This window comes from Moorena sp. SIO1G6 (genome assembly GCF_010672795.1).
Classification (GTDB): Bacteria; Cyanobacteriota; Cyanobacteriia; order Cyanobacteriales; family Coleofasciculaceae; genus Moorena; species Moorena producens.
Genome location: NZ_JAAHFZ010000018.1, coordinates 57,089 through 114,273 on the forward strand (window position 1 = coordinate 57,089; position 57,185 = coordinate 114,273).

General features: G+C 42.2%; 58 protein-coding genes and 3 pseudogenes (2 of these 61 running past the window's edge). 34 read left to right on the plus strand and 27 right to left on the minus strand.

Features of this window, described 5'->3' with window-relative positions; translation table 11 throughout:
* A protein-coding gene (locus F6K63_RS18545) for an eCIS core domain-containing protein (RefSeq protein ID WP_287312859.1) crosses the window boundary here: on the plus strand, positions 1–807 show its 3' portion. 471 nt of this gene lie to the left of the window's left edge; only the last 807 of its 1,278 coding nucleotides appear in the window; the start codon falls outside the window, past its left edge; the stop codon is at positions 805–807.
* A 254-nt stretch (positions 808–1,061) separates the two neighbouring features.
* Here F6K63_RS18545 and F6K63_RS18550 read toward each other — a convergent pair whose 3' ends face one another.
* Positions 1,062–1,637 carry an REP-associated tyrosine transposase gene (locus F6K63_RS18550; RefSeq protein WP_287312860.1) on the minus strand — a complete coding sequence of 192 codons (576 nt, stop codon included), beginning with the start codon at positions 1,635–1,637 and terminating at the stop codon, positions 1,062–1,064.
* A 596-nt stretch (positions 1,638–2,233) separates the two neighbouring features.
* On the opposite strand from F6K63_RS18550, the gene F6K63_RS18555 reads away from it, so the two are divergent.
* The 6 genes and pseudogenes from F6K63_RS18555 to F6K63_RS18585 all read left to right on the plus strand — a co-directional run bounded on the left by F6K63_RS18555 (position 2,234) and on the right by F6K63_RS18585 (position 4,721).
* Positions 2,234–2,467, plus strand: coding sequence for a BrnT family toxin (locus tag F6K63_RS18555; protein ID WP_287251682.1), 234 nt, complete (start codon positions 2,234–2,236; stop codon positions 2,465–2,467).
* Positions 2,451–2,708 carry a BrnA antitoxin family protein gene (locus tag F6K63_RS18560; RefSeq protein ID WP_287312861.1) on the plus strand — a complete coding sequence of 86 codons (258 nt, stop codon included), beginning with the start codon at positions 2,451–2,453 and terminating at the stop codon, positions 2,706–2,708. Before F6K63_RS18555 ends, F6K63_RS18560 begins: the two co-directional genes overlap by 17 nt.
* A gap of 234 nt (positions 2,709–2,942) precedes the next feature.
* Positions 2,943–3,526: pseudogene (locus F6K63_RS37900) on the plus strand (Uma2 family endonuclease).
* Positions 3,527–3,901: 375 nt separating this feature from the next.
* Positions 3,902–4,108, plus strand: coding sequence for a hypothetical protein (locus tag F6K63_RS18575; RefSeq protein ID WP_008186276.1), 207 nt, complete (start codon positions 3,902–3,904; stop codon positions 4,106–4,108).
* The gene (locus F6K63_RS18580) at positions 4,105–4,365 is read left to right on the plus strand and encodes a ParE family toxin-like protein (protein WP_287312863.1); all 261 of its coding nucleotides are present in this window, start codon (positions 4,105–4,107) and stop codon (positions 4,363–4,365) included. The genes F6K63_RS18575 and F6K63_RS18580 overlap by 4 nt, the downstream gene beginning before the upstream one ends.
* 59 nt (positions 4,366–4,424) lie before the next feature.
* Positions 4,425–4,721 (plus strand): hypothetical protein, encoded by a 297-nt coding sequence (locus F6K63_RS18585; RefSeq protein WP_287312864.1) that lies wholly within the window; start codon positions 4,425–4,427, stop codon positions 4,719–4,721.
* A gap of 1 nt (position 4,722) precedes the next feature.
* Here the strand turns inward: F6K63_RS18585 and F6K63_RS18590 are convergent, their stop codons facing one another.
* The 3 genes from F6K63_RS18590 to F6K63_RS18600 form a co-directional block, all read right to left on the minus strand.
* Positions 4,723–4,866: a hypothetical protein gene (locus F6K63_RS18590; RefSeq protein WP_287312865.1), complete on the minus strand. Its 144-nt coding sequence runs from the start codon at positions 4,864–4,866 to the stop codon at positions 4,723–4,725.
* A gap of 29 nt (positions 4,867–4,895) precedes the next feature.
* Positions 4,896–5,126, minus strand: coding sequence for a hypothetical protein (locus F6K63_RS18595; protein WP_287312866.1), 231 nt, complete (start codon positions 5,124–5,126; stop codon positions 4,896–4,898).
* A gap of 505 nt (positions 5,127–5,631) precedes the next feature.
* Positions 5,632–5,967 (minus strand): XisI protein, encoded by a 336-nt coding sequence (locus F6K63_RS18600; RefSeq protein ID WP_071102561.1) that lies wholly within the window; start codon positions 5,965–5,967, stop codon positions 5,632–5,634.
* A 350-nt stretch (positions 5,968–6,317) separates the two neighbouring features.
* Here F6K63_RS18600 and F6K63_RS18605 point away from each other — a divergent pair, with 350 nt between their 5' ends.
* Positions 6,318–6,626, plus strand: a complete 309-nt coding sequence (locus tag F6K63_RS18605; protein ID WP_071102560.1) for a DUF4258 domain-containing protein — start codon at positions 6,318–6,320, stop codon at positions 6,624–6,626.
* Between the two features lie 2 nt (positions 6,627–6,628).
* Positions 6,629–6,883, plus strand: a complete 255-nt coding sequence (locus F6K63_RS18610) for a YgiT-type zinc finger protein (RefSeq protein ID WP_071102559.1) — start codon at positions 6,629–6,631, stop codon at positions 6,881–6,883.
* A 282-nt stretch (positions 6,884–7,165) separates the two neighbouring features.
* Here F6K63_RS18610 and F6K63_RS18615 read toward each other — a convergent pair whose 3' ends face one another.
* Positions 7,166–7,321, minus strand: a complete 156-nt coding sequence (locus tag F6K63_RS18615) for a hypothetical protein (protein WP_158026157.1) — start codon at positions 7,319–7,321, stop codon at positions 7,166–7,168.
* An 83-nt stretch (positions 7,322–7,404) separates the two neighbouring features.
* On the opposite strand from F6K63_RS18615, the gene F6K63_RS18620 reads away from it, so the two are divergent.
* The 6 genes from F6K63_RS18620 (at position 7,405) to F6K63_RS18645 (ending at position 21,063) form a co-directional block, all read left to right on the plus strand.
* The gene (locus tag F6K63_RS18620) at positions 7,405–11,544 is read left to right on the plus strand and encodes a baseplate J/gp47 family protein (protein WP_287312867.1); all 4,140 of its coding nucleotides are present in this window, start codon (positions 7,405–7,407) and stop codon (positions 11,542–11,544) included.
* Positions 11,545–11,559: 15 nt separating this feature from the next.
* Complete coding sequence (locus F6K63_RS18625) at positions 11,560–14,517, plus strand: hypothetical protein (RefSeq protein WP_287312868.1); 2,958 nt, start codon at positions 11,560–11,562, stop codon at positions 14,515–14,517.
* Positions 14,518–14,707: 190 nt separating this feature from the next.
* Positions 14,708–15,259: a Uma2 family endonuclease gene (locus tag F6K63_RS18630; RefSeq protein WP_071102556.1), complete on the plus strand. Its 552-nt coding sequence runs from the start codon at positions 14,708–14,710 to the stop codon at positions 15,257–15,259.
* A gap of 340 nt (positions 15,260–15,599) precedes the next feature.
* Positions 15,600–15,824 carry a hypothetical protein gene (locus tag F6K63_RS18635; protein WP_287312869.1) on the plus strand — a complete coding sequence of 75 codons (225 nt, stop codon included), beginning with the start codon at positions 15,600–15,602 and terminating at the stop codon, positions 15,822–15,824.
* Between the two features lie 50 nt (positions 15,825–15,874).
* On the plus strand, positions 15,875–18,058 hold the full coding sequence (locus F6K63_RS18640; RefSeq protein WP_071102555.1) for a baseplate wedge protein: 2,184 nt from the start codon (positions 15,875–15,877) through the stop codon (positions 18,056–18,058).
* An 11-nt stretch (positions 18,059–18,069) separates the two neighbouring features.
* Positions 18,070–21,063: a contractile injection system tape measure protein gene (locus F6K63_RS18645; protein WP_287312904.1), complete on the plus strand. Its 2,994-nt coding sequence runs from the start codon at positions 18,070–18,072 to the stop codon at positions 21,061–21,063.
* A gap of 289 nt (positions 21,064–21,352) precedes the next feature.
* Here F6K63_RS18645 and F6K63_RS18650 read toward each other — a convergent pair whose 3' ends face one another.
* Together F6K63_RS18650 and F6K63_RS18655 are read right to left on the minus strand one after the other, a co-directional pair.
* On the minus strand, positions 21,353–22,693 hold the full coding sequence (locus F6K63_RS18650; protein WP_071102553.1) for a TldD/PmbA family protein: 1,341 nt from the start codon (positions 22,691–22,693) through the stop codon (positions 21,353–21,355).
* A gap of 203 nt (positions 22,694–22,896) precedes the next feature.
* Positions 22,897–24,366 (minus strand): TldD/PmbA family protein, encoded by a 1,470-nt coding sequence (locus F6K63_RS18655; RefSeq protein WP_287312870.1) that lies wholly within the window; start codon positions 24,364–24,366, stop codon positions 22,897–22,899.
* A 165-nt stretch (positions 24,367–24,531) separates the two neighbouring features.
* On the opposite strand from F6K63_RS18655, the gene gloA2 reads away from it, so the two are divergent.
* Entirely contained in the window at positions 24,532–24,918 is a 387-nt protein-coding gene (gene gloA2, locus F6K63_RS18660; protein WP_071102551.1) for an SMU1112c/YaeR family gloxylase I-like metalloprotein, read from the plus strand.
* Here the strand turns inward: gloA2 and F6K63_RS18665 are convergent.
* Complete coding sequence (locus F6K63_RS18665; protein WP_287312871.1) at positions 24,866–25,027, minus strand: hypothetical protein; 162 nt, start codon at positions 25,025–25,027, stop codon at positions 24,866–24,868. The genes gloA2 and F6K63_RS18665 overlap by 53 nt on opposite strands.
* A gap of 166 nt (positions 25,028–25,193) precedes the next feature.
* On the opposite strand from F6K63_RS18665, the gene F6K63_RS18670 reads away from it, so the two are divergent.
* Together F6K63_RS18670 and F6K63_RS18675 are read left to right on the plus strand one after the other, a co-directional pair.
* Positions 25,194–25,532 (plus strand): profilin, encoded by a 339-nt coding sequence (locus F6K63_RS18670; RefSeq protein ID WP_287312905.1) that lies wholly within the window; start codon positions 25,194–25,196, stop codon positions 25,530–25,532.
* A 219-nt stretch (positions 25,533–25,751) separates the two neighbouring features.
* Entirely contained in the window at positions 25,752–26,213 is a 462-nt protein-coding gene (locus tag F6K63_RS18675) for a DUF29 domain-containing protein (RefSeq protein WP_287250675.1), read from the plus strand.
* 214 nt (positions 26,214–26,427) lie between these two features.
* Here F6K63_RS18675 and F6K63_RS18680 read toward each other — a convergent pair whose 3' ends face one another.
* Positions 26,428–28,131: a trypsin-like peptidase domain-containing protein gene (locus F6K63_RS18680; RefSeq protein ID WP_287312872.1), complete on the minus strand. Its 1,704-nt coding sequence runs from the start codon at positions 28,129–28,131 to the stop codon at positions 26,428–26,430.
* 417 nt (positions 28,132–28,548) lie between these two features.
* Positions 28,549–28,746, minus strand: a complete 198-nt coding sequence (locus tag F6K63_RS18685; protein WP_287312873.1) for a hypothetical protein — start codon at positions 28,744–28,746, stop codon at positions 28,549–28,551.
* A gap of 68 nt (positions 28,747–28,814) precedes the next feature.
* Here F6K63_RS18685 and F6K63_RS18690 point away from each other — a divergent pair, with 68 nt between their 5' ends.
* The gene (locus F6K63_RS18690; RefSeq protein ID WP_287250680.1) at positions 28,815–28,964 is read left to right on the plus strand and encodes a hypothetical protein; all 150 of its coding nucleotides are present in this window, start codon (positions 28,815–28,817) and stop codon (positions 28,962–28,964) included.
* Here the strand turns inward: F6K63_RS18690 and cphA are convergent.
* Both cphA and F6K63_RS18700 read right to left on the minus strand, forming a co-directional pair.
* Positions 28,961–31,639, minus strand: coding sequence for a cyanophycin synthetase (gene cphA / locus F6K63_RS18695; protein WP_009149562.1), 2,679 nt, complete (start codon positions 31,637–31,639; stop codon positions 28,961–28,963). The genes F6K63_RS18690 and cphA overlap by 4 nt on opposite strands.
* Before the next feature lie 437 nt (positions 31,640–32,076).
* Positions 32,077–32,928, minus strand: coding sequence for a cyanophycinase (locus F6K63_RS18700; RefSeq protein ID WP_044494486.1), 852 nt, complete (start codon positions 32,926–32,928; stop codon positions 32,077–32,079).
* Positions 32,929–33,142: 214 nt separating this feature from the next.
* Between F6K63_RS18700 and trmD the strand changes: the two genes are divergently transcribed.
* Positions 33,143–33,817, plus strand: a complete 675-nt coding sequence (gene trmD, locus F6K63_RS18705) for a tRNA (guanosine(37)-N1)-methyltransferase TrmD (protein WP_009149558.1) — start codon at positions 33,143–33,145, stop codon at positions 33,815–33,817.
* Here the strand turns inward: trmD and F6K63_RS18710 are convergent.
* Together F6K63_RS18710 and tnpA are read right to left on the minus strand one after the other, a co-directional pair.
* Complete coding sequence (locus F6K63_RS18710) at positions 33,811–34,095, minus strand: hypothetical protein (RefSeq protein ID WP_165691814.1); 285 nt, start codon at positions 34,093–34,095, stop codon at positions 33,811–33,813. The genes trmD and F6K63_RS18710 overlap by 7 nt on opposite strands.
* 170 nt (positions 34,096–34,265) lie before the next feature.
* Complete coding sequence (gene tnpA / locus F6K63_RS18715) at positions 34,266–34,673, minus strand: IS200/IS605 family transposase (RefSeq protein ID WP_287312874.1); 408 nt, start codon at positions 34,671–34,673, stop codon at positions 34,266–34,268.
* Positions 34,674–34,731: 58 nt separating this feature from the next.
* Here tnpA and F6K63_RS18720 point away from each other — a divergent pair, with 58 nt between their 5' ends.
* Positions 34,732–36,024 carry an RNA-guided endonuclease InsQ/TnpB family protein gene (locus F6K63_RS18720; protein ID WP_287312875.1) on the plus strand — a complete coding sequence of 431 codons (1,293 nt, stop codon included), beginning with the start codon at positions 34,732–34,734 and terminating at the stop codon, positions 36,022–36,024.
* Between the two features lie 49 nt (positions 36,025–36,073).
* Here F6K63_RS18720 and F6K63_RS18725 read toward each other — a convergent pair.
* Positions 36,074–36,283 (minus strand): annotated as a pseudogene (locus F6K63_RS18725) (hypothetical protein); the annotation flags it as partial.
* Positions 36,284–36,419: 136 nt separating this feature from the next.
* Complete coding sequence (locus F6K63_RS18730; protein ID WP_009149550.1) at positions 36,420–36,689, minus strand: hemolysin XhlA family protein; 270 nt, start codon at positions 36,687–36,689, stop codon at positions 36,420–36,422.
* 142 nt (positions 36,690–36,831) lie between these two features.
* On the opposite strand from F6K63_RS18730, the gene F6K63_RS18735 reads away from it, so the two are divergent.
* From F6K63_RS18735 to F6K63_RS18745, 3 genes are all read left to right on the plus strand, one after another.
* Positions 36,832–37,329 carry an SET domain-containing protein-lysine N-methyltransferase gene (locus tag F6K63_RS18735; protein WP_009149548.1) on the plus strand — a complete coding sequence of 166 codons (498 nt, stop codon included), beginning with the start codon at positions 36,832–36,834 and terminating at the stop codon, positions 37,327–37,329.
* Positions 37,330–37,397: 68 nt separating this feature from the next.
* Positions 37,398–38,126: a class I SAM-dependent DNA methyltransferase gene (locus F6K63_RS18740; protein WP_009149547.1), complete on the plus strand. Its 729-nt coding sequence runs from the start codon at positions 37,398–37,400 to the stop codon at positions 38,124–38,126.
* Positions 38,127–38,190: 64 nt separating this feature from the next.
* Positions 38,191–39,414 carry a diaminopimelate decarboxylase family protein gene (locus tag F6K63_RS18745; protein WP_287312876.1) on the plus strand — a complete coding sequence of 408 codons (1,224 nt, stop codon included), beginning with the start codon at positions 38,191–38,193 and terminating at the stop codon, positions 39,412–39,414.
* A gap of 155 nt (positions 39,415–39,569) precedes the next feature.
* On the opposite strand, the gene F6K63_RS18750 is transcribed toward F6K63_RS18745, so the two are convergent.
* From F6K63_RS18750 to F6K63_RS18775, 6 genes and pseudogenes are all read right to left on the minus strand, one after another.
* Positions 39,570–40,325 (minus strand): thioesterase II family protein, encoded by a 756-nt coding sequence (locus F6K63_RS18750; protein WP_287312877.1) that lies wholly within the window; start codon positions 40,323–40,325, stop codon positions 39,570–39,572.
* 299 nt (positions 40,326–40,624) lie between these two features.
* The gene (locus F6K63_RS18755; RefSeq protein WP_287312878.1) at positions 40,625–42,058 is read right to left on the minus strand and encodes an AGE family epimerase/isomerase; all 1,434 of its coding nucleotides are present in this window, start codon (positions 42,056–42,058) and stop codon (positions 40,625–40,627) included.
* Positions 42,059–42,191: 133 nt separating this feature from the next.
* A complete protein-coding gene (locus F6K63_RS18760; RefSeq protein ID WP_287312879.1) occupies positions 42,192–43,721 on the minus strand; it encodes an AGE family epimerase/isomerase in 1,530 nt (509 codons plus the stop codon).
* A gap of 87 nt (positions 43,722–43,808) precedes the next feature.
* Positions 43,809–44,075: pseudogene (locus tag F6K63_RS18765) on the minus strand (ISKra4 family transposase); the annotation flags it as partial.
* A 169-nt stretch (positions 44,076–44,244) separates the two neighbouring features.
* Positions 44,245–45,591 (minus strand): alkaline phosphatase PhoX, encoded by a 1,347-nt coding sequence (locus tag F6K63_RS18770; protein WP_044494492.1) that lies wholly within the window; start codon positions 45,589–45,591, stop codon positions 44,245–44,247.
* Positions 45,592–45,616: 25 nt separating this feature from the next.
* Positions 45,617–46,156 (minus strand): pentapeptide repeat-containing protein, encoded by a 540-nt coding sequence (locus F6K63_RS18775; protein ID WP_009149535.1) that lies wholly within the window; start codon positions 46,154–46,156, stop codon positions 45,617–45,619.
* A gap of 339 nt (positions 46,157–46,495) precedes the next feature.
* Here F6K63_RS18775 and F6K63_RS18780 point away from each other — a divergent pair, with 339 nt between their 5' ends.
* A complete protein-coding gene (locus F6K63_RS18780; protein ID WP_287312880.1) occupies positions 46,496–48,061 on the plus strand; it encodes a SagB/ThcOx family dehydrogenase in 1,566 nt (521 codons plus the stop codon).
* On the opposite strand, the gene F6K63_RS18785 is transcribed toward F6K63_RS18780, so the two are convergent.
* Positions 48,045–48,341 (minus strand): hypothetical protein, encoded by a 297-nt coding sequence (locus F6K63_RS18785; RefSeq protein ID WP_287312881.1) that lies wholly within the window; start codon positions 48,339–48,341, stop codon positions 48,045–48,047. The genes F6K63_RS18780 and F6K63_RS18785 overlap by 17 nt on opposite strands.
* An 8-nt stretch (positions 48,342–48,349) precedes the next feature.
* On the opposite strand from F6K63_RS18785, the gene F6K63_RS18790 reads away from it, so the two are divergent.
* The 5 genes from F6K63_RS18790 to F6K63_RS18805 all read left to right on the plus strand — a co-directional run bounded on the left by F6K63_RS18790 (position 48,350) and on the right by F6K63_RS18805 (position 51,166).
* Positions 48,350–48,520, plus strand: coding sequence for a hypothetical protein (locus tag F6K63_RS18790; RefSeq protein WP_287312882.1), 171 nt, complete (start codon positions 48,350–48,352; stop codon positions 48,518–48,520).
* Positions 48,521–48,816: 296 nt separating this feature from the next.
* Positions 48,817–49,143, plus strand: a complete 327-nt coding sequence (locus F6K63_RS18795) for a transposase family protein (protein ID WP_287312883.1) — start codon at positions 48,817–48,819, stop codon at positions 49,141–49,143.
* Positions 49,144–49,209: 66 nt separating this feature from the next.
* On the plus strand, positions 49,210–49,380 hold the full coding sequence (locus F6K63_RS18800; RefSeq protein WP_287312884.1) for a hypothetical protein: 171 nt from the start codon (positions 49,210–49,212) through the stop codon (positions 49,378–49,380).
* 23 nt (positions 49,381–49,403) lie between these two features.
* The gene (locus tag F6K63_RS37310; protein WP_353813051.1) at positions 49,404–49,754 is read left to right on the plus strand and encodes an ISAs1 family transposase; all 351 of its coding nucleotides are present in this window, start codon (positions 49,404–49,406) and stop codon (positions 49,752–49,754) included.
* Between the two features lie 689 nt (positions 49,755–50,443).
* Positions 50,444–51,166 carry a pentapeptide repeat-containing protein gene (locus F6K63_RS18805; protein ID WP_287312885.1) on the plus strand — a complete coding sequence of 241 codons (723 nt, stop codon included), beginning with the start codon at positions 50,444–50,446 and terminating at the stop codon, positions 51,164–51,166.
* On the opposite strand, the gene F6K63_RS18810 is transcribed toward F6K63_RS18805, so the two are convergent.
* A complete protein-coding gene (locus tag F6K63_RS18810; RefSeq protein ID WP_287312886.1) occupies positions 51,114–51,302 on the minus strand; it encodes a hypothetical protein in 189 nt (62 codons plus the stop codon). The genes F6K63_RS18805 and F6K63_RS18810 overlap by 53 nt on opposite strands.
* 311 nt (positions 51,303–51,613) lie before the next feature.
* Between F6K63_RS18810 and F6K63_RS18815 the strand changes: the two genes are divergently transcribed.
* The 3 genes from F6K63_RS18815 to F6K63_RS18825 all read left to right on the plus strand — a co-directional run bounded on the left by F6K63_RS18815 (position 51,614) and on the right by F6K63_RS18825 (position 54,215).
* Positions 51,614–53,497 carry an alpha/beta hydrolase gene (locus tag F6K63_RS18815; protein ID WP_287312887.1) on the plus strand — a complete coding sequence of 628 codons (1,884 nt, stop codon included), beginning with the start codon at positions 51,614–51,616 and terminating at the stop codon, positions 53,495–53,497.
* 193 nt (positions 53,498–53,690) lie between these two features.
* Positions 53,691–53,840, plus strand: coding sequence for a hypothetical protein (locus F6K63_RS18820; RefSeq protein ID WP_287312888.1), 150 nt, complete (start codon positions 53,691–53,693; stop codon positions 53,838–53,840).
* A 123-nt stretch (positions 53,841–53,963) separates the two neighbouring features.
* Complete coding sequence (locus F6K63_RS18825; protein ID WP_287312889.1) at positions 53,964–54,215, plus strand: hypothetical protein; 252 nt, start codon at positions 53,964–53,966, stop codon at positions 54,213–54,215.
* Between the two features lie 321 nt (positions 54,216–54,536).
* Here the strand turns inward: F6K63_RS18825 and F6K63_RS18830 are convergent, their stop codons facing one another.
* The 3 genes from F6K63_RS18830 to F6K63_RS18840 all read right to left on the minus strand — a co-directional run bounded on the left by F6K63_RS18830 (position 54,537) and on the right by F6K63_RS18840 (position 56,072).
* Positions 54,537–55,010, minus strand: coding sequence for a hypothetical protein (locus F6K63_RS18830; RefSeq protein WP_008178324.1), 474 nt, complete (start codon positions 55,008–55,010; stop codon positions 54,537–54,539).
* Between the two features lie 154 nt (positions 55,011–55,164).
* Positions 55,165–55,800 carry a precorrin-8X methylmutase gene (locus tag F6K63_RS18835; RefSeq protein ID WP_008178322.1) on the minus strand — a complete coding sequence of 212 codons (636 nt, stop codon included), beginning with the start codon at positions 55,798–55,800 and terminating at the stop codon, positions 55,165–55,167.
* Positions 55,801–55,868: 68 nt separating this feature from the next.
* Positions 55,869–56,072 carry a hypothetical protein gene (locus F6K63_RS18840; RefSeq protein ID WP_287312890.1) on the minus strand — a complete coding sequence of 68 codons (204 nt, stop codon included), beginning with the start codon at positions 56,070–56,072 and terminating at the stop codon, positions 55,869–55,871.
* A gap of 494 nt (positions 56,073–56,566) precedes the next feature.
* On the opposite strand from F6K63_RS18840, the gene bchB reads away from it, so the two are divergent.
* Positions 56,567–57,185, plus strand: partial view of a ferredoxin:protochlorophyllide reductase (ATP-dependent) subunit B gene (gene bchB, locus F6K63_RS18845; RefSeq protein ID WP_009149518.1) — the start only. Its footprint extends 908 nt past the window's final position; the window shows 619 of its 1,527 coding nt (coding positions 1–619); it begins with the start codon at positions 56,567–56,569; the stop codon falls past the right edge of the window.

Consider the following 57,185-nt stretch of genomic DNA (forward strand, 5'->3'; position numbering starts at 1 on the left):
GCATTGGCGTATGCACAGGGGACTGAGATCCATGTCGGGCCGGGGCAGGAGAAGCATTTGCCCCATGAGGCGTGGCATGTGGTGCAGCAGAAGCAGGGTAGAGTGATGCCCACCATGCAATTGAAAGGAGGGGTGAAAGTAAACGAAGAAGCCGGTTTGGAGAAAGAGGCTAATGAAATGGGCATGAAAGCTCAATTTCTTTTCACGAAGGTCATGTCCGTTCAATCGAAGGCTGTACAGAAATCACCAAAAAGTGCCCACGTTAGTCCACCAATACAGAGGAATGGCGAAAAAGACATACAGCAAGCGGATACAGATCCCTTAGACCTTAGTTACAATACCGGCTTGTTTTTTAATGGGGTCGCTAATCTCTGGGAGCATAATACTAAAGCCACATTATTCGCAAGGAAGACGGCTTTTCTTATGGGAATTAGCAAACTTGGGATGGCGTCAAAAGAGTATGCCAAAAATGGTGAATTAAACCTAGGCACATACACTAATTCAATGGCTGGTTTAATGTACATCACAGAAGGAATAGGAGAAACCATGCATCTTATGGAGCACAATGGTACCCTATATAAGAAACTTTTGAAAATAGCGCCCTTGGCAGGTGCATTTGCAGATTTCGTTCAAATCCCGAAATACCTTAAGAAAGAGGATTATCTCAGTGCAGCTATGTATGGAGGATTCGGGTATGCGAACATAATGATGTATGCAAATAAGCCCTTAATCTACAAAAGGATAGGATTAGGAATCGGACTGGGTATGTTCGCAGTAAAAAACCTGAAAGATGTACTCAACAAATAAAATAGGGGCCCCCGGGTTGTGTATCATCAAGTCCCCAAAAAGCAGTGCGATCGCTGATCTTGTAGGGTGGGCAAATGCACATGATTCCTGATGAAATTGCCAAACTCTCATAATTTGCCCACCCTACCCGACTACCCTACGGCATGCGATCACCTATATTGTTGGTTGGGTTAAAGCAAAGTGTTCGCTCTTGTAGGGTGGGCACATGCACATGATTCGAGATCAAATGGTATTACTTTCATAATTTGCCCACTCTACTCCCCTGCTTTATCTTCTAAATCGCTAAAATCTAGAACTTGTGGTAAATTCCTCCCACAACAACACCCCCAATCGGGTCGATACTTGCCTCGCTCCACCCATTTGTGAAAACTGGAATATTCCCACAAATGTGGACAAGACACCAAACCATGTTTAACCGGATTATAGTGAATATAATCTAAATGTCGGTGTAAATCATGGTCATCACGAATTGTATGCTCCCAAAACCGACGTTGCCAGACATTGCTTTCTCGATGCTTACGACGAGAAGGGGAAACATCACCAAATAATGAACGTTTTCCCGGTAAAGACCGGGTAAATAATACCTTTAACCGAGACACTCGCTGAGAATAATCAGAATCATCCGGTGGTAACGACCAGATAAAATGAAGATGATCCGGTAAAACAACGGCTGCTGTGATGTCAAAGGGTTTTTCTGTCCGCATTTTTGCCATGGCCTTCCGTAACCGAGATATATTCTCAACATCTGAAAATAGAGGAATACGGCGATAAGTGACTATTGTCAGAAAAAATACTCCTCCTGGCACATAAGAACGACGATAGTTCGACATATTGAGATTAAGCGTACACACTATTGTAGTAGGGTGGGCAAATGGACATGATCACGCTATCAAATGGTATTACTTTGATGATTTGCCCACCCTACTATTATGAGCTGTAGTAGGGTGGGCAAATGGGCATGACACTATGATTAAATTGCCAAACTATCATGATTTGCCCACCCTACCCTACCTTTTGCGTACGCACTGTAGGGTGGGCAAATCGACATGATAACTAATCAAATGGTCTTTCAAACATTATTTGCCCACCCTACTACCTGATGAGGCAAATGGACATGAGCACGCTATCAAATGGTATTACTTTGATGATTTGCCCACCCTACTATTATGAGCTGTAGTAGGGTGGGCAAATGGGCATGACACTATGATTAAATTGCCAAACTTTGATGATTTGCCCACCCTACCCTAGGTCATGCGATCGCACTACCCTACCTTTTGCGTACGCACTGTAGGGTGGGCAAATCGACATGATAACTAATCAAATGGTCTTTCAAACATTATTTGCCCACCCTACTACCTGATGAGTGTTGTTATACATATAATATATGTATGACCTTTGAATATGATCCAAGAATTGCAAAAACCAATTGGCAAAAGCATGGTGTTTCCTAAGCGAAGCTGAAATGGTTTTTTTCGATCCCCTTGCCATTCATGACATTGATCCAGATTCGATTAGTGAAGAACGTTTCATCGCAGTGGGAATAGGAAACTCTGGATTACCATTGGTCGTTGTTTATACCATGCGCGGTGAGGTGATTCGACTAATTTCTGCTCGTCGCGCCACAAAACAGGAGACAAAAGCTTATGAGAAAGGAATATGATTTTTCTAAAGGAAAACGAGGAGCCGTAATTCCTTCTAAAGGAAAAACACGCATTACTATTTATCTCGATGATGAAATTCTTGCCCTATTTCGAGAACAGGCCGAAACGGCTGGAATTGGTTATCAGACTCTAATAAATGAGGCTTTAAAAAAACATCTCCAGTGCCCTTCTGAACAACCTCTCACCCAAGGGGATCTACGCCGTATTCTTCGTGAAGAATTATCAGTGCGATCGCCGTAGGCGCGCAGCGCCACTTCGTGGGAGCGCAAGTGCGTACGCTCTTGTAGGGTGCTTCGCGGTGAAATGTAACGCACCATCTATATACAAATTGAAACCAAAATATCCTTAACCAAAACAATGGTGCGTTACGGCTTAAACTATGGCAATATCATCTATTTTTATCAACCAAACCGCCTAACGCACCCTACAAAAACTACCTGGAATATTGCTAAGCATTCTTCAGCTAACTTAATTATGCAATCACCCAGCATTACTAACTCCTTAGACACTTTTCTCCAACAACCGAATATAGAAGCATCTCCTGCTTGGGAATTCATCCATGGACACCCGAAGCAAAAGCCTATGCCAACATTGTTTCATTCCCGCCTCCAACGCAACCTCGTAAACGCCATCAACAATCAAACCCATGCTTGCGTTGCTATTCAAGAACTCGGGTGCATCATTCCTCCCTTATCCCCTGTACCAGATCTTGTCGTTGTTAAAAGCGTCCGCCTCAGGGATGAAGATGGCCCCCTGCAAGGTTCACCAGACTGGTTAATTGAAATTCGCTCCCCTGACCAAAGCACATTAGACCTACAGAACAAAATTTTGCACTTTAGGTGCGCTTTCCGTTGGCGAATTAAATTCGCCACGGGTCGCACCTCTTGAGCAACGGGACTCAGCTGGCTTGGCTAATCGATATTCAGCGACAGCAAATCTGGGTTTGGGAAAACCAGGAACTACCACTGGTGTTTGCCGGAACTGACATACTCCCGACCCTTGACACTATCTCAGACTTTACCGTAGACGCAATAATTGGCATGACCCGACAGCGATAATGTAAGTATTCAGCTATCAGCTTTAGCCGATAAAGTAGGGTGGGCAAATCGACAGGATTGTTGATATTATTGCCTTCGCTACAGAATTTGCCCACCCTACCCAACCGAATGCTTACGCACTATCAGCTTTAGCAAAGGGAACAGCGGATCTGGGAGTAGGGAGTAGGGAGTAGGGAGTAGGGAGTAGGGAGTAGAAATATCTCTCATTTGAGATTTATTTTAAACATTAGGCTGACGGCTGACAGCTAACCGCTGACGGCTGAATGCTTGCGCGATAACTCAGTGCGATCGCTCTTTTTGGGTGCAAACCATTAAATGTAAACAAATAAGTAGTCCCCGGTATAATTTGAATAGATCTGTACAAAATTAGGGCTTATGAATAAGAGTGACTTAGGAGAAATTGAACGTGCTGTCAGTCAACTGTCTAGTGAGGATCTCGCCAAATTTCGGACTTGGTTTGCAGAATTTGATGCAGCAAATTGGGATCGACAATTTGAAGCAGATGTTGCGGCTGGTAGGCTAGATGCACTAGCAGACAAAGCACTGAAAGATTTACAACAAGGAAATTGTACTGATTTGTGAAACATCTTGCTACACCAGATTTTTGGTATTATTATCGACAGCTACCATCGGAAATCCAAGAACTTGCCGATAGATGTTACGAGTTGCTCAAACAGGATCCTCGATATCCCTCACTACATTTCAAGAAAATAGGTCGGTTTTGGTCAGTTCGAGTGGGTTTACACTACAGAGCGATTGCGGTAGAAAAGGATAATAATCTAGCTTGGTTTTGGATTGGAACACACGCCGAATATGACAAAATATTAGGCTCAAAGTAGCGATCGCCTGGTGCGATCGCTCTTGTCGGGTGGGCAAATGGACATGATTCGAGATCAAATTGTCAAACTCTCAGAATTTGCCCACCCTACAGTGCTTTCAACCTTCAACATCCCAACCTTCAACCTTCAACCAACTAACCTTCAACCTTCAACATCCTAACCTTCAACCTTCAACATCCCAACCTTCAACCTTCAACATCCCAACCTTCAACCTTCAACATCCCAACCTTCAACATCCCAACCTTCAACCTTCAACATCCCAACCTTCAACCTTCAACATCCCAACCTTAAAAAAAATAGCCGCAGAAATACTATCCACGGCTAGGAATGTTACCTTATGTCATTCAGTTTTTTAACCTATCCAGACGTGATCCTATGTGATTGGACCGGATGGTTTGGCCAGGGGGAAAACCCCCCAGCAATGTCTTGATGCAGTCGCTCATGGGGGAAACCCCCAAGACCGCTTAGGTGCGCTTTCCGTAGGCGAATTAAATTCGCCACGGGTCGCACCTCTGCATCGCTTTAACGTTTTAACGGAGCCTGAAGTACTTGGTCATAATTGTTATGAATTCTCCGGGAACATCCGTCGGCTGCAGAGGACTCCACTCGGATATTTCGGCGTAGCCCAGTGCATACAGGGCATGCATGGTATTAGTTACTGCCTTGCGGTCGCCCTTTAAAATGTGCTGAACACGGATTTTTTTGTTGGAAGAATCGTCTGGATTGTTGTCTGGATTATTAGTTGGAAATTCTGATGGCATAAGGGTAACCTTTTGCTTTCTGTTTACATTTATAATCGTAATGATTATAGTTTATTTTGTCAAGGGTTTTTAGAATTTTTTTTTTGAGGGAGAATGTAAATAAATGCGATCGATAACTATCAGCTATCAGCTATCAGCTATCAGCTATAGCAAAGGGAGTAGGGAGTAGGGAGTAGGGAGTAGGGAGTAGGGAGTAGGGAGTAGGGAACAAAATTCTCTCAATTCCTACACGGAATGCTATATCAGCTATCAGTACGATCGCTTTTGTAGGGTGGGCAAATAGACATGATTCGTGATCAAATTGTCAAACTCTCAGAATTTGCCCACCCTACCACTAATAGCGATCGCTTTTGTAGGGTGGGCAAATGGACATAATTCCTAATCAAATTGTCAAACTCTCAGAATTTGCCCACCCTACCACTAATAGGTGGGCAAATGGACATGATTCTTTATCAAATTGTCAAACTCTCAGAATTTGCCCACCCTACCACTAATAGGGTACGCCCTACGCAACAGCAAATTCCGTATCTTTCCTGCGTTCAGGTGACTTAAAACCCAAAACAATTTGCTCTTTTGGGACACCAGCTTCAACGAATTCGTTAGCCACTCCAACTTCTGTGCCATCTCGTTGAATCCAGATTTTTCCATCGATAATATCAACATGGATTAAACAACCATGCTCATAGTGCTTATTCTGACGGCCTAAAATCATCAGCAGGTAGCGATCGGATTCCCGATCAAAGACCGTCTCAAACTTAATGTCTCCATGCTTATAGGGCACTTTTGTATGATTTGTGATAATTTCTCGAATTAGTTTGCGGTAATTAGTTAATCTATCCATCGGATAATAACCTCCCGATTGGGGTCAAAGACAATAATAGCAATTATTAGACTTCTTGCAGAAGTCGGGAACAGGGAACAGGGAACAGGGAACAGGGAAGAGAGAAGAGGGAACTTCGGAAATTAACTCAATTCTACAAGTGATGTGGGGCATAAGGGGGGACGATATTGCTTGAAACGATTGATAGGCAAAGAGTTTAACCATTTGTGATCTAAAAAGATAGTGCGATCGCTACTCTTGTAGGGTGCGAAGCATGAAATGTAACGCACCATCTATCTGGTAATATTCGGTGCTTTATCGATTAAAATAGGAAAATACAGCTATCCTTAATCAGATGTAAGCTAAAATGAATGAATATAAAGCAAATTAGTGATGCAATTCTTGATTATCGATTTTGGATTACCGATCATGCTGACGAAGAAGCAGAAGAAGATCAATTGTCTTTTGATGAAATTTATCATTCTGTTCTGTATGGTGAAATCATAGAAGACTATACTAATCATCAACCTTATCCGCGCTGCCTAATCTATGGCGAAAACTTTGCAACTGAGCCAATTCATAGCGTCTGGGATTATGATCAAGAAACAAACACAGCTATTTTAGTTACTGTATATCGACCTGATCCGAAAAAGTGGATTAATGGTAAAATAAGGAGATAGTGATGAAAACCCCGAAAAAATGTCCTAATTGTCAAGGAGAATTGACCACCAAACAAGTTAAAAAACTCCTCAAAGGTGGGGGAAATACAGCCATTGTTCAAGTAGAAGCCGAAGTCTGTTTACATTGTGGCGAACGATTATATAACCCCAATGTTGTTAGACAATTTGTTCAGATTCGAGCCAAACTTAAAAATCAAGAAACCAAAGACTTTGAATTAATCGGACAATCCTTTAGCGTCCGATCGCCGCTCTTGTAGGGTGGGCAAATTAGCTATAATTTCTCATCAAACCGACAACCGGTTGAATTTTGCCCACCCTACCTATTCTTGTCGGGTGGGCAAATAGCTTTTTAAAGTAAGCATATGCGCTACGCGCACGCTGCGCGAACAGCTATCATATCATGTTCGGATAATGAGTTATAAAAAACCATTACCCTTAAAACCTTACTCCTTTACTTCTGCCTTCTGCCTTCTGCCCTCTGCCTTGCTTTCGGCGCTTAGTATAAGTATTCAACCGGACATGATATCAGCCGTCAGCCGTCAGCTTTTATTCAAAAGCTGATAGCACCTCAAGTAGCGTGGCCTACGGCCAATGGCTGATAGCTGATCGCTGATAACTGTTCGCGTAGCGTGCGCGTAGCGCATTAGCTGACGGCTGATAACTAAATGCTTACACCAAATTTTATTTTGGTTCATATGAATATTTATTACTTTATTTGAGATTGGCTTGTTAATAAAGTTTACATCCGCCCTCCTGATCAATGATATAGAATTTAGTTATGAATACAAACAATAAAATTATACATCATATTTTTCGTGATGGCGTTAGTCAGCGCGGACGCTTGCTAAGGGAACTCGAACCAGATTATGTTTCCGTAGATGAGCGCGATGTTTCTGATTTACTCACCTTCGTACAAAAGTATGCCACAAAACTAAACTATTACGATGAGTCCAATCGGATAAATGGGGATTGGTCGAGTTTCTTTGGGGGAGATGTTGAGCAAATGCTTGCTTACATTAAGAACCCGGAAAGTTTTGCCGACGATCCATCGACACAAAGGCAATTAGCTCAACCTCATCTAGTTTTGTTGTTCACGTTTTTACAATTATTACGCTATCCTCAGCAACAGTTCAAGGCACTGACCCAAAGATATCTCGATTTTTATTATAAAGAGGTACTGCAGTTAAGGACAAAAGAGGAAGTTCCAGACAAAGTTAATGTGATTTTTGAGCTGGCGCAAGGAGAAGAGGCTCATCTTATTAACAAGGGTACTTGGCTCAGTGCTGGACAAGATAATCAAGGGGTTAATATTAACTATGCTACTGATGAAGATATTGTTGTTAATCAAGCTCAAGTAGCCAGCATCAAAACCTTATTTATAGAAAAAAATTCTATTGGTTTAGAAGAAATTCATAATCAAGATAATAAGAGCGATCAAAGTTTTGAAAATATGCTGCGCTGGGCAGTTGGCAGACCCAACCAAGGAGACCAACTTCCTGATTTTAATGGTGACGCTGTTGATATTGATTATCTTAAAGAACGTATTTATCAACAAATCAACGATATTGAGATTGAACAAATTCCTCAGGAACAAGAGGATTATATTAAAAATAAACTTTTTTTTGCCACTGTAGAAAATTTCAAATATTGCTTTGAGATACATGATCGGCAAATAAAGAAGGCAGATGCAGACGTCCAAGAACCTACAGAATTAGAATGGAACGAAGTTTATAAAATACTAGAAAAAGCTTACAGAAAAAAAATTACCATGGGGAGGCGTAATGCCTTAAAAGAAAAACGAGAACAAGAAGAGCGAGAACAATTGGCTTTCAAGAGCATGATGGAATTGGCTCTTGGGTCACCTAATCCTGGCGATCCTTTGCCGAAAATGCCTAATGGTTATACAACCCTCCAAGAGATATTTGATCACCTTGACCAAGAACCAGTTATTAGATATATCAAAGAAGAACTGTATCTGAGTGTGGCAGATTTCCGGAAGATTATGGAAATCCTAGCTACTACAGAAAATCCAGATTGGGAAGAAGTCTATCGCCTCGTTGAGAAAGCCCAAACTAAGAAAAGGAACTTTACTTATCCTCCGATTGGAAAAACGGAAATTAAAAATATCCATGGAAGTTCACTAGTTGACGCGGAAGAGGGACAAGCAACTATATCGCAACGTTTTAAGACTTTTGGCAACATTACTAAAACCTCACAAAATTCCATCGGTTTTGCCGTTACTTCTCCCGTCTTGTTGTTACAAGAAGGAACACGTACTATTACCCTTACCTTCACCGGTGAAGAAAGGACTTTGAATCGGGATAAGTTCCAGGCAATACTAAGTAGTGAAAATGGCCCTTTTGAAATTTACTTGAGTAGTGAAGCGCAATGGATACAGCCGGAATCCTTTGAATATGAAATTGGCGTTTTTATTGTAGAAGATCCACTAGTATCTTATAGCAGTACAGAACTATCTCTGAGTTCCACTGCTTCGGACAATGATAACTTAACAAGCGTTTCTTTTCGTGAAGGCTCTGAACATACCTTTTCTGCTAGCAATGTGAAGCAACTTCTGGTTTGGAATGACGGTAAGATATTCCAGATTACAGGATTAGTTAATAATAATGAAGCTAATATACAGCAAATTGGTATCGGTAATTTCCCTCAAGATGCTGTTAGTACTGACCAGATTAACCTCTATCGTGATTCTGCTATTTACCTCAACAGTTTCAAGTTTCAGTTAAAACTCGATTCTACCCTACCAGCTATCTTGCCACCCAAACCAGATGAGTCAACTTTTTTTCTGGACACTCCCTATCCAGTGGTAAAAATTCTGTTGAAAGAAATATCACCATCAGAAAATACCCAGGAAACACTTATCTATTACGAGCAATTTAAATCCGTACGCTTAGAAAAAGTAAAGATACAAGTTAAAGTAGAAAATAGTCAAGATGTCCAACTGCGGAACGATAACTCAGTACTAAATCCCAAAACTCCTTTTCAACCCTTTGGGAATAATCCTAAAGTAGGTTCGGGGTTTTACTTCGCTAATCGAGAAATTAGCACCAAAAAGTTAGATAGTATTGCCATCAATATCGAGTGGATGGGACTTCCTCAAGACTTTGCCACCCATTATCAGGCATACAATAGCACCGAGGTAATTCCGAAGGCAATTACTAATGACAGCTTTAAAGCCAGTTTGAAGCTTTTTAATAACCGAAGCAGGGTGGTAATTGAAAGCTCCCAATCCATCTTTACCCAAGAAGACAATACTTTAAGTAATAAAATTCACCTCAATTATCAAATTCCAGGCTATTCTCTGGATACTTCTTCCTATGAAACTGATACAGACGATCCTTTTGAACAAAGCAGGTATTTTCAACTGGAATTAGCAAGTCCAGATTTTGCATTTGCCCATGATTTATATCCAGTAGTATTAAATAAGGTGGCTTTGTCAACGAATGATGATCTCAAATCCCTGACAGTTTATCCCCCTTACACCCCGGAAGTGAAAGCCATATCCCTCGACTATACCGCCTCAGAGGAGATTGACCTAAAAAACCCTCCAAATCAACCTCACTCTAGTCAAATCTTCCAACTTCATCCCTTTGGCTATGCCGATATCCAAACTCTCAATCAAGACAACCAATATTATCTCTTACCGAACTATCACGAAGAAGGCAGTTTATACATCGGTATCCGCAATCTGCAACCACCCCAAAACATTTCCATCCTCTTCCAAATGATACCGGGGAGTGGCAATGGGGAACTAACTCCACCACAGATTCACTGGAGTTACTTGAGTGGTAATTCTTGGCAAGAATTTAAAAATACAGAGATGCTTTCCGATAGTACCAACGGGTTAGTCGATTCGGGGATTATCCGCTTGAGTATCCCTGAGGGAGCCACCAGTCAGCATAACTTGTTACCCAGTGGTTTACATTGGCTACGAGCTACCGTCACCGAAAATGCTGCCGCCATTCCTGATACTCTGGACATCAAAACCCAAGCTGTCAGGGCGACCTTTGTCAACCAGGGGAATGCAGCCGACCATTTAAGTAAACCCCTCCCAGCTAATTCCATTCAAGGATTTGTCACACGAGATCCCGCCATCAACACAGTACAACAGCCCTATAGTTCCTTTGGCGGTAAACCAAAAGAAGACAATCGCGCCTTCACCATGCGGGTGAGTGAAAGACTGCGCCATAAACAGAGGGCTATAACCGCCTGGGATTACGAACGTCTAGTATTGGAACATTTCCCCCAAATCTATAAGGTGAAATGTATCACCTCTGCTGCTGGCAACCACAATCCTGGTGATGCCAAGGTGACAGTGGTGGTAATTCCCGACGTGGCGAATACTGCGCCTTTCTTTCCCCTGGAACCCAAAGCACCTTTGTATTTACTCAAGGAAATCCAGGTATACCTGCAAAACTATACCTCACCATTTGTGCAAATCGTGGTGAAAAATCCCCGCTACAAACCCATTCAATACAAAGTGGGTATCCGTTTTCTCGCTGGATCTGACCAGGGGTACTATCTCAATCAACTCAATGAAGATATTAAACGCTTTTTGTCCCCGTGGGCTTATGAAGCACAAGCATATATTACCTTTGGTAGTTCAATCCATAATTCCTCAGTGATCCATTTTATTGAGAAAAGATCCTATGTGGATTATGTTGGCTATCTCAAATTAATTGAGCAAGTTCCCATCAAAGCTGGTTCTCAAGGTAAGTCAGATATATATTATCGGGTGATTCCGTCTAATCTCGCCCAAGTGCAACACCCGGATTCAATTTTGGTTTCTGCCCCTCAACATATTATCTACCTGATGGGCACAGAAAATTCTTATGATGAAGAGGATTTTGAGGGGATTGGTTATATGAGGATTTTTAATGAGGATTTTGTTGTTAGTTAAAAGGAGTTAAATATCATGGTTCAAAAGAAGAGAAGTCAACTCAAACAATTATTCGAGACAGGTAAAAAGCCTTCTCAACAGGATTTTGCCGACTTTATTGATTCCACCCTCAATATAAAAGATGATGGCATAGAAAACCCGGCTGGGGCAGATACTCCCCTCAAGATTACCGCCCCCCTCAAGATTACCGCCCAAGGTACGGATGAGAAACTGTTGGATTTTTATGATGCGGGTGACAAGAACACTTGGAGTATTAATCAAAAATCAGGAGATAAGCCAGGTTTAAATATATCTCATTATGCTTCTGGTGAAGTTAGCAAGAGCAAGCTTTTTATTAACAGTAGTAATGGGAATGTGGGACTGAGTATCGATAAGCCGACGGCGAAACTCCATATTCGCCAGACGGGTAATGAAGATGCTTTACGGATTGATGATGAATCAAAGAAGACTACTCCTTTCTTTATTAAGAAAGATGGCAATGTGGGGATTGGAACGGATAGTCCAGATGCAAAGCTGGAAATTAAAGGAGATGAACCTGTACTGAAGATTTGGGGTCAAGATAATGCAACCATTCAATTGGGAGAATCGACCGCAGCAAACGGGGGTTTTCACCTTAAGTACATTGGCAGTTCAGAAAAAAAATTATATATAGAAAGCTATAGCGAATGCGTTTCAAAAGTAAAACATTTAACCATTGTAAGTGAATCAGGCAATGTGGGTATTGGGACGACCTGTCCAGATGCCAAACTAGAAGTTAACGGAAACTTAAAGCTAGAGTACGGAGTAGCGGTGAATGCATTTTCTTGTGATGGTACTCTCGAAGGTTGTAGTGATCTGGCCATACCAACGGAGAAAGCAATTAAAACCTATGCCGATACTAAAGCACTTCTCAATGGTTCTCCGAGTGAGGATTTTTCAGCAAACAACTTAACTGTAAATGGAGTAATAAAACCAAGTGCGGGTAATAAAAAAAACAACGGTATTTTCTTTACTAAAGAACCGGGTTATGGTAGTAAAGATGCTGCCTGGATCAGGTATTACCGTTGTGGAAATTCAGGAGAAAATACGACACTGGAGATTGGAACATCTAATGATTGTGACGATCATATTGCCTTAATGCCTGGAAAGGGCAATGTGGGGATTGGGACGACAAATCCAAGGGCTAAACTCTCTATAAATGGCGGTTTGCACGTTGGTGGTGATTCCGATCCAGGGGATAAAAACCTACGGGTAGATGGCTGTACAACCACAAATGAATTATCTGTCTCAGGAAGTCTTAGCTTTAATACACCGACAAGACAGATAATTAACATGTGTAATAATAATTACGGGATAGGGATACAGGATGGCACTCAATATTTCCGAACTGACAATAATTTTGCTTGGTACAAAGGTGGTACTCATGATAACAATGAACTGAACCCTGGTACTGATGGAATAGTACAGATGGTTATCAAAGATTGCCATGTGGGGATTGGGACGATAGATCCAGGGGCAAAACTAGAAGTGAAGGGCAATCTCAAGCTACAACAGGGAGTAGCGGTGAATGAATTTTCTTGTGATTGTACTCTCGAAGATAATAGCGATTGTGCAATACCAACGGAGAAAGCCATTAAAACTTATGCCGATACTAAAGCGCTTCTCCATGGTTCTGTGAGTCAGAATTTTTCAGCAAAAAACCTAACTGTAAATGAAGCGATACAACTAAGTACTGGTAATTGCGAAAATAACGGTATTATCTTCCCTAAAGATGTGGTTGGTGGTGGTGATGCTGCCTGGATCAGATATTACCGTCGAGGAGGTGAACCAGAGGCAAGGACACTGGAGATTGGAACATCTAATCATTGTGACGATCATATTGTTTTAATGCCTGGAAAGGGCAATGTGGGGATTGGGACGAGCAATCCAAGTCACAAGTTTCATGTCCTAGGATCAGATGCAGTAGGCTTATTTCAATCTTGCACTAACCTAGCCGTCTTAGAACTTTTCACCAACGAAGGATTGAATAATCGGGTAGAAATTGCCAATAAACCTGGTGGGCGATTGAGCTTTTCTACAGCAGAAGCGTGTGATGTATTCAACCTCACCAAAGATGGTAATGTGGGGATTGGGACGACGAATCCAGGGGCAAAACTAGAAGTGAACGGCAATCTCAAGCTACTACAGGGAGTAGCGGTGAATGAATTTTCTTGTGATGGTACTCTCGAAGGTAATAGCGATTGTGCAATACCAACGGAGAAAGCAATTAAAACCTATGTAGACACAAAAACACGTTTTTCTGGTTCTCAGAGTCAGGAGCTTTCAGTAAAAAACCTAACTGTAACTGGAGCGATACAACTAAGTTGTGGTGATGCTGCCTGGATCAGATATTACCGTCGAGGATGCGAACCAGAGGCAAGGACACTGGAGATTGGAACATCTAATCATTGTGACGATCATATTGCCTTAATGCCTGGAAAGGGCAATGTGGGGATTGGTACGGATAGTCCAGAGGCAAAGCTGGATGTGTTAGGAAAAATTAAAGGTGGCGGGGTTTTGGCTGGAATATGGGCAGCCCAACCAAATACTGATGTTTCTATCACATGCGCGGGGTGGGAAGATGTTTCCGATACATCAGTTCCTTTCAAGCTAGATAGAAAAGCAATAATTTTTTGTACCTATTCCATTAATGTCCAACCAAATGGGAATTGTAAAGGTCGTAATCTCATTGCAACAAGGCTAGTCGTGGACGGTAATGGCTGTCCCCAATCTGGTTCGCACTTTCAAGCCCATAGCCCTAATCATCCTAATGTGAATTTGAATGGCAATCTCGTCTTGCCGCTTGAGACAGGTCAGCATACCGTTAAGCTCCAGTGGAAGAAAGTTGGCGACAATGTTGCAAGGTGGAATAGCAACCCATCATGCCTAGATGGCTTCGGTGGCGGACGAACACTTGTGGTCATGGCATTTTACTTACCAATAATAGGTGTTTAAGAAATCATTAGTCATTTGACAACCAAACCCGCTCTAATCCCTCTGGTGTCACTCTCCGAGGATTAAAATAAAGACATAAATGCATACAATGTCTAGAAAGTGCGATCGCCGATCTTGTAGGGTGCGTTAGCGGTAGCGTAACGCACCATCTACAAATTCCAAAAGAGCCATCTTTAATTAGTGTATAAAAATGATTACCTTAGCTAAATGGTCAATTGAAGACTATCATCACATGATTGCAGCAGGTATCCTCAGTGAGCGTCATGTGGAATTACTAGAGGGAAAAATTATTGAAATGTCACCAGAGGGACCATTGCATCGGAAAATCAACGATTCTATGGCAGACTATTTACGGGAAAAGCTTCGGGGACGCGCCAAAATCTACGAAGCACATCCAGTTACCCTTCCTGATTCTGAACCCGAACCAGATATTGCTGTTGTTAAATTGCCAGTTTCCTTGTATGACCATCGTCACCCTTCTGCCGAGGAAATTTACTTATTAATAGAAATATCTGACACTACCTTAGAAAAAGACTTAGAACAGAAGCGAATCGCCTATGCTCAGGCTGGCATTTTAGAATATTGGGTTGTAGATTTGAAAGCTCAACAACTGATCGTGTTTCAGCAACCATCAGGGGATAGTTATCAAATCAAACAAACCTATAGCCAAGGAAGTCTCTCCCTTGTTGTCTTTCCTGATATTCAAGTGACAGTAGAAAAGTTAATATCAAAAACTATCTGAGCTATAGCAATTATCATAGCTATGAGGTATACAATTTATGGATTTTAGGCAACAGAGAACAGGGAACAGGGAAGACAGAAGAGGTAATACAGAAGAGGGATGCGCTGCATCAAGATAGGGAATCAACCTCAAAGAAGACTGTACCTCATAGCTATGATAAACGCTATATAATATACTATAGCGGTTTTAATAGTAACGAGGTAGACAGGATTTTTTTCCACTTCCGACTTCCCTCTTCTTTCTTCCCTACTCCCTACTCCCTACTCCCTAAAACCCAATAATTTGTACTTCACCCAATTGACAACTGCTGTATTGTAACCCATCTTCGTCAACAATAAACATGAAAGAACAACTACAAAAACGCCTAACCCAACTCAAAGCAGAATTTGAATCAGGACAAAAAGTACTCGCAGATTTAGAAGCCAAACAAGCAAATGTCCGTGAAACCTTACTCCGCATCCAAGGAGGAATTCAGGTATTAGAAGAAGAGTTAACTAAAAACAATGGTCCTGCATCTGAAACCGAAAACGTGGAGGTTTTAGAAACGGAAGGAATTGAGAATTAAGAGAAATCTTGTAGAAGTAAACAAGCATAAACTATCTTTCCCCAATCACCATGACTGAAAACCTTACCATCTCCAACGCCCCCCCAGCACATCCTGGCATGAATTTCGCCTTATTGCGACAAGAAGGAATCAAGCACATCGAACGCCTAGGGGGGAAACTTTGGACAGACTACAATACCCACGATCCTGGTATTACTATATTAGAACAACTCTGCTATGCCATCACGGACTTGAGCTACCGCCTTGACTTCGAGATGAAAGACTTGCTTGCACCTGCTCCTGGAGATGTAGAAATAAACAACAAGCAGTTTTTCACCGCCAGAGAAATCCTCACCGTTAATCCCCTCACAATTAATGATTATCGCAAACTTCTAATCGACATTGATGGTGTGAAAAATGCATGGGTTAAACCAATTAAGAATTCAGAACCACCAATTTATTACGATTCGCTTCTTCATACCTTAACTTTTGAAGCTTCTAAACGCACTCAGCAAGTAAACTTAAATGGACTTTATCGGGTACTAATCGAAAAAGACAAAAATGTCTCTGACGAAGCGAGTCTCATAGAAAAAGTAAAATCTAAACTTAATCAGCATCGGAATCTGTGTGAAGATTTTGCTTCAGTCGAAATCTTACCCATTGAAGAAATCACCATCAAAGCCGATATCGAGATTGAAGAAGGATTTGATGTGAATGAATTAATGGCACAGATATATTTGGGCTTAGATAACTTTATTTCTCCTCACCTAGAATTTTTCACTGTCAAAGAACTACTGGATCAAGGCAAAACTCCTGAAGCAATCTTTGATGGTGTTCCCCTGGAACATGGCTTCATTGACAACGAACAACTTGATAGTTTTATCAAGAAAGACCAACTGCACACCTCTGACCTAATTCGGATTATTTTAGATATTCCAGGGATAAAAACTGTTAGAAGCATTACTATTTCAAGCGACAAGTCATCAGAATCAGAAGAATGGGCGTTAGCATTAGAGCCTAATCTAACACCCCAACTCAAAGATATAGATGGCTTGACAAGTAACATTACCTTTTATAAAGGACAAATTTCGTGCAATCTGAACCTGGCTAAAGCTAAAAGTCATCTGGAATCCTTACAACAGCAAAACACCAAAACACCATCAATAAAACAAACAAAAGATATCCCCATCCCAGTGGGACAATACCGGGAATTATCTGACTATGAATCAATCCAAAACGATTTTCCTGCTACTTACGGTATTGGAGAAATAGGTTTACCAGCTTCCGCATCTCCCAAACGCAAGGCTCAAGCCAAACAACTGCAAGCTTATTTAATGTTTTTTGATCAACTTTTAGCTGACTATTTTGCTCAATTAGACCATGCTAAAGATTTATTCTCTTTTCAAACTAAGAACAAGACAACCTACTTTTCCCAGGATCTTTCTAACCTCCCAGGTGCGGCAGAAGTCCTAAATCCAGAGTCCAATTCACCAACAGATAAATGGAATGAAACTGATTTAGCAAGAAGAAACCGTTTTCTGGATCATTTAATGGCACAGTTTTGTGAAAAGTTCACAGATTATTCCTTACTTTTATATGATTCAATCCTGGAAGAAGAACTGATTGATGATAAAATTAGTTTCTTACAAAATTATCCCCAAATTAGCGCTGGGAGGGGTAAAGCCTTTAATTACACTGATTCCAGTCAGGTTTGGGATACAGAAAACGTATCGGGACTAAAACAAAGAATTTGTAGTTTACTAGGAATTCCTTACCATCGAAAAACTTTGGCTCTCTGCAATGAATTGGATGAAACCGAAGGATTCCATATAGTCGAACACATTTTACTTCGTCCTCGCAGCAGTAACGACCCCGACTCAGACGAGAATTTTTCAGAATTTAAATCAAACACAGATTCAAACACAGATTCAAACACAATAGATCCTTACTCTTTCCAAATCAGTTTTGTATTCCCTGATTGGCTGCCTCGCTTTCAAGAAGAAAACTTTAAACAGCTAATTTATAACATTATCAGTGCCGAAATACCCGCCCATATAACCCCTTATTGCCACTGGTTAGACAAACCTAAAATGATAAAATTTGAAAATGCCTACCAGCTCTGGCTAAATACAAAAATGGATAAAAATTCAACTAATAACCTGATAGAATTTTTGGTAAATGGTAGAATTAAAATACTACCATTTAATGTTTTAGGATATATGACTATCGGCACAGATTTTGAAGTAATTTGTTAAAGACTTTGGAAGTGAACCAACAACGACATATTATCAAAAAACAAATTATAGAACTTAATTTAAGTTCACAACAAGGTGCTTTTGAACTGCAAAATGAGGTAAGTAGACTATATCGCCATAAAGTCCTCCCCCTGATTGATAATTTGTTTAATCAGTTCAGCGATTTAGATACAATACATCGAATTAATACCCTAGAATTAGACCTAGGAAATATCGATATCAATAATCTAGAACAGGAATTGATTGACAAAATACTAGAACAAATTCAACAGCAATTAGCAGAACAAATTAGCCACTCAAGTTCCAGTTTGTCAACAGAGCCACAACCTAAGACTGAGTTGGGTGAGTCTTCACCACTGCTTGGTAGCACAGAGGGAGAGACGGGGGAAAATATAGGACAAAATAAAGTTACCTCTGTAAGTGCAACTCGCTATCAAAGACTATCTGATCAAATTGGCAGATCAGAGATTGCTAGTAAAAGCGCTTTACAACTAGAGATTTTAAGCTACTTTATCCAAACAGGGATGCTACCCTGGTGGGCTGAAAACTTCAGCAAACAAGAACTAGAAGACTATTGCGATCGCCTGATCAGCAATTCCCCAAATCAGGTAAAGTCTATTGTTAAGCAAAGCTTAAAAAATCCCAAGCATTTGCAGCGCCTTATTTACCAATTTTCGGATTCAACACTCCTAAAAATAGCCGGATTATTTACTGGGTATTTAGTCGAGTTTATTGCCGACTATAATACAGATATAAAACCTGTCTTGGCACAGCTAGAGCAGACGACAAATATTCCGGCAGCCAAATTGAGATTGCACAGATGGCAAGGACTATTGTTCAGCCTCTCCTCAGAGAGTAAGACTCAAGTAGATAAGTTCAAGTTAATCGAAGAAAATTTATTACATATTACCAGCAGTAATCGGATTAACTATCCTAAGTTTTTAAATAATCTTGTTGCCAAGATAGAGCATCTAGTCAGACAAGGAAAAGGATTTAAAAGTAAACTTCCAGAAATCTTAGATAGAATCCAAATCCCTAGCCAAGATACACAGTTGATTAGAGCAGAAGCAAGAGCTTCACAACTAAAAATTTTTAGCGACTTTATCCAAACAGGTATACTACCGGAAAACTTCAGCAAACAAGAGCTAGAAGACTCTTGCGATCGCCTGATCACAAATTCCCCAAATCAGGTAAAGTCTATTGTTAAGCAAAGCTTAAAAAATCCCAAGCAATTGCAGCGCCTGATTTACCAATTTTCGGATTCAAAACTCCTCAAAATAGCCGGATTGTTTACTGGGGATTTAGTCCCATTTATTGCCGACTATAATACAGACATAAAACCGGTCTTGGCACAGCTAGAGCAGACGAAAAATATTCCGGAAGCCAAATTGCGATTGGAGAGATGGCAAGGAATACTTTTCAGTATCTCCTCAGAGAGTAATACTAAAGTAGATAAGCTGAAGTTAGTCCAAGACAATTTATTACATATTGCCAGCAGTAATCGGATTAACTATCCTGAGTTTGTAAGGAATATTGTTGCCAAGATAGAGCATCTACTCAGACAAGGAAAAGGATTTAAAAGCAGACTTCCAGAAATCTTAGATAGAATCCAAATCCCTAACCAAGATACACAGTTGATTAGAGCAGAAGCAAGAGCTTCACAACTAGAAATTTTTAGGGACTTTATCCAAACAGGTATACTCCCGGAAAACTTCAGCAAACAAGAACTACAAGACTATTGCGATCGCTTGATCACCAATTCCCCAAATCAGGTCAAGTCTATTGTTAAGCTTTGCCTAAAAAATCCCAAGCATTTGCAGCGCCTGATTTACCAATTTTCCGATTCAACACTCCTCAAAATAGCCGGATTGTTTACTGGGGATTCAGTCCAGTTTATTGCCGACTATAATACAGACATCAAACCGGTCTTGGCACAGCTAGAGCAGACCAGAAATATTCCGGCAGCCAAATTACGATTGGAGAGATGGCAAGGAATACTTTTCAGTATCTCCTCAGATAGTAATACTAAAGTAGATAAACTCAAGTTAGTCCAAGACAATTTATTACATATTGCCACCAGTAATAACATTAACTATCCTGATTTTTTAACTAATCTTGTTGCCAAAATAGAGCATCTAGTCAGACAAGGAAAAGGATTTAAAAGTCAACTTACAGAAATCTTAGATAGAATCCAAATCCCTAGCCAAGATGCACAGTTTATTAAAGAAAGGGAACAACTGGAACACCTATTAAGGGAATTGCAACACCTTGATTTCAATAGCCAGATATTACCCCAACATAAACAGAAAATTAATCAACTTAAGAATGACATAAAAATATTACTAAATGAAATCAATAATCCTGCCCAACTCCAAAGGTCATCAGACCTGATTACACGCTTCAAACAACTACAGAAAAGTTGTCAAACTCTTAAACTCAACATCCAACAAGAACTCAAGTCCGAGCAAACCAGATTTCCAGATGTTGTCAATACTTTTAGTGACTCTGATGAAATCTACATTTACAATGCAGGATTAATTTTACTATGGCCATTTCTGAATCGCTTCTTTGTCAAAATAGGATTGGTACAAGATAAGATTTTTATTAATACCATATCTGCTGAACGAGCAGCCCTTTTACTCCAGTATTTAGTTGATAACTCAACAGAAATACCAGAACATAGTTTACCTCTTAATAAAATACTATGCGGTATAGATTTATTAGAACCTATAGACACCAATTTAGAAATCACCGCACAAGAAGGAGAAGAATGTGAAAACTTGCTATCTGCTGTGATTCAAAATTGGTCTATTTTGAAAAATACATCAATAGAAGGATTTAGAACAGCTTTTTTGCAGAGAAACGGTATTGTGAGAATTCGTGATGGTAGTTGGCTGCTACAGGTTGAACGTGAAACTTACGATATTTTACTAGATAGAATTCCTTGGAGCATACGAGTTGTCAAGCTGCCGTGGATGGATAATATTTTATATGTAGAGTGGTAAGCTGTAGGGAACAGGGAACAGGGAACAGGGAACAGGTAATAGGTAATAGGTAATAGGTAATAACCAATTTAAATGGATATCAGTTTAGCCTGGTAGTTAATATCAAAAAAATTAGCATTCAGCTGATAGTTGAATGCTAAAAAATATTACTAAATTTTACTTTTTACCAATCAACCTTCAACCTTCAACCTCTTAACCTTCAACCTCTTAACCTTCAACCTCTTAACCTTCAACCTTAAACCTTGGCCAAAAGGCCACGCTACGCGAACAACCTTTTAACATTAAACCCTCAATCCCCAGTAATGGACAAACCATCAACCCAGATTTTTGGACAGACTCCACCAGAGGTCAACTCAGGCTCTTTTTCCACATAAATAATCGATTTCAGTAGTTCCCGAAAATCTCCGGCTACCGTTGCGGAATCAATACTAGTTAATTCTCCCTTATTCACCATCCAACCATCAAAGGGTAGAGAAAAGGAACCTTCGAGTGCTTTAACTCCCGCATGAAGCGCATTCACCTCATCAATCCAAATCACATTTTCGGCTTGGTCTAAACTGTACTCTTGTTCAGCAGATTGACCAGGAAAAACATGATAGAAATTAGGACTAACTGTAACTTTTGCCCCAATATTGGCATGACCTGTTGGTTGACCATTCAGGCGTTTCGCGGTGCCAGCACTGTGCAGAAAACTGCTTAACACCCCTTCTGTAATTATCGGTACTCGACGAGTAGGTGTTCCTTCTCCATCAAAATAGACTGGTGCCACATTCTCTGGATGTAGCTCATCATCACAGACAGAAAGCAGAGGAGAAGCAATTTGAGTACCTAGAGACTCTGGAGTCGAGAGGCTTTGCTTGTCTAGAATATTCTGAGCATTAAATAAATTAGAAAAAGCATTCAGTAAACTTAGGAAAGCTTCGGGAGAGAACACTACCCGATATTTTCCGGACTTAACTTTCTCATAGTTCAAGTGACTGATGGTTTTCTCAGCAGCTTCTTTCAGACAAGTCTGAATATCCAGAGTTTCTAACCCTTTACTAATCTTATAGGCACCAGCACTACGGGGCTTTTTCCCTTCTTCCTCAGTTTTGGTATAAAGATAAATGGAAGCAGAGGAACTAGCTTGCTGGCGCAATGCCCCATCACTATTGAGATAAAAGCGCTCAACATCCCGTTGAGATAGTCCATTGTAAGGAACTCCGGCAATAGCCGAGTGAGCTTCCAGTAACTTTTTCTCTGAATCCAGTAGGGTTTCTACTAATTTAGATACTGGCTGTTGAGGCACTTGATTATTGGGAATCTCTGGAATCGATACTGTTGATTCAGGGCTAAAGTCTGGGGCGTTTTCTTTCACCCCAAAACTACTCGCCTCATAAGCGGTTTTTAAGGCTAGTTCCAACCCAGTTGGGTTTGTATCGGTAGTTGAAGTAATGCCTACTTTCTGGTCTTGATTCCAAACCCGTACAGTTACACCAGAGCGATTAGATGCCTCAACCTGTTTTGGCTCACCCTGGTCTACTTGAACACCAGCTTCATCCACTGCAGAGCCATAAATATCGAATTTTTCAATTCCCAGGCGTTTTGCGATCGCATTCGCCGAATCAGCTATCTCATTAATCTTGGTCATCTTATCTTAGATTGTGAATGTTGGGTTAACAAAAAAAAGAGGCATGATATCAAATCCGGTTAATCACTTCGGATGTAAGCATTCAGCTATCAGCTATCAGCTATCAGCTTATGCGCTACGCGCATTAGCTGAATGGTTACGATAAGTCTTTAACCGGAGATGATCGGATAACACTAGTCCCAAAGCCTGGCTGCTGGGGTAACTTACCGTCCACCAACGGTAATCGAATCTACCTTGATATGAGGCTGACCGACGGTGACATAAACACTGCCGCTAATGGAACCACAGAAACCAGCGGCTAATCCTAAGTCTTTGGAACACATGGAAATTTTATTCATAATTTCCTTAGCTTCCCCAATCAGAATTGCCCCTTTCAGCGGTTTAGTGACTTTGCCATTTTCAATCAAATAGGCTTCATCGACACCAAAGTTAAATTCCCCAGTAGCACCAACACTACCACCGCCCATCCGCTTGCAGTAAATGCCTTTATCGATAGAACCAAATAAATCCTCTACCTCGTAATCACCAGGAGCGATGTAGGTATTGCGCATCCGTGAAGCAGCAGCATAGGCATAATTCTGACGGCGTCCACTACCTGTTCTGGGGTGTCCAGTGAGTTGAGACCCTGCCCGGTCGGCGATAAAATTCTTCAGTATGCCATTTTCAATCAACAGAGTTCTTTGGGCTGGCATGCCCTCATCATCCATATCAATAGTTCCAAAGGCATTGTCAGATAACCCTTCATCCCAAGCGGTAAGGCTTTCGTTAGCAATCTTCTCGCCTTTTTTGTCAGCAAACGGAGTAGTTTTCCGCTCAATCTGGGTCGTTTCCAACAGGTGTCCACAGGCTTCATGGAAAATTACCCCACCAAAGGAATTGGCCATGATAATGGGGTAAGTACCAGACTCTACGTAATCCGCATAGAGCATCTTACCAGCGGATTCAGCAACTTCCTCGGCAGTACCATTATAATCCCAGGCTCTTAGAAACTCTGGGTTACCGGTACTACCAGCACGCTTGCCAATCGAAGAGCGATGGTCGCCATCAGCACATAGTAGGTTATATCCGACAGACTGAGTTAAACGAATATCTCTGGCAAAGGTACCATCACTAGCTGCCACCAGAACTTCCTGCCAATCCCGGAAATAAACAGCCCGTCGGGATTGGACATGGCTAGCCTTGCGCTGGAGTGCCCCATTGGCATCCAGGAGTACTTCTCCCATTTCTGCCATCGAACTGCAACCGGATAGCCAAGTGTCTTTGCCCTTAGCAGTAGCGTAATCCCGCAACAGTTCCAGGTTAGTTTCTGGGATAAAGGCATTAGGGGTAGGTAATTCCAGCCCTTGAATAGACAGGGCTTTCTCCAAAGCCGCTTTTAGCCCCGAAAAGGATAAATCATTAGTGCTAACATAGCAATCTGACTTACCCCGAAATACTCGGATACCAGCACCAGAGGTAAGGCGGGGAGAAATGCTAGTAATGGCATCATCTTCCGCAAGACAGCTGATGTAGTTGACCCTTTCTAGGAAAAACTCAATAAAATCAGCACCAGCTGCTCGTCCTAATCCCAGGAGGGTGGAAAGGGGAGCTCTCCAGCTTTCATCAAAGCTTGAGGATGTGGATTGGTATTCCAGAGTAGGTAGTTCTTTGGATAGAAGTAGGGTTGGTGGCATAGATAATTTCCTTATGCTAAGGATATATATCCTTTTGATGATGGGTTTTATATTTGCCAGTCTAGCAAAATCCTAAAAACTTGGTTGAATCTGGTTCCATACTATGGGGGATGAGCTTTGTTGATTTAAAATTATTTATCTATTACTTAATTTCCGATTATTTTTATGAATACTAAAGGATTTCACCATGTAGCGATTATTTGCTCAGATTATGAAAAATCGAAACAGTTTTATGTCGAGATTTTAGGGTTTGCGATTATTGAAGAAACCTTCCGAGCTGCTAGAAAGTCTTATAAATTGGATTTACAAGTGGGTGATGGCGATAGGATTGAGTTATTTTCGTTTCCTAATCCTCCTGAACGAGTTAGTCGTCCCGAAGCTTGCGGATTGAGACATTTAGCCTTTCAAGTAGATGATATTGAAGCGTCGGTGAATTATCTAAAATCCAAGGGCGTGGATGTAGAAATAATTAGAATTGATGAGCATACTGGTAAACGATTTACGTTTTTTCAAGACCCGGATGGATTACCATTAGAAATGTATGAAATTTAAATGGAATCGGGAATCGGGAATCGGGAATAGGGAATCGGGAATCGGGAATCGGGAATCGGGAGCAGGAATTAGGGAATCGGGAATCGGGAATCGGGAATCGGGAAGTCATAAGAACAACCGAACCCTAACTCCTCCTCCCAGGAGGGAAAGTGAAAAGATTATATAATTTGCTAAGAGGTAAAATTTTAAAGGAAACTAAATAAAATGTCTTGGGATAGCTACATCGATAATCTAAAGACGCCAATGGAACTGTTCATATTGATCGAGCTAGTATCATAGGTCTTGATGGTGGTGCTAAGTGGACTACAGATGCTCATGCTCATGCCTTAAAGCTCAATCCTGATGAAAGCACAAACATAGCTAATAGTTTTAAGTCAAAGGATTTCACGGGATTCATGGCAGGAGGTATATGGATTGAGGGGCAAAAGTATCAATTTTTGCGGGAGGAGGATGGAAAAGTTGTTTATGGAAAAAAGAAAGACATAGGAGCTGTTACTCTCCAGGCTAGCAAAACTGCTGTCGTTATTGCTCACTGTCGAGAAGGTGGCCAACAAGGAAATGCCAATAAGGCAGTTGCAGTTATTGCAGAGTATTTAGAAAGTCTGAACATGTAACGGTGGATAATGATCGGGCAAAATAAGAAGTGGGATAGATTAGTAACAAAGGAAGTATAGCGGTTTTTATCCTAATGAGGTACACATAATTTTTTACTTCTTCCCTCTTTTGACTTTACTGCTCCGAAGTCCCTCCTCCCTGCTCCCTGCTCCGAAGTCCCTGTTCCCTGTTCCCTGTTCCCTAAAACCCAAAAACTCCTTACTAGCTTGAAAACCGCTATGACTCAAACAAGTGATCTATATTCTCTGTATGATGTTGATAATGAGCAATGGTTATTAGAAACCCTGAAACTCCTAAAAGAAAAACGACTAGAAAATCTCGACATAGAGCATTTAATTCAGGAATTAGAAGGATTGAGCCGTCGAGACCAATTAACAGTTGAAAGTTTTTTAGAGCAAATTATCCGACATTTATTACTCCTGCACTATTGGCAAGATCAATATGACTATAACGCCAATCATTGGCAAGCGGAAATTATGAGTTTTAGAACCCAAATTGACGAGTATTTAACTAAAAATCTCCGAAATCATTTACAAGATAATCAAGCCAAAGTTTATAAAAAAGCCTTAAAATATGTAAGGGAAAAAACCGGTATGATGATTGAATTTCCCGAAGACTGTCCCTATACTCTCGAACAATTATTAAATCAAGATTGGTTGCCTTTAAAAGCTGATATGTAAGCAGTCAGCGGTCAGTGGTCAGCGGTCAGCGGTCAGTGGTCAGTGGTCAGCGGTCAGTGGTCAGTGGTCAGGTTTGTGGCACAGGCTTCGACCCTGGGACTTCAAGGTTTCCTCATCAACCGTAGCCATAGCGCATAAGCACCTCAAATAGGGTGGCACAGGCTTCGACCCTGGGACCTAACCCATTAGCTGATAGCTGATAGCTGAATGCTTACTAAAATAAAGATTGAACTTGAAGTATTGAGTCAAATACCACTTGATTGCTAGCAGCGCTGTCATCAAACTCATCAATAGACGTGCTAGGGTCAATAAACCCAATGATATAGTAGGACCCAGGGTTGAGATTAGGAAAAGAACCACTCCATGTTGCGTAATCCCAATTGAAAGGATCTAAGGAGCTTATTGTATCGCTACCAAGGAACCAGTGGGAACCGCTGGAGTTAGTAACGTCATTGTCTGTAGATGCATAGAAATTGACGTCGAAGTTTCCTGATGCTGCTGTACCGTTGTTACGAGTTACAAAACGTGTAGTTAAGTTATCTCCTGGTTTAATCGAGTTAGATGAAAGGTAGTCAAAGTCAGTACCAAACCATTGATCATAATCCACAAGATCAGGTTTATCTACTGGATTAGGATCGTTTGTCTTCCAATCCTCTATCAAATCGGTCATGTATTTCTGTAAGCGAATAGCTTCATTATGGGTAGGAGTATTTTGGCTATCATGAATATAGCCACTTGTCAGACCGATAACATATTCTGAGTTACCTTCAGAACGCCATACTGGACCACCACTATTGCCTCCAGTAGCATCAAGATGGTGTTTAATCTGATAGTTATCAGCAGAATTAATAGTACCAGAAATTGTATACATTTCCGCAGAATGGTCTATTCCTGCCAAACTACCTGACCAATTAGTTTCAACAATTCCCTCACTGTTGATTGTGTTTTTAGGATACCCAGTTATATTGACATTTAAGTCATTAAACCAACTAAGATCCGAATTCCATTGCCATCCCATCCAACCAGTGTAATTACCAATATTGCGATCGAGGCTTAAGACCGCCCAATCATAATTCCCGTCATCTTCATTACTGTCAGCATCAGCAATAATTCCATCACCATCATTATCTGCTGTATAACCGTTCACCGTATGAAAATAGGTTACACCCACTTGACCATAATATTTTTCTTGACCATCTTGACCGAGATGGACGTATATTTCGTCTGCATAGCCACCATTTCCAGCAGAGTCAGAACGAGTGCTGTTGAAGATGCTATGAGCTGAGGTGAGAAAATGGTGAGGACCAATCATCACCCCAGATGAACCAAACCACTCATCCCCAAATTTCGCCGTGACAAAACCTACTTTAGTCCAAGGATTGCTGGTGGTATTTGTTACCCTAGTTCTGTCATCATCACCGAAAACTCCATTTAATGAAGGATTTGCATTAGCTCCTGCTGATAGCTGTATTCCAATCTGCTGATCCTCTACGGTTAGAGTGGTGTTTCCATCGTCTTGTCCTAATAATTCTAATTCTTCAGACGTTGACTCTGCTGCTGGCACTAAATTTGATAATCCATTCTCTTGCTCTGTGGCTAGATCTAAGGTATTAACTTGAACATCAACAACATCCTCTATGTCTTCTGGCAAAACATTGCTAAGTGTTTCCGAACTGTTACCCTCAACAAAAAGTTGGTAGTCATCCTCAATAGTTAACCGTTTATATTCTCTTGTTCCAGCATTGAAGTAATTAGAGTCTACTCTTACTAAAACATCATCATTACGCCATCCGGTCAGAGTATCATAACCAAGATTTCCTTCTGAATAATCCTCATCACGAGGAGCTACTAAATATAATCCAGAGTCAAGTTGCTCGTCGTAGTCTAAACCGTAATTAGTAGATTGTAACCCAGTCATTGCTATTGCCTCTAACCTTTGAATTAAGTAGAACTTCTGTATTTGTGATCAACCGATTGCTAACTGCCATGACTACCCTAGTGGTAGGCATTAAGCAATTAGTACATTCCATGAATGGTGAGTGCTGATAGCTGATGCAGGAAGTATGTATATACTTATCTGGCTAATCACCAAAAGTTATGCAGGAAACTTTCAATATTCTTAGTGCCGATAGTGACAAACAGGCTTAAAAGCCTTACTGGGTATGGGATGTGGGGTAGTGGCTGAAAAGAAATATAGGACTACGCATTAAAGTTAGGACATTGATACAAGCAGCACAAGCTGTTGTAGTCAACTTTTAAGTGCGACCCGAAGGTGTCACATCGCAAAATTGGGGGGTTAGGGGGGCAAAATCATACCCAGAATCAGCAACGCCTCTTAATACGGAAAGCGTACCTTTGCCTCTTGCCCGCCCCCCTTCTTAAGGCTAGGGGGGATTCTTCTTGCCTTGCGCGTAGCGCCATACCACCCACATAAAGATCTGTCAGGTTTGAAGTTAGCGATCGCATAGCTGTAGAAAAAGCGATGTTCCAAAGGAACATCGCTTTTTGCCCAGGTGCTTTGGGTTAATCCCATCCAGGGCTGACCTTAAGTCAATCTTTTGCAGCTGAGCGCCTCAATGCGATCGCACTGAACCTTCAACCTTGGCCAAAAGGCCACGCTACGCGAACAACCTTGGCCAAAAGGCCACGCTACGCGAACAACCTTGGCCAAAAGGCCACGCTACGCGAACAACCTTGGCCAAAAGGCCACGCTACGCGAACAACTTTCAACCAATCCCAACAGCAGCTTAATTGACCACCGATGGCTTCAACTCATCTTCGTTGTCAGCACTGCTTGCCTTAAGGCCATTATCCGGCAAAGGATTACGAGCCTCAATTAGTTTGATCGCACGACTTACACTTTCTGGCAGAATCACCACTAAACCACCATCAGCGACTTTATCCAAACCCCTCTCAATTGCCTCTGTCTCCCTGAGGATAATCTCATAGTTGGACTCGCTTTTTTCCTGTCCTATGCCCTTACAAATTAACTCAGCTGCATCACCACTGGGACGTCCCCGTAAGTCATCATCTTCTTTGATAATAATCCTGTCAAAGATTTTTGCTGAGAGTCGTCCTAGTTCAATAAAGTCTTCATTCCGGCGATCCCCAGGACCACCCACAATCCCAAAGCACTCTCCGGGCCAGTTGCGCACAAAACTACCCAATGCCTCGTAACTAGCTGCATTGTGGGCATAATCCACTAGAGCATGGTAACTGCCAAGATTGAACAAATTCATTCGCCCTGGTGTCTGGTCTACAGAAGCCCTAAATGTGGTCAATGCTTCTCTAATGGCCTCAATCGAGACCCCTTGAGCAAAGGCAGCGAGACTGGCAGCTAGAGCATTCGCAATCATAAAAGGTGCCCGTCCCCCAATTGTCACTGGCACATTTACTGCCTCGTCAATCCGCAGGGTCCAATCCCCTTTGATGATGGACAAATAACCATTTTCATAAACCGCAGCCAGACCACCACCACTGGTGTGATTTTTGATTAACTCATTTTCTGAGTTCATCGAGAAATAAGCCACTTGACCCTTTACCTTTTCCGCCATTGCTCTGACTAGGGGGTCATCAGCATTGAGGATAGCATAGCCCTTCGGACTCACCACTTCCGCCACAATACTCTTGACCTTGGCCATCTGTTCAATGGTGTTGATGTCTCCAAGTCCCAAGTGGTCAGCGGAGACATTTAAAACCACCCCAATATCACATTTGTCAAAGGCCAAGCCAGAACGCAGGATCCCACCCCGAGCAGTTTCCAGCACTGCCACCTCAACAGTAGGGTCTTTGAGAATTACCTGAGCACTTTGGGGTCCAGTGGTATCACCTTTTTCCACAACATATTCATCAATGTAGATTCCATCTGTAGTGGTATAGCCCACAACCTTTCCAGTTTGGCGATAGATATGGGCAATTAAGCGGGTTGTCGTGGTTTTTCCGTTGGTACCTGTAATCGCGATGATGGGAATACGGTTAGGTTGCCCATTTGGGAAGAGCATATCTAGGACTGGTGCTGCCACATTCCTAGGCTTACCTTGACTAGGACAAACATGCATCCTAAAGCCAGGGGCAGCATTCACTTCTACCACCACCCCATCAGCTTCCCGTAAAGGCTTAGTGATATCGGAAGTGACAATATCAATTCCAGCAATATCCAGACCAATAATTTTGGCAACCCGCTCTGCCAGCCAGATAGTTTCTGGATGGATGTTATCGGTGTGGTCTACAGCAATACCCCCAGTGCTGAGATTGGCAGTTTCCCGCAAGTAACATACTTCTCCTTTTCTGGGTATACTTTCCAATCTATAGCCTTGCTTCTTCAAGACACTCTCACTGGTAGCGTCTACCACAATTTTCGTCAAGACATTGTCGTGTCCGTCACCCCGATGGGGATCAAGGTTAGTTTGGTCAATCAATTCCTCAATGGTAGACCTACCATTACCCACCACATGGGCAGGGATGCGCTCTGCTACTGCTACTACCTTGCCATTGACCACAAGAATCCGGTGGTCAAAACCTTTATAATAGCGCTCCACAATTACAGAGCGGGAGACTTCTTTGGCGGTCTTATGGGCAGTCTGTGCCTCTTCCCAGCTATTAATATCGAGGGTAATGCCTCGTCCATGATTCCCATTCAGGGGTTTAATCACAATCGGGTAGCCACCTACATCCTCAATTGCCCCTTCCAAATCATCTAGGAATCGAATTGTTGTCCCCCGGGGCACCGGTACACCAGCATCCCTCAGGATTTGTTTGGTACCTTCTTTATCACAAGCCAACTCAACGCCTAAAATCCCTGAATAATTACTCAATGTGGCTTGAATCCGCTTTTGGTGGACACCGTAGCCCAGTTGAATCATCGCTCTCGCGCTCAGCTGCATCCAGGGAATATCTCTGGCTTCGGCTTCCTTAACCAGGGATTGAGTGCTTGGTCCTAAAGCTGAATGATTAGCCAGTTCTTGTAAATCTTTCAGGTCTTGTTCTAATTCACTTTGGGGATAGGTTTGCTTATCAATGATGCTACGGCACAGCCGCACAGCTGCCCTAGCTGAATAACGACCCACCTGCTCATCAATGTATTCAAATATGACCTGGTAGACTCCTGGTGTCGTTGTTTCTCTAGTGCGACCAAATCCAACTCTCATGCCCGCCAGATCTTGTAGTTCTAGGGCAACGTGTTCAATGATGTGCCCGATCATGGTGCCTCTGGCAACCCGAGAAAGGAATCCCCCCCGGACACCAGGGGAACAGAAATGCTCTTCCAGACTGGGTAGGACAGTCTTTAGTCCCTTATAGAAGCCAGGAATCTCGTTGGAGGGGGTATTTGCCAATTCCTCTAAATCGAGACGCATGACAATCAGTTTGTGATGTCCAATACTCCAATAATTAGGACCACGTAAAGTCTGGATTCTCAGAATTCTCATATCAACTGAAACTTCGGTGGTGATGCTCGCTGAATGTGCAAGGAAGCGTAAAGACGCAATTTATCAAATAAAATCCGCCTTTATCGCCTACTTTGGCACTACTTTGGCACATTATTAGCCGATTGGCACGCTTGAAAACTCTAGCTCCAATCCGGGAATCAGGCGATCCGGTAGGCTGCTGATTAGATTTGGGATAATCTTATTATTATCAACCTTGGAGAGAAAAAAAACTGTTCTGTGTGAACATTTTTTTCAAAATTATCCATAACTATCGCAGCCAGCAGGTACTCAGATGAGTTCCCCCAACTACAGTCATGAGGAAACCCCCTGATTAAGGCGCTGCATCCCTTGGCACAGGGCAGGTAAAGCCATACTCAAAAGCGTGGGCTGGTGATTGCAGTTGTTGTCCAGGATTGCTGGCTTTCCAGAAGGAAGGTTTAGCTTTCTCCTGCAAATAAGGAACGCTTGTGAAAGTGGTAGCGATCGCCATGAGATAGAATATGCACTCGCAGATTGTGGATACTGATCGGGTCGTTAGCACCAATCTTAGGCTGGTTCGTGTAAGACATTTCCTTGGGATCAATAATTGTGACAGTCCCTTTACCCATCACTTCTAACCAACCATTTTTTTCAAACAAAGCGCAGGTATCTTCATCAATTCCGATTGCCAATCGATCCGGATGTTCCGAAATAGCACTAATCAGGCGTGCCATACGATTGCGATGGTAGAAATGTTGATCTACAATGACCTCTGGAATGATTCCTAAGCCCATGGTTATATCCACCAAAGCACGATTAGGAGACTCACCACTACCACCACCAGCAATCATGTGATGACCCATAACTGCAGCCCCAGCACTTGTCCCAGCTAGGGTAATCTCGCTCTGATGAACCCGCTGCCGAACTTTTTCCATTAAGGGGGTATCGGCTAGTAGCCCGCACAAGCGTAGTTGGTCACCTCCAGTCATGAATACCCCGGTACAGATTTCCAAGTACTCTAGTAAGTCTTGGTTTTCTGCTTCAGAGCGATCGCGTATATCTAGCAACCGAATTTCTTCGGCTCCCATGTCTTCAAAGATGCGTTGATAGCGACTGCCAATCACGGTTGGTTCTCTGGAGGCTGAAGGGATAATGGCAAGGCGAGCATTAGTTCCTCCAGCACGCCCAAAAAAAGTTTGCAGGATCTCTCTTCCATGAACTTTATCTTCAGCGCCGCCGATTACCAAAATAGCTGGTTGAGTGGACTTAGGCATCCTAATTCTTTGCAATTGAGATTCTAACTGCTGCATTATATTAGTAATGGGCATGAGGTGAGTTCAATACTTTTGAGTAGTGCTTTTTAGTTAAAATGCCACATTATAGCAATTTTTCAGTTTACTTCGTGATTATTTAATGATATTCACGCATTATAGCCTTACCATTTATGCATAATCACTGATTATGTATCTTAGCCTCTTCCCACAGGATTTTTAGCTCCAGACCCCTACCCTCCCTTAACTGTTTGTGCGATTTGACATTATCACTCTATTTCCGGATTTCTTCAGCTCTCCCCTGACTTCAGGGCTACTTGGTAAGGCGCTCCTCAAACAAATTGCCGAAGTGCATCTGATCAACCCCCGAGACTTTGCTACTGACAAACATCGGCGAGTTGATGATGAGCCTTATGGTGGTGGGGTGGGGATGTTGATGAAACCAGAGCCGATTTTTGCGGCTGTAGAGTCTTTACCCATTTTACCCCAGCGTGATGTCATCTTAATGACCCCTCAGGGGGAACCCATGAAACAGCAATTGTTCAAAGAATTAGCCACAGGTTATGATCAGCTGGTGATAATTTGTGGACACTACGAAGGTGTGGATGAGCGGGTATTACACTTAGTCACCCGAGAGGTATCATTGGGGGATTTTGTCTTAACCTGTGGAGAAATCCCAGCCCTAGCCATGATTAATGGTGTCACCCGGTTGCTACCAGGAACAGTAGGCAAAGCCGAATCCCTTAAATTAGAAAGCTTTGAAGCCGGGTTACTGGACTATCCTCAGTACACAAGACCTGCTGAGTTTCGGGGATGGAAGGTTCCAGAAGTTCTGTTATCAGGAAATCATGGGGAAATTGACCGCTGGCGTAAAGAGCAGCAAATTCAGAGGACTAAAGAACGCCGTCCTGATTTGTATGATCAATAATCGGGAATCGGGAATCGGGAATCGGGAATCGGGAATGTAGAATGTAGAATGTAGAATTGAGAATCGGGAATCGAGAATTGGGAATCGGGAATCGGGAATCGGGAATCGGGAATCGGGAATCGGGAGTAGGCAAATGGATATTTGGCATAGAGTCCCATCACTAAGGTTGCCAAAGCAGCTGAAATCCTGGTGGCAATCACTAGTTCCCCAAACAGAGGATGTAACAAGCGAGAGTTAGCCACCCAATTGATTGGGTGGGCGGGGTTAGAAGTTACCACAAGAATAAGGCAGCCTTTATGGTTGGTCGGTTATGGGAAAAAGGTTAAAACTTTGAGGCGCGACCCATGGCGAATTTAATTCGCCTATGGAAAGCGCGCCTCCATGATTAAGGCTGCCTTATTAATCAGGTTTCGTCTCCGGAGCGTACCGGGATTTATCCCGGCTCTCGTTATTTTCCTCTTTGATTTTGGATGTACTTCTTGACTGTTTCTGTATTTGCGTTTCCAGTAGTCGAGCAGAAATAACTGGGAGACCATAAGGTGGGTAATTTCAGCAATTCAGGGAACTCCTTCCTGAGATAATGAGAAGCCCTCCCTTTCACTCGTTTGATGATCGTGGAAGGAGCAAAGGTAGGATCGACCTCCAAAAACATATCAACATGATCGGGCATGATTTCTAGGGCTATAACCCTCCAGTTATGTTCTGAGCACAAGTCAAAAATTATTTCTTGCAATCTCATCTTTATTTTTCCGGTCAATACTGCTTTTATTCGTTTAGGGCACCAGACGAAGTGGTAATTGATTAGTGTTACCGAGTGCGGATTTGTCCTGAATATTTCTTGATTATTTCTGACCATAGTTGTTGACAGAGGTAGTATATTCAAGTTATCCTATAGACTAAGGAGGTGACGAGGAATGTATGGATGCCAACAGCACCTGATAACCACAGACCCTGATAATAGGGCGGTTTTAGAATTTATTTGCGGAGAAGCCAATAAGTTAACTAATTGCGCTATTTATTATTGCCGTCAAGTATTGTTTAAGGCTGGTAAGTATGTCAAGAAGTTTGAGTTAGACAAGATCCTTAAAACTAATATCCATTTCAGGGCAATGAGATCTGCTTGTGCTCAACAAATTCTCCACAGTGTAATTGAATCATTTAAATCCTATCAGGCATTGGCAAAACTTTATAAATCTGGAAAACTAAGGGATAAGCCAAGGGTTCCAAAGTACAGAAAGAAAGGCGGAATGGCTGTCGTAAGTTATCCAGCTAGGTGGGTGAAGCTAAAAGATGGACAGCTCAAGTTTTCTTTAGGGAACCAGGTTAAAGCGTGGTTTGGAATTGATCATTTCCTTCTTCCAATGCCATCTAATCTGGATTTCAAGTCGATCAATGAATTCCGTTTTGTTCCTCGCAATGGCTGCTTTTACCTGGAATTTGTCTACAAGCAATCTGACATCGAGCCAGTTCAGACTAGTGGTAACGCCCTAGGAATAGATCCAGGACTCAACAACTGGTTGACTTGCGTTTCTACCACCGGCAAATCATTTATTATTGACGGTCGCAAGATTAAATCCCAAAACCAGTGGTACAACAAACAGGTAGCCAAAATTAAAAAGGGCAAGCCTCAAGACTACTGGGATGAGCGTTTGGCAAATATTACTGAAAAGCGGAATCGCCAGATGCGGGACAATATCAACAAAGCAGCCAAGTTTTTTATTAATTGGTGCTTGAGGAATCAAATTAGCACCGTGGTATTTGGATGGAATCAACGCAATAAAGATGGCATTAAGATTGGGAAAAAGAACAATCAAGAGTTTGTCCAAATTCCCACTGCAAGACTCAAGAATCGAGTCCAGCAATTATGCGAGCAATACGGTATTAAGTTCATTGAAACCGAAGAAAGCTATACGAGTAAGGCTAGTTTTCTAGATAAGGATTTTCTACCTACACTTGGTGCGAAACCCAAGGGGTGGAAGCCTTCTGGAAAGCGAATTAGACGTGGTCTCTATCGGTCAGCTAATAACGAGTTAATTAACGCAGATTTAAGGCACGCATGTAATATTTTGCGCAAAGTAGCGACACAGCTAGGGGTTGACCTAGCCGAGGTCGGTAGGGCAGCTTTGAACCTGCCACAACGGTACAGATTGGATTCTCTATCTAGTCAGTATTGTAAGCATCACGCAGCGCGGTTTCAACCCGCGTAGTGAGATCAGCTAACAATCCCCGTCTTTTTAAAGCGGGGAGAGTTCAAAAATCCTTGGGTTGTTGGAGAAAAATGGCATTGGACAAAATATCAGGATTAACCACCAGAATGTATGCCATGGTGACAAAGGTGGTTATTCCCGCCAGAATCTCCGTACTAAGTTTGGCTTGGTGTTGATCAAATTGGAAAAATTTAGCGTTCGCATTGGTATCTTCCACGACTTTACGGGGTTCCGTCAACGGGTCAGATTCTGGAGCCATGGCAAGGCTTGGGTAATCAATCTGCTGCTAGCATAGTATTTTTTTGCTACATGCGATGTTCCAAAGGAACCGCTTCGCGAACGCAATCTCTAAATCCCTAATCTCTGCTGGCTCCAATCCATCCTTTGAGAATAAATTAGGGGTTGCCTGAAATAACAACACGACCAACTGCTACCAGAAAACCGCCAACTGCTGTGACCAAAATGCCGATCAATGTCCAAATTTGTGCCTTGGTTGAACCTTTTAATTCTTTTACATCCGTTGCGACCGCGTCTAGCTGTGTCTCTACTTTTATTAGTCTTTCGTTTATCTTGTTGACATCTTTTTGAAGGCTGTCTAGCTTCCCGTTTATGTCTTTTAATACTTCCTCTAAAGAGTAAGTAATTGTTATGGGTGTCTCGCTCATGAGTTAAACTCCTAATTTATTATTGGTCATTTCATACACTATTGACTTTTGTTGCAAAATATTTTTTTTAAAAATACCAACTAATTGTATAATAGCTTAGAGCGGGAATACTGCATCCAAATAATTTGGATCAGGTACTTATATGGATGAATTTGGTAAAAACTATATCGCTGAAAAACCCCTAAAAGTTGCATCATGGGCCGAGCTCCGGGAGTGTCCGACAACTGGAAGCAAATCCCTACACACCACCGTCGAGTTTATGCCCGGACAGGTAATCTCTAAATTTGGCGTAAAAAAGAGCCTAGAGCAGCCCAATTATTTAAGCCTTCAAATTGGGGAACGCCAACATATTATGCTCCACCCAGAGTTTTTGCATTATCTCAATCATAGCTGCGCTCCCAATGTATTTTTCGCTGTGAGCGATCGCGTTCTGAGAGCCATGACTAAAATTGAAATTGGGGAGGAACTGACTTTCTTCTATCCATCTACGGAATGGTCGATGGATAGAGGATTTGATTGTATTTGTCAAAGCAAAGATTGCTTGGGTACTATTCGAGGTGCCGCCTACTTACCCTTAGATATTTTAACAAAATACAAACTCGCGCAGCATATACAGCAGCGCTTGGCTAAACGACATTGATGTCCTAAAATTGGCTTGATAAACAGTTTAAATCAACAGTCTCAAATAAAATTAGGAGAGCTACCACTATGAATAAATACGATAACATTGCCGAGTATTATGACGCCACTATGAAAAGTGGGTATTACGACTATCCGAAAGAAGCTCAGTCCCTGGACTCTATCCTCAAAGGTCGGAAAAAACTTCTCGAAATAGGGGTGGGAACGGGATTGCTTGCAGAAAAACTGCTCGAATTAGATCCCAGCTATGAGATAACTGGCATAGATTTTACTCCTGCTATGTTAGAACGGAGTAAAGCTCGTTTGGGAAATCGGGCAAAGGTAGTAGAAGGTAATGTGTTATCAATGGATCTGCAAGAATCTTTTGATGGGATATATTCCCATGGGGGTCCAGCCGGTGTTAGTCGGGTTGGTAACGATTACCACTTATACAGTTTTCTGCCCAATTTTGAGGACACCGTTAAAATGTTAGACAATATTGCCCGCCATTTACTTGACGGAGGCTTGTTTGTACTTAACATTCAAGCAGAAGAAATTGATGCAGATGGCGAGCAAGAGATTGGCAACGGCATTGTTTACGCTCAGCAAAAGCATCTCGATTTCCTAGAGAATAAAGAAATGTACTTTTGGGAAACAGACTATCGTTTCAAAAAAGAAGGTGAGATAGTTGCTAGCGATCGCCATAAATTCTTAATGGTGTACGGCCAACTTCTAGAAGATACCATGAAGGCGGCAGGGTTTAAGTTAAAAGAGGCGACTCCCGACGATTTATATATGGTTTACCAAAAAGTGATGTAAAAAAAGGTTCGAGTTAGACGCAACAAGAAAAACTTATTCAAAACAATTAAGATTTGGCAGTAGCATGATCTCAAAAGACAATAACAACTCAGAAATAAAAGATGGATGGCGAGATGATGTAACTGAATTTAGAAATTGGATGACAATTATTCCAACTATTCCTGAGACATTGTTCAAGATTGCCAGTGATATTCCCACCCCGGCACTTGTGTACGACCTAGATGCCATCACTGACACTGTAACGGCTTTACGAAACGACCTCAGACAAATTCAGAATAGTGAGCTTTGTTTGGCTGTTAAAGCAAACCGCTGCCAATCTGTGTTGCGTCATATGGCTAAACTTGGCCTAGGAGCAGACATTACCACCATACAAGAGCTAGATGCTGCCATGGCAGCAGGGCTGTGGCCAATCTACTCTACAGCACCAGGCTTCTCAGTTGCCGACCTTAAGCGTTTGGCAACTGAGGGTGTTATTCCAGATTTGTGCAGTCTGTCTCAGTTGCGTGTCTGGTGTGAAAGCGTTAACCGAGACAAAAGAGTTGGACTTCGACTTCGCCTTCCTTTTCACGAAGATGCTAAGGCTAAGAATGCAGTAACCCGATGGAGTAGATTTGGAGTTGATCCCACAGATTCCGGTCTACACAGCCTAATACAAACCCATGAGCTTGAGGTCGTCCATCTTCATGTTCATGAAGGTGAAACTTTTTCAGAAGCAGATCTACATCAGACACTTGATTTGCTAGTATCTTGCTTGGAAATCTTTCCTAAAGTTGAAGTGCTCAATCTCGGCGGTGGTTGGGCTTACCTGTTCCATCTGCAAAAACCTGAAGCACAACGGGTTTGGGATTTAGTAAATAAAACCATTACTCGTATCAACAACCAGCGCCAGCAACCAGTGCGGCTTGTGATTGAGCCAGGAATGCTATTAACTATGATGGCGGGCTACCTGGTTGCGGAGGTCAAAGCAGCAGACGATCATCCCTCTGGGAATCGCATTGTTGTTTTGGATACCTCTGCTTGGAACTTGATGTTCTGGGCACCACGTCCAGCAGTTGCTCAGATCCCTTTCCGAGAAGGACCTATGTTCGTCCATGACCTCGCAGGTTGTACTTGTTATGAGACAGATTATTTTTGTCTTAACGAAAAGATGGCAAGAATAGAGGTTGGTGACCGCGTGATCTTGAATGCATCGGGTGCCTACACCAGCAGTGTGGCGCGGAGTCTGCATGGACTACCAATACCGAAAGAGTTTGTCATTCGGGACAACCGTCTATGCCTGGTTGAGTGATCAAATTGGGTGAACAAAAAAAAAGTGTCTCGAATTAGTAGACCTGTGATGAAAATAGAAGCTCAAACCTCGAAGCAGGGAATAAAAAAGCTTATCAAACGCTTTTGCTCCCCGCTCCCTCACCAGACCGGGTTTTCAAGGAAAGACCCAAGGAATCACACTGGTGCGATCGCAAACTTTGTGATTAGCTCCAAAAGCTGATTACACTCCTTCTTATTATTAAGAAAGAAGTGGTCACCAGGAAACATGTGTATCGTGAAAGTGCTACTGGTTTGGTCACGCCAGGCAGCAAGCTCATCACTGTTGGCGTCGGTATCCTGCAAACCTCCGAAAACAGATATCGGACAATTAAGTGGGGGTTCGCTAGTGTAGGTATAGGTTTCGTTCATCCCGAAATCCGCTCGCAGGATCGGTAGAAACAGCTTCATTAGCTCCTGGTTTGCTAGCACAGCCTCTGGTGTGCCATTATATTGACGCAATTCTTCGATCAACTCAGACTTGGGCAAGTTATGAAGGGGAAGTTTTCGGGCAGGTACTTGAGGAGCGCGGCGACCGGAAATGAACAAGTGTCGAGGACTCGGGGCTTCCTCGCGCCGGAGTTGACGGGCTAATTCAAAACTGATTATTGTTCCGAGACTGTGACCAAAAAAGGCAAAGGGGATATCGAGATAGGGCAGTAAACCTGGTGTTAGGGTTTCAATCAGGGGCAATACGCCAGTAACCAGGGGTTCCCGCAGTCGCTTGCCCCGTCCAGGCAGTTCCACTGGGCAGACTTCGATATGGGGTGCCAATTGCTCCGGCCAAGTGCGAAAGCTCGAAGCAGCACCACCAGCATAAGGAAAGCAAAATAGGCGCAGGCGGGCTTTAGGATTTGGTTTTGGGCGAGTGATCCAAGAGTTGGTAGTAGTCATTGGTTATTTTGAAGGGAACAGGGAGTAGGGAGTAGGGAGTAGGGAACGAAATTATCACAATTCCTACACGGATCCCTATCTTTGGAAAGTAATCAATAGACTTCGCCGCAGAAGTTGGGAAATCGATCACTTTTGTAATACAGCATAATAGGCTTAGTTGTTATTTCACCAAGCCCATAAATAGTTTACAATAAAATCCGAGTTATATTAATATCATGTGCGGATAATTAGTGATAAAAAACCTTCTCCCTTGAAACCTTACTCCTTTCTTCTGCCCTCTGCCTTCTGTTCAGAAAACCCTATTTAATACCAGTAAAACTTACTATCACCCGATTCAAATCGGATAGTGAAGGCAGATTACTATCAGTTATTGATGGCATTGGCGACCTATTGATGTCAACAATCTCACCTGTATAGTAGTAAGGTTTAATATTCTCTTTTTCTTTGCCTTTCTTGCGAGCAAAGTATAGTTTCACTTTTTCTCCTTGGTTTGCCTGAGAAGTAATATAGCCAACTAGGGCGTGTTCATGGGAGTGAAATCCATTTTTCCAGTGGTATTGTTTAGGTAATTGCTTTTCTAAAGTCGGCCAAGTCAGTAAGTTCCATACTCCATGATTAGTATGATCTACCATATTTTTCAACCACCAATTAACAGTTGATTTTAAATATTTGTCAACGTAGGATGAGTCTTCCAAGCTAAGTGTTCCTGCCATTTGATCTAATTCAGCATAGACCCACCATTTTTTGTCAAGGTCACGAACACCCTTATCATTCTCATCAAAACTAATACCTCTACCCCAAAGCCCTGATTCTACATCATAAGCTTCCTCTAGCATACGAGATGCACCTATTTGGGCAAAGTCAATAAATCTTTGATTATTGAAAAGTTTACCAGTTAAGTAAATCATCCAAAAGGCTTTCATGGAATGACCATAATCTGTCGGCAGTTTTCCCTCTCCTATATTGTTAATCTCCATCCAGAATGTATTATATTCAGGGCTATAAAATTCGTTGATTATACTACTTGATAAATTTAACAAATCTTGTTTCCATTCTGATTGATAAGGTTCTGGTAAGATTGGCGCGAGAATAAGCATGTAGGTATAGATCTGATCCAATTGGGACAGCAAATGTTTTTTCTGTTTAAGCCAATTGTTAGTAACATTTTCATTCTTAACTTGCTTGGGAACCCACATCATCATCTCTAGTTTTGGATCATAATAGGTCTCAAAGATAAAGTTCTTTAGTTGAATAATTTCTGGTAATAGTTCTTGATCTTGAGTTAGATAGTAATAAAAAGCCATTCCCTGTAAAGCATAGGCTAGTTCCTGACTAGTACGCTTTAAAACAGAAGGACCAGATTGGCGACTTTCTCTTTTCAAGTAACTAAATGCACCACCATTTTCTCGATCAAGTCCATAGTTACGAATCCAATCTATTCCAGCTTTTGCTAAACTAAGAAACTTTGGGTTTCCACTTAAATGATAGGCTACGCAGTATGTGTAAACTTGACGAGACTGAGAGACAATATAGTTTTTATCTAAGTTGTTGGTAATATAACCATAATTGTCTCCTAATTTAGTAAAAGCTGAACAGGGTTTAGATGGATTGACTAGATCACCATTGTCGCAGCGAAAACTAGGAAAATTACCCACAGGTTTACCGTAAGCAGTTTCCATCAACCACCAAGGATTGAGGTCTTCTTCTAAATGCTGTAACCATTGTTGACCCATCGTTATTTCTGTATTTTGTTGTGCTAATATTGGTTTAAATACGGTATAAAAGCAACAAAGTATCAAGATAATTAGGCTAGTGATTAGACTAAATGCAAATTTGTTTTTACGAAACTTTTTAAGCATTTTCTTTCTAGTTAATCTCCGTAAAAGTAACTTCTATTTTATTCATTTCAGGTATGGATTGTAGCGGTTTTTTATTGATTTTTTCAATCTTTCCTGTATTATAGTAAGGTCTAATTCCTTTTTTTTCTTTTCCTTCCTTACGGGCAAAGTATAGTTTCACTTTTTCTCCTTGAGTTGCTTGAGTAGTAATATAGCCCACTAAAGCATGTTCGTAACTGTGAAAACCATTTTTCCATTTCCATTGTTTAAAACCTTTCTTTTCTAAAGTTGGCCAAATTACTTTATGCCAGATTCCATGATTAGTATGATCTACCATATTCTTAAACCACCAATTAACTGTTGATTTTAAATATTTGTCAACGTAGGATGAGTTTTCTAAACTCAGAGTTCCTGCTACTTGATCCAATTCAGCATAGATCCACCAACTTTTATTAAGGTCTTTAATTAATTTTTTATTTTTATCAGCATACAATCGTGAATACCATGTTCCTGATTCAGAATCATAGGCTTCTTTGAATAACTTATCAGCACTAGTTCTCGCAAAAGTAATAAATCTTTCATTGTTAACTAATTTACCAGTTAGGTAGATCATCCACAAAGTTTTTATTGAATGTCCATAATCAGTTTTGCCAGTTAATATTTTTTTATCTTCTGCATTGTCAATATAATACCAAAAATTATTATATTCAGGACTGTAAAACTGGTTCATTAAGATCCGCGAGATGTGAACCAAATCTTTTTTCCACTGCGACTGGTAAGGTTCAGGTAATATCGGTGCGAGAAGCATTAGATAGGTGTTCATTTGATCTAATTCATACACTATTCCTTTCCTTTGTTTTTTGGATTCCTGGTTTTGAGGGTTTTTAGGTAATTGAAGTATTATGTCTTGTTCTGAATCATAGTAATTTTCAAAGATAAAGTCTTTTAACTTAATAATATCTGGCAATACTTCTTCATCTTGAGTTAGATAGTAATAAAAAGCCATCCCCTGTAAAGCATAGGCTAGTTCTTGACTATTACGCTCTGAAACAGAAGAAAGAGGAGTAAGATTATCTTCAGAAAATACAGTAAATACACCACCATTTTCTCGATCAAATCCATATTTGCGAATCCAATCTAATCCAGATTTTGCTAAACTTAAAAATTTAGGATTTCCAGTCAATTGATAAGCAACTCCGTAGGTGTAAATTTGACGAGAATGAGCAACTATGTGCTTTTTATTAAAGTAATTTTTAATCCAATTGTCTTCATCTTCTAAATCCTTAAAAATTGGGCATGGTTGAGACAAATCAAGTAGCTCCCCATTGTCACATCGCAAGCTAGGAAAATTACCTACAGGTTTACCAAAAGCAGTTTCCATTAACCACCAAGGATTGAGGTCTTCTTCTACATGCTGTAACCATCTTTCACCGGTTAGGGTTTGTATTTTTTGTTCGAGTAATATAGGTTGGCTAATGGTTGGTGACAAGCCAACTATCAAGGTAATTACTAAAGTAGTAATAAGTACATATAAATAAAATCGATATTTTTTCATCATCTGTAAATAAAGGGTTTTAGCAATTTTAGTAACCCAGAACTTCAATTAATTTTTTTTTTTTATTCCCGTCATTGTCCATAAATCTTAATCAGCTATCTTATCGGATTCACTTGCCAAAATCAGCAGAGCATTTTTTTTAAAGTTTTGGACTCAATCTACTATCAGGTTTGCACTCAAAATAATCGGCCTGTTTATCGCTTATTTCTACCTCTGTTAATCTCGTTTTTATTCTTCAATATCTGCCAATTTAAAGTTGACTAACTTCTGACAAAAAAAATGAGCTATCTCTGGTGAAAGTTATCCTTGGAGATAGTCTCTTAGGGTCGTTTCTATATTCTCCGGCTCACGTCTATTTTGGGATCACCTCGTTTCACAGCCGCTATTGCTTTTCTGCGTAGGTCATAACTTAAGGAAGCAGGCATCGGTGTTCCTCGCTACTCGTCATCTATAAGTCCTAACATAGATTCGTAGCACTATATTCTTTATTTTGTCAAGTTCTATGACTTTACAACCGCTTTAGACTCTAAACCCAAGGGCCCTGAATTGCAAATGTGATACCAGGCTCTTGAATGTTCACGAACATGATCCGACCATTGGGTGAGAAGCAAGCACCAGCAAACTCACTGCTGTTGAGGGCATTCCGTGCCAACTGGTAAAGCTCACCTTTAGGATTGACCCCAACCAGGAATTGGTCACCACCACCATCTTCACAGAGGATGAGATCCCCAGAAGGACTCATGGTCACATTATCTGGGTGTTCTAGTAAGCTGCGGTCATGGGACTCAACAAACAGTTCAATGGTGCCACCCTCTTGGGGATTGCTACCAGGAACATAGCGCCAGACTTGACCAGCTCCATTCGCCCATCCAGTGTTTGGATTTAACGAACCACCACTAGTACAGGTAAAGTAAACCTCATTATTACCGTACCATGCCCCTTCTCCCCTGGTAAATTGGGTTGCTCCCTTACCAAAACCTTCAACCCGCACAGTATCTTCTTCCGGGTCTACATCCTCAATCCGAACCCATTCTACTGCCATGGGCTGACCGACAGGGAAGTTTTCAACCGTGATTTTTTGAAATGTTCCCTGGATCTTCAATGCCTCCAGTAGACCCCCTGCTTTTAAGTTGCCTGGTTGCTTGGGAATAAAGCGATAAAACAGACCATCCATCCTGTCTTCAGTCTGATAAACAATCCCAGTATTGGGATCTACTGCAACGGCTTCATGGTTAAAACGACCCATGGCCACTAGAGGCTCAGCTTGAACCACTTCACCGGTAATGGGCACTTCAAAGTTATAGCCGTGCTTCATCGAAACACTTCTGGGGTCATCTGCCGGATAAGTGGTGGGAGTAACGGTGCTTTCTTCACAACTAATCCATGAACCCCAAGGGGTTGGTCCGCCACTACAGTTTCGTTCAGTACCAGCGAGGGAAGTGTACTGTTTGACCAGTTGACCATTGGCTGCCACTACTAGTGTTGTCGTGCCTCCCAAACACATGGGGTCATACTTGATATACTCTACTGCTACCAATCCATGTTTATCCAATTGATGGGGGCTAAGTTCATGATTGCGCACCAGGACAGTATTGCCTCCCGGTGCAGGAAAAGCCGCCATGCCATCGGGTCTACCAGGCACCAAATTGCTATCACTCATGGTGTCACCTGTGCGGGATAAAATTTTATAGCTAAATCCGGCTGCCAGGTCTAATAATTGATTAGGGTCTGGCTGAAGGGACCCAAAGCCTTTACCTCGAAATGATTTACCAAGAGCCTTCTTGGCAAAAACCTCTTTCAAGGGGGATGCTAGAATTGCACCAGCGGTGCTAGCACTGGCTAAGGCAAAGAAGTGACGTCGTGATAAAGTCATTGGTGGATAACGGATAGGTGTTTGATCACTCAGAGCCATCAGCTCTATGCCCATCAGGATAAATCGTCGAACTATCCAAGTAGGCATCACAAAGATCGACGTTCTCGGCTCGAAATAAGTTGCAACCCCTCAACTGAGCCTTAGTAAGGATAGCTCTTTTCAGGTTAGCATTACTCAAATTGGCATGGCTGAGATTGGCATGGCTCAGGTCAGTGTCCCTCAAATCTGCTGCTTGGAGATTAGCACCAGCTAGATTTGCGCCCTGTAAATTGGCACGACGTAGATTTGCTCTGAACAGATTGGCATTCTGAAGATCCGCCCCAGAGAGATTGGTCTGGTAGAGCTGGGCATCACTTAACTGAACTGCTTGAAGTTGAGCTTGCTGCAACTTGGCTTGACTTAGATTAGAGTAGGGCAGGTAAGTCTTTTTAAGATTGCTGCTAGTCAGGTCAATTGCTTGTATATCTGCTTCAAACAGGTCAGCTTCACTGATATCTACTCCACTAAAGTCTCGTCTACCCCTAGCGTATTGTTCAAGTAACTCGGCTCCACCAATCTTTTTCATTGCGCTATAAATAGGTCAGCTTTTGCCGCCCAATACCAATTTATAAAATAATGTCAATGCGTATTTATGCTTATTTATTTTATAAAGGTATAACTTTGTAGCGCATTACACACTTAATTATAATTCTTTTTTAATATTTGTGAACATTTGCTACGTAAAAATAAAAATACTTGACAAAATAATTTTATTTTAATAAAATTATTTAATAAAATTTTTTCGAAATTTTTCTTAGGTAGGGAGCAGGGACTTCGGACTTCGGAGCAGGGAACAGGGAATAGGGAACAGGGCAAAAATCCTGTCAAGATAAAAAGCAAAGCTTCCTGTTCTGTTGCAACTAACATGTCACAACTGCCAGTATCCATCGCTCAGCACTACCACGAGCGCACCAAATATGCTCCAGAAACTATATCAGCCAAAAATAAGGGCTTAGACTGGGAGAAGCAGCCGATACCTTTTAAAGACTACAAAGTTGGGACTAACTTTGACCTAAAACCATACTTCTCACAAGACCGGGAGCAGTTTACCTCTGAACCGAGTAAAAGTTGGTGGCGGCTATCCCAGTTACTACTGTGTAGTTATGGTTTGACAGCTAGGGTGGAGACCATGGGAGCACCACTTTATCTGAGGGCAGCTCCCTCTGCTGGTGGCTTATACCCAGCTGAAGTTTATTTGATTTCCCGTGGTACTCCCCTATTACCACCAGGACTATACAACTATCAGTGTCTTACCCATTCTCTGGTTCATTTTTGGGAGAGTGAGGTTTGGAATGCACTGCAAGAGGCTTGCTTCTGGCACCCAGTTTTGGAGAGTACGGAACTGGCTATTGTAACTACAGCGGTATTTTATCGCTCAGCCTGGCGCTATGAAGACCGGGCATACCGCAGAATTTTCCTCGACACTGGTCATCTGCTCGGTAACATTGAGTTAGCTGGCGCTCTGAGTGATTACCGACCTCACCTCATTGGTGGGTTTGCTGATCAAAAAGTTAATGAACTGCTTTATCTAGACCTGGAACAAGAAGGAGCGATCGCAGTAATCCCCCTGGCCGATCAGCTCAAAGTTCAACAAAACTTGCCCATCGCCCCAACTGTGTTGCCATCTCCTACTGAGGTTAATTACCCAGAGATTCCCGATGGAGAATTATTGGGTTATTTGCACCGCGCTACGGAAATTAAAGACGGTGGTGATTGGAAAGCTAAGGGTAATACTTTAAAGAGTACAGACATTGACCAGCAGTTAGAAGACAAGTACAATTTTCCGTTTTGTGATAAAGTTTCAACGGCTACAAACCCCATAGATTGGGGGGAGTTAACCAGCTCAGGTAATGCTCCGAAAGCATTTTTAGATACTATTCTAAAACGACGCTCTACCCGAGCTTATAGTGCAGCTAATTTGACCTTGGAGGAGCTAAAAGCTCTTCTGGATTTTACATACCAACCTCAGCATTATATTGAACAGGGGTTAGATGGAACACCCGATTATTTTGATTTAAGTTTAATCGAAACATTTATAGCAGTATCTGGGGTTAATGACTTAGAAGAAGGCTGCTATTATTACGCCCCTAAGGCTCAAGAATTGCGGCAAATTCGCTTTAAAAACTTCCGGAAAGAATTACATTTTTTGTGTTTAGGGCAAGATTTGGGTCGAGATGCCAGAGCAGTAGTGTTCCACACCGCAGACTTACAAAAAGCAGTGGCTAGATTAGGCGATCGCGCTTACCGTTACCTGCACATGGATGCTGGTCATCTAGGACAGCGGCTGAATTTAGCAGCGATTTACCTGGGTTTAGGAGTAAGTGGTATTGGTGGCTTCTTTGATGACCAGGTCAATGACGTTTTGGGTATCCCTGTTGATGAAGCGGTTGTTTATATTACGACTTTGGGGCGTCCTAGAACACGGTTTTGAGGTTTCTTTCGGTAGTAGGGAGTCGGGAATCGGGAATCGGGAATCGGGAATCGGGAGATGGGGAGAATTTTTGTGTTGTATAAATGGGGGATGATTTTAATTGTGTAGAATGGGCATCTTGCCCGTTCCTCTTTGGTGGAATGGGCATCTTGGTGGAATGGGCATCTTGCCCGTTATTGGCTTTTAGTAGAATGGGCATCTTGCCCGTTATCAATATTTTCGCGCTTATTCCCGATTCCCCACTCCCGTTTTTAAACAGAAAACCCCAACTAGGTGCCACTGGGGTAATTGCTCTACCGCTGGGGTTTCTCTTACGGAATCACATTTGTCAAAAAAGTCTCATCAAAGGAAGTGGTCGGTGCCAGTGGCGTGGTAACGGAAGACCCCGAATTAGCGAGGGTTTCCGGTCAATTAAGCCGTGCCAATCGACCGCCCATCACTGATAAAAAAAACTTTTGACATAAGGTCGATGTTTTGCTATGCTAGCGGTGAAATTCACGTATGCCAGCGCACCAATGTGTTGAGGGTCGGACCGCATGACTCAAAGCCAGCGCAGACAGAGCCGAGAGCCGCCTAAATTTCCAAATCCTCAATTTGATTCTTTCTATCTGTTTAAGTGCCACCGCCAAAGTAATACCTCCCATTATTTTTCTTGACATTTCTTGATTTAGCTCTAAGACAGGGCTATTTCATTCTAACCTATAAACAAGATATGGTATAATCTAGCGCAAATTTCGTCTAATCCATTTACTCCTGTGTCTCAAATCGCAATTATAGAAGCCTTTGCAGAGCTCGAAGACCCTCGTCGTCGTGCTGGACAGCGTCATGCCCTGCCACTGTGCCTAGCACTATTTACCGTGGGCTACGCCGCTGGTAATCAAGGATTTTTAGCAATTGGAGATTGGATTTCAAGTTACCGCGAGCAGTTGATTGATCTTTTCAAACCTCCTAAAAACAGGCTACCCTCTTACAGTACTGTCCGTCGTGCTTTACTACATATAAATTATGAGCAGTATTCCCTGTGCCTGTCTAAGTTCTTTAACGTACAACCAGTTCCTGGAGAAACCATTGGTAAGATCTGAAAAGTCCTCAAACGTTCCTATCAAATTGAAAATGATAATATTAATTCAGCTTCTCACCCAGCCATAATGTTGGTTAGTGCTTACATTGTGGAACGGGGCTTGATTTTAGAACCGTTTGAAGTTGATGCCAAAACCAACGAAATTAAAGCTCTACCAGAATTAATCCAGAAACTGGCTCTCAAGGGAGTTGTTTTTGCTTTTGATGCTATTAATACCAAAAAAAAACTTGTGAGTTAATTATCAAAAGTGGTAATGATTATATTGCTTCCTTAAAAGGTAACCAGCCCAGTCTCTTTAAGGAGGTAAAAACTAACTTTACACCAGAAGTTACTGATCTACAAATCAATAAAGGACATGGTCGCATCGAAAAGCGTCATGTAAGTATTTGTAAAAATCTTGATTCTATCCGTCCTTGGCCCGGACTTACTACTTTGATTCAAGTTAAATCAGAACGTCAAGTATTTACCCATCATGTCATTGAAGTTACTACTGAAACTCGTTATTATATTTCTTCATTGAGTTTAACAGCCCAAGAATTTGCTGAACGTATCCGTGGATATTGGGGTGTTGAGAATAAAGTCCACTATGGAGCGAGATGTTACTCAAGGTGAAGATAAATCCAGAATTCGCACTAACCCTCTGCCTAAATTTTTCACCATAGCTCGCAATTTTACACTCAATTTATACCGTGACCAAATGTTTACAAACATGGCACAAGCTCAACGACTTTGTTCTTTTGGTCTAGACACGCTTAAGCAACTTTTTAGAATGAAATAGCCCTGCTTTTTACGGGAATCCGGAATTGGGAAATCGGTAGACTATCTAGCCTTGAAACAATAGTTGCACCCAAGCCGTAATAGCTTGGGTGTGGCTTTTTACATGCCAAGACATTTTATATAGCGCTATGGCCAAGTCAGAAGTCACAAGTCAGAAGTCACAAGTTTACTACAACAGGTTTTCAGCTTTTAGCAATGTCCTAACTTTAATGAGTAGTGCTATATAGCCCGCAAAAGCTGTTTTAGTAAACTATTTTTTTATTATAATGAGGTACATATATTTTTTTGCATGTTCCCTCTTCTATATTTACTATTCCCTAAAACCAGAAATTCTGTACCTCACAAAATAAAAATACGCTATATTGCCTATTGCTAGCATGCCTATTGCCTAGGACGTAGCGCTATATACAAGAACGGCAGCTAGTTGGGAAAAATCTTAACAAAAATGTAAACTTTGTTTTCGCTATGTTACATTAAATTTAATACTTTCTTAAGCATTGTTACCTAGAGGATCAATCAACTACATGGCGGAACCTACCCATCTGGCTGAGCTTGAGCAGGGTCTAAAACTCTGGAATCAATGGAGAGACAATCATCCCAAACTGATCCCTGACCTGATGGAGGTAGACCTGAGTGGGCAAAACCTCAATGGTTTCAATCTCTTTCAAGCGGAGCTAATGGGAGCTAACTTGAGTGGGTCATTGCTGATTTATACTGACCTGACTGAGGCTTGTGTAGTTGGGGCAATTTTTGATCAAGCTATTCTTCGTCACGCATACTTGAATAAAGCCAAGCTTACCCGTACATCCTTCCAAAGAGCAGACCTGACTATGACATCTTTGGAAGACGCTAATCTAATTAGGGTTAACTTTTCTCTGGCAGACCTTGAGGGAGCTAATCTGTTTAGAACTAACCTGATTGCTGTGAATTTCACCAAAGCCAATCTGAGTAGGGTCAACTTCACTGAAGCGGTGATGACTGGGGCTAATCTCAATGAAGCTCAACTGATTGGTAGTAATTTTGATAAAGCTAATTTAACAGGAGCAGATCTGGTGAAGGCGAATCTGAAAGGGGCTAACCTTAGTCAAGCTAATCTTAGTTATACCAACCTCAGAGAAGCTAACCTTAGTGAAACCAACCTCAGAAAAGCGAATCTTACCGGAGCTGATTTAACTCATGCCAACCTTCACGGGGCTAATCTGATTGAAGCGGAACTTGATGGGGTGATATTAAATACGAGTATTTAGTTATTTGGGAAAGGGAGTAGGGAGTAGGGAGTAGGGAGTAGGGAGTAGGGAGTAGGGAATCGGGAGTCGGGAGTCGGGAGTCGGGAGTGGGGAATCGGGAAGAAATAGGTGTGTCTACTTCATTAATAGTAAGCATTCAGTAGTCAGCAGTCAGCGGTCAGGAGTCAGCGGTCAGCGGTCAGCCTTTGCCTGAGCGCTGATAGCACCTAAAGTAGCACCTAAAGTAGCCCATAGGCTGATAGCTGATGGCTGATAGCTGATAGCTGATAGCGGATAACTGATAGCTAATAGCTGAGAACTGATACGCGACACGCTAATAGCTAATAGCTGATAGCTTACCCTTTAGTGCAGAAGTGCTGCAGAAAAAATATTTCGATGGGCTTGTCGAGTCTTGATTAAGTCGGCTTTGATCGAAATATCCGCACTCACATTCTGCATACATCGCTAATGATCAATTTTCAGCTGCCATGGTCTGATCGCCGCCATACCTCTGAATCTTCTGTGAAGAAAAAACACTGTAATGGTTCAATAGGTCAATTTAAAAAAATCAGACAGGGTGCTTTAGGTAGTCTCTTTGTGACTCTGTTTTGGGCAATGACTGCACCAGTTTTTGCCGCTGAGTATCTCACTCTACGCTTGGGGCCATTTGAGCAATCTGTCCCTATCACTGAATTAGAAACGTTTGCTGAGACAGGGGAATTATCACCAGCACTGCAACCCTATCGAGATATCCTCACGCCACAGATCCGGAAGATTTTGACCAATAGCCTCAAACTCAACCCTAAGACCACAGAAACCTTTATCAATGACCTTCTTCTCTCCAGGGATGGGGCACGGTTGTTGGACAGACTAGGGTTAGCACTCCCCGATAGTAGTTTAGAGCAATTAAAAGCTGCTCTGTTGTTAGGAGCAAGGCAAGTTAATGGTTTAAGTGTGCTGAGTTTCTTACGGGCTTATCCAGGAGAAAAGATCACTTTGGATGCTTCCTCTGCTGTTGGGATTGCCCTACAACTTAATGCCTCCTATTGGCAGAGTTTAGCAGTTGGTCCGATCTTAGAGCAAGATTTGGCTGTTGCAGACGCTGCCACCTTTCGCCCTAAATTTGACCCTGCTACTTCCGGTCCCCAATTGGTTAAACAGCGTAAACTAAGACTCAGAGACCGACAACGGCAACGTACTATTATTGTAGATCTATACTGGGCTGAGGATACCACTGGACCAATGGTAGTTCTCTCCCACGGATTTGCTGCAGACCGCAAATTTCTGAGATATTTAGCACGCCATCTAGCCTCCCATGGCCTTACTGTAGCTTCCCTAGAGCATCCTGGCAGCAACTTTACCAGGATTAACAGTTTGTCAGCACCTGGTAAACTTGGGGATTTGTTACCTCCGGGGGAGTTTATTGACCGTCCCAAAGATGTCAGCTTTCTCCTGGATGAGTTGGCTGACATCAACGATAGATATTCTACCATGCTTGGTAAACTGAATACTCAACAAGTTACAATTATTGGTCATTCCTTGGGGGGCTACACGGCTTTAGCGTTGGCTGGGGGAAAACTCAATTTAGAGGAACTGCGACGGTTTTGTAAAAATCGCTCTCCTGTGGGCAGATCCCCAGCAGATTGGTTCCAATGTGCAGCGGCTGATTTACCAGAAGACGAGGTTAATCTTACTGATCAGCGAGTGGTGCAAGCGATCGCTTTGAATAGTGTAACCGGGCGTTTGTTTGGTACTAAGGGTTTGCGTCAAGTTACTGTACCAACCTTAATGTTAACGGGCACAGAGGATGCCATTACACCAGCTCTAGACCATCAGTTACGGTCTTTTAATCAGTTGGGGGGTTCTAAGTATTTGATTAGTGCCATTGGTGGCACTCACCTCAGTGTGACTGACCCGAAGAATCTTAACGATGCGATCGCTAGAAGTACGTTAGTCAAAGAAGTGGTTGGAGACGATGCCCATAGCCTGCGGCAACTGGTCAAAGGTGTAAGTTTAGCCTTTATTAAGCAGCTAACTCCAGAAGCTCAACGCTATGAACCATTTTTAACCCCAGCCTACGCTCAATCTCTTTCGAGTCCAAAAATTTCCTTGCGTCTTAGTACAAAATTACCTGCTACCATGGCGACTTGGTTTCAAGTTCTATCCGTGGGAAATCAGCAGGTTGCTATCAATTTTAATGAAGTTAATTCTGGGTCGATCAGCTCAATTCAATTCTATTTTTATCCTAACACTAAAATGATGACCCCGAATAGTTTTTGCATTGGACAGCTGAATCAATTGTTCAATAAACTTATCAACAAGTACCGCGAAAAAGCAACTCGCATCAGTTAAGCTATATAGTTTTAGGGAGTCGGGAGTCGGGAGTCGGGAGTCGGGAATAGGGAATAGGGAATAGGGAATAGGGAGTGTGGGGAGATGGGGAGATGGGGAGATGGGGAGATGGGGAGATGGGGAGATGGGGAGTCAGATCAGTAGACCTCTTGCATAAGTCTCATAAACCGTGGGTGTTGACAAGGTAAAAGGCATGCATACAAAAGGGATAGATTTTGATTTCATATTTATTTTTGCAAGAGGTCTAGTTTTCCCGATTCCCGATTCCCGATTCCCTACTCCGGATTCCCGATTCCCGATTCCCGATTCCCGATTCCCGATTCCCGATTCCCGATTCCCTTAATTAATTGATAGTTGACAATTTTAAAGTTTTGTAACTTATGGCCAATATGGCAAGACTTTTTTATTAGCTATGGGGGAAGTTTATATAAACAATCAATAGAAATAAATCGGATATATGGCTATCATGGAAATCTCTGATTTAGGTTTCGTCGAGAGGTTAGAGAGTGACAGCTTTGTTTCTGACAGTAGTGATCATAAAATAACTGATGTTGTCGGTGGTACAAGTCGCAGGATTCGTTGGCCTCATAATGATCAACCGCAGCAGGAGCCTATAACCTTTGAGAGCATACCCATAGAATTACCGTTTTGTCCTCTTTTCCTCTTTCCTGATGGCACTATCGGGCATAAGTGTTTTGATACTGATGATAGTCATTAGGTAAGCATTCAGCTATTAGCTATCAGCCTGTCGCGTATCAGCTATCAGCATTAAACTATCAGCATATGCGCTACGCGCACGCTACTTGAGGTGCTTTTGAATCAAATAAGTTGTTCAGCATTTAGATTGGGATACCTAAATTCCTAAAAGGGAACTTCGGATCAGCGGATCACCGGAACAGGGAAAAACTAATTTAAATGCGCATCAGCTTAGGTAACCATTTGTTTAATAGTCACGAAAGTCACAGCGCTTGTGGCCTCTGCCACAAAGCTGAAAGCTGACCGCTGAGGGCTGACCGCTGAGGGCTGAAGTCATTAGTGATTAAACCCAGCCAACCACATCTTTGATTTGATAGATCGCTAGCTCCCGGTCAATATGTTTCTTGGCTTTAAGAATCGGACTGTTAGGATTTTTGTACCAGCGCTGGGAGCGGAAACAAAAACCATTGGCTGTTATTACCTCCCAACTATAGCGAGTGCGATCAATCAATAACCAGATTTCATAGGAGTGATAGGTCTGTCGGGGAAATTTAAGAATACCAATTTCTAGCAGAATGCTCATGCGCATCCGCGATCGCTCTATACGTTTGAGTAATTCCAGAAAACACAATGCTGCCCGTTTAGCCGCCTCATGAGTTGGGTAACGGTAGCGATCGCGGGGTTCAAATTTGAAGTCTCGACTACTAAGGCGGAAATGAAACTTGCCTGAAGCATCTTCGACATATATCACACTCCAGGGGGTTTTCGGGTACTTTACACAAAAACCTGGAGCTATTAGTTTAACCGCAGTTGCCATCCTTATCCCTTTGCTAAACCGTTGCTGACAGGATCTTAGCCAAATTTTGATCGATCACCAACAGAGGGTTGCGGTCAATGAGCTTGACCGAAGGTGATTACCGATTACCGATTACCCGTTATTCTCGATTATTCCACAATTGGGCAACGCCCTTTTAGGCGTGTGAGAAGTCAATATCATCCTGGCCATAGGCTTGCCAAGCCAAGTCTACTAAGCCATCAACAATAGCAGCAGCCACTACCGCAGAACCCTTACGACCATCAATCCGAATGTGGGGAATCAAAGAGTCCGTCAACCGAGATTTAGCCACATCCACCTCGACAAATCCCGCAGGTACCCCAATCACCAAGGCTGGTCGAATTTCCTCTGCCTCAATCAACTCCACCAATACTGTTAAAGCTGTCTGAGCTTGACCAATCACAAAAATTCCTTCTGGATAGCGTCTAGCTAAGGTTTGCATCCCCCAGGCTGCCTTAGTCTTTTCTTTTTGAGGACGAGTGAGGGTTTCCATGCTGCAATACACAGGATTAGCAAAGGTATCTTGAATGTGGGGAGTGATCCCTACTTGTACCATTGGCACATCCACTACAATTGTGCTACGAGCAGCTAGAGCTGCTGCTCCTGCTTGTAATGCCCGCTCAGAAAAATGAATCAGAGACTTATACTCAAAGTCGGCTGTGGCATAAATCACCCGCCGCACAATCTCGTATTCCGCTGGTGAAAAGACATGCTCGCCTATTTCACGGTCAATAATTGCCAGACTTTGAGCATCAGTTATATGCCATTCCATGAGGACTCTTCAGACAAACTGGTTGTGATTATTTTGACATTATTATGCTTGCTATAGGGGTTTTCATATTAGGGAACAGGGAACAGGGAACAGGGAATCGGGAATCGGGAATCGGGAATCGGGAATCGGGAATCGGGAATCGGTAACAGGCAAGAGGCAAGAGGCAAGAGGCAAGAGGCAATAGGCAATAGGCAAGAGGCAATAGGCAATAGGCAAGAGGCAATAGGCAATAGGGAAAACTGATCTGATTCCCCATCTGGCCATCTGGCCATCTCCCCGCGCCCCCGCCCCACACCTCCCACACTCCCCGCGCCCCCGCCCCACACTCCCCGCGCCCCCGCCCCACACTCCCCACACCTCCCACACTCCCGACACCTCCCACACTCCCTGCTCCCTGTAACTAAAAATTAAGAATAATTGCAATTTGATTCAGATTCTTTTATATCCCTAATCGATATGTTTAGCTTGGCAACAGGATTTGGGGAATTAGATACCAGGGAAAGAACACTTATCCCTAAGGATAGTTATTACCTCGGAGTTCTGAGAAAATCTAAATCACGCTTGGGTCTTAAGGCTGTTCGCGTAGCGTGGCCAAAGGCCAAGGCTGAAGGCTGAAACCATATTGGTTGCTGAGTAACAAATCCATAAAATTGTTACATTATTGATGATTGATGATTGATGATTGATGCTTAATGCTTGATTATTGATGATTGATGCTTGATGTTTGATACTTGATACTTAATCTTTTAACAAGGGAGAATAGGATATGAAATTGGCTTACTGGATGTATGCAGGTCCTGCCCACATTGGCACACTGCGCGTTGCGAGTTCTTTTAAGAACGTCCATGCTATTATGCATGCCCCCCTAGGGGATGACTACTTCAACGTGATGCGCTCCATGCTAGAGCGAGAGCGGGACTACACTCCGGTAACTGCTAGTATTGTTGACCGGAACGTGCTAGCACGGGGTTCTCAGGAAAAAGTGGTAGACAACATCACCCGCAAAGATCAGGAGGTAAACCCTGATCTGATTGTGCTTACCCCCACCTGCACCTCCAGTATCCTACAAGAAGACCTGGAAAATTTTGTAAACCGGGCTCAGATGGATGCTAAGGCTGATGTGATGTTGGCAGATGTCAACCACTACCGGGTCAATGAATTGCAAGCGGCTGACCGCACCCTAGATCAAATTATTCAGTTCTACCTCAACAAAGCCCGCAAGAAGGGTGAGTTGCCAGAGGGCAAAACCGCAAAGCCCTCGGTTAACATCATTGGTATTTCTACCCTTGGCTTCCACAATCAACACGATTGTACTGAACTCAAGCGGCTGATGGCTGATTTGGGCATTGAGGTTAACGAAGTCATCCCAGAGGGAGCTTCTGTCC

What these genes read in the sequence shown, in the direction of transcription:
- F6K63_RS18685 (WP_287312873.1), bottom strand. Translation starts at nt 28,746, where the DNA reads ATGGGATTAACCCAAAGCACCTGGGCAAAAAGCGATGTTCCTTTGGAA.
- F6K63_RS18760 (WP_287312879.1), bottom strand. Translation starts at nt 43,721, where the DNA reads ATGATGAAAAAATATCGATTTTATTTATATGTACTTATTACTACTTTA.
- F6K63_RS18820 (WP_287312888.1), top strand. Translation starts at nt 53,691, where the DNA reads ATGCATACAAAAGGGATAGATTTTGATTTCATATTTATTTTTGCAAGA.
- F6K63_RS18755 (WP_287312878.1), bottom strand. Translation starts at nt 42,058, where the DNA reads ATGGGTCAACAATGGTTACAGCATTTAGAAGAAGACCTCAATCCTTGG.
- F6K63_RS18810 (WP_287312886.1), bottom strand. Translation starts at nt 51,302, where the DNA reads ATGCTTACTATTAATGAAGTAGACACACCTATTTCTTCCCGATTCCCC.
- tnpA (WP_287312874.1), bottom strand. Translation starts at nt 34,673, where the DNA reads ATGGTCAGAAATAATCAAGAAATATTCAGGACAAATCCGCACTCGGTA.
- F6K63_RS18830 (WP_008178324.1), bottom strand. Translation starts at nt 55,010, where the DNA reads ATGGCAACTGCGGTTAAACTAATAGCTCCAGGTTTTTGTGTAAAGTAC.
- F6K63_RS18610 (WP_071102559.1), top strand. Translation starts at nt 6,629, where the DNA reads ATGAAAACCCCGAAAAAATGTCCTAATTGTCAAGGAGAATTGACCACC.
- F6K63_RS18805 (WP_287312885.1), top strand. Translation starts at nt 50,444, where the DNA reads ATGGCGGAACCTACCCATCTGGCTGAGCTTGAGCAGGGTCTAAAACTC.
- F6K63_RS18700 (WP_044494486.1), bottom strand. Translation starts at nt 32,928, where the DNA reads ATGCAGCAGTTAGAATCTCAATTGCAAAGAATTAGGATGCCTAAGTCC.
- F6K63_RS18675 (WP_287250675.1), top strand. Translation starts at nt 25,752, where the DNA reads ATGACTCAAACAAGTGATCTATATTCTCTGTATGATGTTGATAATGAG.
- F6K63_RS18775 (WP_009149535.1), bottom strand. Translation starts at nt 46,156, where the DNA reads ATGAAAAAGATTGGTGGAGCCGAGTTACTTGAACAATACGCTAGGGGT.
- F6K63_RS18655 (WP_287312870.1), bottom strand. Translation starts at nt 24,366, where the DNA reads ATGCCACCAACCCTACTTCTATCCAAAGAACTACCTACTCTGGAATAC.
- F6K63_RS18815 (WP_287312887.1), top strand. Translation starts at nt 51,614, where the DNA reads ATGATCAATTTTCAGCTGCCATGGTCTGATCGCCGCCATACCTCTGAA.
- F6K63_RS18615 (WP_158026157.1), bottom strand. Translation starts at nt 7,321, where the DNA reads ATGAACCAAAATAAAATTTGGTGTAAGCATTTAGTTATCAGCCGTCAG.
- F6K63_RS18730 (WP_009149550.1), bottom strand. Translation starts at nt 36,689, where the DNA reads ATGAGCGAGACACCCATAACAATTACTTACTCTTTAGAGGAAGTATTA.
- F6K63_RS18735 (WP_009149548.1), top strand. Translation starts at nt 36,832, where the DNA reads ATGGATGAATTTGGTAAAAACTATATCGCTGAAAAACCCCTAAAAGTT.
- F6K63_RS18625 (WP_287312868.1), top strand. Translation starts at nt 11,560, where the DNA reads ATGGTTCAAAAGAAGAGAAGTCAACTCAAACAATTATTCGAGACAGGT.
- F6K63_RS18595 (WP_287312866.1), bottom strand. Translation starts at nt 5,126, where the DNA reads ATGCCATCAGAATTTCCAACTAATAATCCAGACAACAATCCAGACGAT.
- F6K63_RS18665 (WP_287312871.1), bottom strand. Translation starts at nt 25,027, where the DNA reads ATGACTTCCCGATTCCCGATTCCCGATTCCCGATTCCCTAATTCCTGC.
- F6K63_RS18600 (WP_071102561.1), bottom strand. Translation starts at nt 5,967, where the DNA reads ATGGATAGATTAACTAATTACCGCAAACTAATTCGAGAAATTATCACA.
- F6K63_RS18630 (WP_071102556.1), top strand. Translation starts at nt 14,708, where the DNA reads ATGATTACCTTAGCTAAATGGTCAATTGAAGACTATCATCACATGATT.
- cphA (WP_009149562.1), bottom strand. Translation starts at nt 31,639, where the DNA reads ATGAGAATTCTGAGAATCCAGACTTTACGTGGTCCTAATTATTGGAGT.
- F6K63_RS18560 (WP_287312861.1), top strand. Translation starts at nt 2,451, where the DNA reads ATGAGAAAGGAATATGATTTTTCTAAAGGAAAACGAGGAGCCGTAATT.
- F6K63_RS18840 (WP_287312890.1), bottom strand. Translation starts at nt 56,072, where the DNA reads ATGGCCAGATGGCCAGATGGGGAATCAGATCAGTTTTCCCTATTGCCT.
- F6K63_RS18800 (WP_287312884.1), top strand. Translation starts at nt 49,210, where the DNA reads ATGTTGGTTAGTGCTTACATTGTGGAACGGGGCTTGATTTTAGAACCG.
- F6K63_RS18750 (WP_287312877.1), bottom strand. Translation starts at nt 40,325, where the DNA reads ATGACTACTACCAACTCTTGGATCACTCGCCCAAAACCAAATCCTAAA.
- F6K63_RS18740 (WP_009149547.1), top strand. Translation starts at nt 37,398, where the DNA reads ATGAATAAATACGATAACATTGCCGAGTATTATGACGCCACTATGAAA.
- F6K63_RS18575 (WP_008186276.1), top strand. Translation starts at nt 3,902, where the DNA reads ATGAATAAGAGTGACTTAGGAGAAATTGAACGTGCTGTCAGTCAACTG.
- F6K63_RS18650 (WP_071102553.1), bottom strand. Translation starts at nt 22,693, where the DNA reads ATGACCAAGATTAATGAGATAGCTGATTCGGCGAATGCGATCGCAAAA.
- F6K63_RS18640 (WP_071102555.1), top strand. Translation starts at nt 15,875, where the DNA reads ATGACTGAAAACCTTACCATCTCCAACGCCCCCCCAGCACATCCTGGC.
- F6K63_RS18745 (WP_287312876.1), top strand. Translation starts at nt 38,191, where the DNA reads ATGATCTCAAAAGACAATAACAACTCAGAAATAAAAGATGGATGGCGA.
- F6K63_RS18825 (WP_287312889.1), top strand. Translation starts at nt 53,964, where the DNA reads ATGGAAATCTCTGATTTAGGTTTCGTCGAGAGGTTAGAGAGTGACAGC.
- gloA2 (WP_071102551.1), top strand. Translation starts at nt 24,532, where the DNA reads ATGAATACTAAAGGATTTCACCATGTAGCGATTATTTGCTCAGATTAT.
- F6K63_RS18770 (WP_044494492.1), bottom strand. Translation starts at nt 45,591, where the DNA reads ATGACTTTATCACGACGTCACTTCTTTGCCTTAGCCAGTGCTAGCACC.
- F6K63_RS18780 (WP_287312880.1), top strand. Translation starts at nt 46,496, where the DNA reads ATGTCACAACTGCCAGTATCCATCGCTCAGCACTACCACGAGCGCACC.
- F6K63_RS18835 (WP_008178322.1), bottom strand. Translation starts at nt 55,800, where the DNA reads ATGGAATGGCATATAACTGATGCTCAAAGTCTGGCAATTATTGACCGT.
- F6K63_RS18620 (WP_287312867.1), top strand. Translation starts at nt 7,405, where the DNA reads ATGAATACAAACAATAAAATTATACATCATATTTTTCGTGATGGCGTT.
- F6K63_RS18550 (WP_287312860.1), bottom strand. Translation starts at nt 1,637, where the DNA reads ATGTCGAACTATCGTCGTTCTTATGTGCCAGGAGGAGTATTTTTTCTG.
- F6K63_RS18680 (WP_287312872.1), bottom strand. Translation starts at nt 28,131, where the DNA reads ATGACTGGGTTACAATCTACTAATTACGGTTTAGACTACGACGAGCAA.
- F6K63_RS18720 (WP_287312875.1), top strand. Translation starts at nt 34,732, where the DNA reads ATGTATGGATGCCAACAGCACCTGATAACCACAGACCCTGATAATAGG.
- F6K63_RS18635 (WP_287312869.1), top strand. Translation starts at nt 15,600, where the DNA reads ATGAAAGAACAACTACAAAAACGCCTAACCCAACTCAAAGCAGAATTT.
- F6K63_RS18605 (WP_071102560.1), top strand. Translation starts at nt 6,318, where the DNA reads ATGAATATAAAGCAAATTAGTGATGCAATTCTTGATTATCGATTTTGG.